Annotated in this window: 55 protein-coding genes, 2 tRNA genes and 1 other RNA gene (2 of these 58 running past the window's edge); 31 read left to right on the top strand and 27 right to left on the bottom strand. The window is 70.8% G+C overall.

Annotation, left to right across the window (positions count from 1 at the left end):
* Positions 1-1,218 carry the 5' portion of a DUF885 domain-containing protein gene (locus IW249_RS08270; protein WP_196920201.1) on the bottom strand. It extends 453 nt beyond the left edge of the window, so the window shows 1,218 of its 1,671 coding nt (coding positions 1-1,218); its start codon is at positions 1,216-1,218; its stop codon lies beyond the left edge, outside the window.
* Positions 1,219-1,348: 130 nt separating this feature from the next.
* Here IW249_RS08270 and IW249_RS08265 point away from each other — a divergent pair, with 130 nt between their 5' ends.
* Positions 1,349-2,329: a DMT family transporter gene (locus IW249_RS08265; RefSeq protein ID WP_196920200.1), complete on the top strand. Its 981-nt coding sequence runs from the start codon at positions 1,349-1,351 to the stop codon at positions 2,327-2,329.
* A 145-nt stretch (positions 2,330-2,474) separates the two neighbouring features.
* Here IW249_RS08265 and IW249_RS08260 read toward each other — a convergent pair whose 3' ends face one another.
* Together IW249_RS08260 and IW249_RS08255 are read right to left on the bottom strand one after the other, a co-directional pair.
* Positions 2,475-3,557 carry a PHP domain-containing protein gene (locus IW249_RS08260; protein ID WP_196920199.1) on the bottom strand — a complete coding sequence of 361 codons (1,083 nt, stop codon included), beginning with the start codon at positions 3,555-3,557 and terminating at the stop codon, positions 2,475-2,477.
* A 1-nt stretch (position 3,558) separates the two neighbouring features.
* Positions 3,559-4,326: a M23 family metallopeptidase gene (locus IW249_RS08255; RefSeq protein ID WP_196920198.1), complete on the bottom strand. Its 768-nt coding sequence runs from the start codon at positions 4,324-4,326 to the stop codon at positions 3,559-3,561.
* A 64-nt stretch (positions 4,327-4,390) separates the two neighbouring features.
* On the opposite strand from IW249_RS08255, the gene IW249_RS08250 reads away from it, so the two are divergent.
* The 4 genes from IW249_RS08250 (at position 4,391) to IW249_RS08235 (ending at position 6,296) form a co-directional block, all read left to right on the top strand.
* Entirely contained in the window at positions 4,391-4,780 is a 390-nt protein-coding gene (locus tag IW249_RS08250; RefSeq protein ID WP_196920197.1) for a hypothetical protein, read from the top strand.
* Between the two features lie 111 nt (positions 4,781-4,891).
* Positions 4,892-5,059, top strand: a complete 168-nt coding sequence (locus IW249_RS08245) for a hypothetical protein (RefSeq protein ID WP_167362451.1) — start codon at positions 4,892-4,894, stop codon at positions 5,057-5,059.
* Between the two features lie 117 nt (positions 5,060-5,176).
* A complete protein-coding gene (locus tag IW249_RS08240) occupies positions 5,177-5,704 on the top strand; it encodes a tRNA adenosine deaminase-associated protein (RefSeq protein ID WP_196920196.1) in 528 nt (175 codons plus the stop codon).
* Positions 5,705-5,849: 145 nt separating this feature from the next.
* Complete coding sequence (locus IW249_RS08235) at positions 5,850-6,296, top strand: nucleoside deaminase (protein ID WP_196924690.1); 447 nt, start codon at positions 5,850-5,852, stop codon at positions 6,294-6,296.
* Between the two features lie 14 nt (positions 6,297-6,310).
* Here the strand turns inward: IW249_RS08235 and IW249_RS08230 are convergent, their stop codons facing one another.
* Both IW249_RS08230 and IW249_RS08225 read right to left on the bottom strand, forming a co-directional pair.
* Positions 6,311-7,465: a sensor histidine kinase gene (locus IW249_RS08230; protein WP_196920195.1), complete on the bottom strand. Its 1,155-nt coding sequence runs from the start codon at positions 7,463-7,465 to the stop codon at positions 6,311-6,313.
* On the bottom strand, positions 7,462-8,118 hold the full coding sequence (locus tag IW249_RS08225; protein ID WP_196920194.1) for a response regulator transcription factor: 657 nt from the start codon (positions 8,116-8,118) through the stop codon (positions 7,462-7,464). The genes IW249_RS08230 and IW249_RS08225 overlap by 4 nt, the downstream gene beginning before the upstream one ends.
* A 141-nt stretch (positions 8,119-8,259) precedes the next feature.
* On the opposite strand from IW249_RS08225, the gene IW249_RS08220 reads away from it, so the two are divergent.
* The 4 genes from IW249_RS08220 to IW249_RS08205 are packed head-to-tail and all read left to right on the top strand — an operon-like array spanning position 8,260 to position 11,751.
* Positions 8,260-8,772 (top strand): hypothetical protein, encoded by a 513-nt coding sequence (locus IW249_RS08220; protein WP_231392450.1) that lies wholly within the window; start codon positions 8,260-8,262, stop codon positions 8,770-8,772.
* The gene (locus IW249_RS08215; protein WP_196920192.1) at positions 8,769-9,860 is read left to right on the top strand and encodes a peptidoglycan-binding protein; all 1,092 of its coding nucleotides are present in this window, start codon (positions 8,769-8,771) and stop codon (positions 9,858-9,860) included. The genes IW249_RS08220 and IW249_RS08215 overlap by 4 nt, the downstream gene beginning before the upstream one ends.
* A gap of 8 nt (positions 9,861-9,868) precedes the next feature.
* Positions 9,869-10,552, top strand: a complete 684-nt coding sequence (locus IW249_RS08210) for an ABC transporter ATP-binding protein (RefSeq protein WP_196924689.1) — start codon at positions 9,869-9,871, stop codon at positions 10,550-10,552.
* Positions 10,552-11,751, top strand: coding sequence for an ABC transporter permease (locus tag IW249_RS08205; RefSeq protein WP_196920191.1), 1,200 nt, complete (start codon positions 10,552-10,554; stop codon positions 11,749-11,751). The genes IW249_RS08210 and IW249_RS08205 overlap by 1 nt, the downstream gene beginning before the upstream one ends.
* A gap of 170 nt (positions 11,752-11,921) precedes the next feature.
* Here the strand turns inward: IW249_RS08205 and deoD are convergent, their stop codons facing one another.
* Positions 11,922-12,629: a purine-nucleoside phosphorylase gene (gene deoD / locus IW249_RS08200; protein WP_030328147.1), complete on the bottom strand. Its 708-nt coding sequence runs from the start codon at positions 12,627-12,629 to the stop codon at positions 11,922-11,924.
* A 75-nt stretch (positions 12,630-12,704) separates the two neighbouring features.
* Between deoD and IW249_RS08195 the strand changes: the two genes are divergently transcribed.
* Positions 12,705-12,791: transfer RNA gene (locus tag IW249_RS08195), tRNA-Ser, on the top strand.
* Between the two features lie 114 nt (positions 12,792-12,905).
* On the opposite strand, the gene IW249_RS08190 is transcribed toward IW249_RS08195, so the two are convergent.
* A complete protein-coding gene (locus IW249_RS08190) occupies positions 12,906-13,859 on the bottom strand; it encodes a TetR/AcrR family transcriptional regulator C-terminal domain-containing protein (protein ID WP_196920190.1) in 954 nt (317 codons plus the stop codon).
* A gap of 182 nt (positions 13,860-14,041) precedes the next feature.
* Here IW249_RS08190 and IW249_RS08185 point away from each other — a divergent pair, with 182 nt between their 5' ends.
* Positions 14,042-15,655, top strand: coding sequence for a carboxylesterase/lipase family protein (locus tag IW249_RS08185; RefSeq protein WP_196920189.1), 1,614 nt, complete (start codon positions 14,042-14,044; stop codon positions 15,653-15,655).
* 77 nt (positions 15,656-15,732) lie between these two features.
* On the opposite strand, the gene IW249_RS08180 is transcribed toward IW249_RS08185, so the two are convergent.
* Both IW249_RS08180 and IW249_RS08175 read right to left on the bottom strand, forming a co-directional pair.
* Positions 15,733-16,227 carry a hypothetical protein gene (locus tag IW249_RS08180; protein ID WP_196920188.1) on the bottom strand — a complete coding sequence of 165 codons (495 nt, stop codon included), beginning with the start codon at positions 16,225-16,227 and terminating at the stop codon, positions 15,733-15,735.
* Positions 16,228-16,319: 92 nt separating this feature from the next.
* Positions 16,320-16,874 (bottom strand): hypothetical protein, encoded by a 555-nt coding sequence (locus tag IW249_RS08175; RefSeq protein WP_196920187.1) that lies wholly within the window; start codon positions 16,872-16,874, stop codon positions 16,320-16,322.
* Between the two features lie 25 nt (positions 16,875-16,899).
* Between IW249_RS08175 and IW249_RS08170 the strand changes: the two genes are divergently transcribed.
* Positions 16,900-18,714, top strand: coding sequence for an FG-GAP-like repeat-containing protein (locus tag IW249_RS08170; protein ID WP_307788543.1), 1,815 nt, complete (start codon positions 16,900-16,902; stop codon positions 18,712-18,714).
* Positions 18,715-19,035: 321 nt separating this feature from the next.
* Here IW249_RS08170 and IW249_RS35190 read toward each other — a convergent pair whose 3' ends face one another.
* On the bottom strand, positions 19,036-19,137 hold the full coding sequence (locus IW249_RS35190) for a DUF397 domain-containing protein (RefSeq protein ID WP_372433030.1): 102 nt from the start codon (positions 19,135-19,137) through the stop codon (positions 19,036-19,038).
* A 56-nt stretch (positions 19,138-19,193) separates the two neighbouring features.
* Here IW249_RS35190 and IW249_RS08160 point away from each other — a divergent pair, with 56 nt between their 5' ends.
* The gene (locus IW249_RS08160; protein ID WP_196920186.1) at positions 19,194-19,856 is read left to right on the top strand and encodes a pentapeptide repeat-containing protein; all 663 of its coding nucleotides are present in this window, start codon (positions 19,194-19,196) and stop codon (positions 19,854-19,856) included.
* Positions 19,857-19,925: 69 nt separating this feature from the next.
* Here IW249_RS08160 and IW249_RS08155 read toward each other — a convergent pair.
* Positions 19,926-20,010, bottom strand: a tRNA-Ser gene (locus IW249_RS08155).
* A gap of 82 nt (positions 20,011-20,092) precedes the next feature.
* On the opposite strand from IW249_RS08155, the gene ffs reads away from it, so the two are divergent.
* Together ffs and IW249_RS08145 are read left to right on the top strand one after the other, a co-directional pair.
* Positions 20,093-20,182, top strand: an RNA gene (ffs, locus tag IW249_RS08150) — signal recognition particle sRNA small type.
* A 224-nt stretch (positions 20,183-20,406) separates the two neighbouring features.
* Complete coding sequence (locus IW249_RS08145) at positions 20,407-23,538, top strand: DNA polymerase III subunit gamma and tau (protein ID WP_196920185.1); 3,132 nt, start codon at positions 20,407-20,409, stop codon at positions 23,536-23,538.
* Positions 23,539-23,602: 64 nt separating this feature from the next.
* On the opposite strand, the gene IW249_RS08140 is transcribed toward IW249_RS08145, so the two are convergent.
* Positions 23,603-24,298, bottom strand: a complete 696-nt coding sequence (locus IW249_RS08140) for a DUF998 domain-containing protein (RefSeq protein WP_196920184.1) — start codon at positions 24,296-24,298, stop codon at positions 23,603-23,605.
* 202 nt (positions 24,299-24,500) lie between these two features.
* Between IW249_RS08140 and IW249_RS08135 the strand changes: the two genes are divergently transcribed.
* From IW249_RS08135 to IW249_RS08105, 7 genes are all read left to right on the top strand, one after another.
* A complete protein-coding gene (locus IW249_RS08135) occupies positions 24,501-24,809 on the top strand; it encodes a YbaB/EbfC family nucleoid-associated protein (RefSeq protein WP_007466279.1) in 309 nt (102 codons plus the stop codon).
* A gap of 8 nt (positions 24,810-24,817) precedes the next feature.
* Positions 24,818-25,411, top strand: a complete 594-nt coding sequence (recR, locus tag IW249_RS08130; RefSeq protein WP_030328135.1) for a recombination mediator RecR — start codon at positions 24,818-24,820, stop codon at positions 25,409-25,411.
* Positions 25,412-25,725: 314 nt separating this feature from the next.
* Positions 25,726-27,387 (top strand): ABC transporter substrate-binding protein, encoded by a 1,662-nt coding sequence (locus IW249_RS08125; protein WP_196920183.1) that lies wholly within the window; start codon positions 25,726-25,728, stop codon positions 27,385-27,387.
* An 85-nt stretch (positions 27,388-27,472) separates the two neighbouring features.
* Positions 27,473-28,477, top strand: a complete 1,005-nt coding sequence (locus tag IW249_RS08120) for an ABC transporter permease (RefSeq protein WP_124776655.1) — start codon at positions 27,473-27,475, stop codon at positions 28,475-28,477.
* Complete coding sequence (locus tag IW249_RS08115; protein ID WP_196920182.1) at positions 28,474-29,436, top strand: ABC transporter permease; 963 nt, start codon at positions 28,474-28,476, stop codon at positions 29,434-29,436. Before IW249_RS08120 ends, IW249_RS08115 begins: the two co-directional genes overlap by 4 nt.
* Before the next feature lie 66 nt (positions 29,437-29,502).
* On the top strand, positions 29,503-30,516 hold the full coding sequence (locus tag IW249_RS08110) for an ABC transporter ATP-binding protein (protein WP_196920181.1): 1,014 nt from the start codon (positions 29,503-29,505) through the stop codon (positions 30,514-30,516).
* A 76-nt stretch (positions 30,517-30,592) separates the two neighbouring features.
* On the top strand, positions 30,593-31,696 hold the full coding sequence (locus IW249_RS08105) for an ABC transporter ATP-binding protein (protein ID WP_196920180.1): 1,104 nt from the start codon (positions 30,593-30,595) through the stop codon (positions 31,694-31,696).
* Between the two features lie 24 nt (positions 31,697-31,720).
* On the opposite strand, the gene IW249_RS08100 is transcribed toward IW249_RS08105, so the two are convergent.
* Positions 31,721-32,110, bottom strand: a complete 390-nt coding sequence (locus tag IW249_RS08100) for a hypothetical protein (RefSeq protein ID WP_196924686.1) — start codon at positions 32,108-32,110, stop codon at positions 31,721-31,723.
* On the bottom strand, positions 32,086-32,742 hold the full coding sequence (locus IW249_RS08095) for an HNH endonuclease family protein (RefSeq protein ID WP_196920179.1): 657 nt from the start codon (positions 32,740-32,742) through the stop codon (positions 32,086-32,088). Before IW249_RS08095 ends, IW249_RS08100 begins: the two co-directional genes overlap by 25 nt.
* 107 nt (positions 32,743-32,849) lie before the next feature.
* Between IW249_RS08095 and IW249_RS08090 the strand changes: the two genes are divergently transcribed.
* Positions 32,850-34,343 carry an MFS transporter gene (locus IW249_RS08090; protein WP_196920178.1) on the top strand — a complete coding sequence of 498 codons (1,494 nt, stop codon included), beginning with the start codon at positions 32,850-32,852 and terminating at the stop codon, positions 34,341-34,343.
* Positions 34,344-34,376: 33 nt separating this feature from the next.
* Here IW249_RS08090 and leuA read toward each other — a convergent pair whose 3' ends face one another.
* Positions 34,377-36,128, bottom strand: coding sequence for a 2-isopropylmalate synthase (gene leuA, locus IW249_RS08085; RefSeq protein ID WP_196920177.1), 1,752 nt, complete (start codon positions 36,126-36,128; stop codon positions 34,377-34,379).
* Positions 36,129-36,365: 237 nt separating this feature from the next.
* On the bottom strand, positions 36,366-37,637 hold the full coding sequence (locus tag IW249_RS08080) for an MFS transporter (RefSeq protein WP_196920176.1): 1,272 nt from the start codon (positions 37,635-37,637) through the stop codon (positions 36,366-36,368).
* Positions 37,638-37,714: 77 nt separating this feature from the next.
* On the opposite strand from IW249_RS08080, the gene IW249_RS08075 reads away from it, so the two are divergent.
* Positions 37,715-38,701 (top strand): ArsR/SmtB family transcription factor, encoded by a 987-nt coding sequence (locus tag IW249_RS08075; RefSeq protein WP_196920175.1) that lies wholly within the window; start codon positions 37,715-37,717, stop codon positions 38,699-38,701.
* A gap of 6 nt (positions 38,702-38,707) precedes the next feature.
* Here the strand turns inward: IW249_RS08075 and IW249_RS08070 are convergent, their stop codons facing one another.
* Entirely contained in the window at positions 38,708-39,238 is a 531-nt protein-coding gene (locus IW249_RS08070; protein ID WP_196920174.1) for a nitroreductase family protein, read from the bottom strand.
* Between the two features lie 84 nt (positions 39,239-39,322).
* Positions 39,323-40,111 (bottom strand): hypothetical protein, encoded by a 789-nt coding sequence (locus IW249_RS08065; RefSeq protein ID WP_196920173.1) that lies wholly within the window; start codon positions 40,109-40,111, stop codon positions 39,323-39,325.
* A gap of 259 nt (positions 40,112-40,370) precedes the next feature.
* Between IW249_RS08065 and IW249_RS08060 the strand changes: the two genes are divergently transcribed.
* Together IW249_RS08060 and IW249_RS08055 are read left to right on the top strand one after the other, a co-directional pair.
* Positions 40,371-41,636 (top strand): aspartate kinase, encoded by a 1,266-nt coding sequence (locus IW249_RS08060; protein ID WP_196920172.1) that lies wholly within the window; start codon positions 40,371-40,373, stop codon positions 41,634-41,636.
* Positions 41,637-41,641: 5 nt separating this feature from the next.
* Positions 41,642-42,703 carry an aspartate-semialdehyde dehydrogenase gene (locus IW249_RS08055; protein ID WP_196920171.1) on the top strand — a complete coding sequence of 354 codons (1,062 nt, stop codon included), beginning with the start codon at positions 41,642-41,644 and terminating at the stop codon, positions 42,701-42,703.
* A gap of 129 nt (positions 42,704-42,832) precedes the next feature.
* Here the strand turns inward: IW249_RS08055 and IW249_RS08050 are convergent, their stop codons facing one another.
* Positions 42,833-44,242: a GGDEF domain-containing protein gene (locus IW249_RS08050; RefSeq protein WP_196920170.1), complete on the bottom strand. Its 1,410-nt coding sequence runs from the start codon at positions 44,240-44,242 to the stop codon at positions 42,833-42,835.
* A 199-nt stretch (positions 44,243-44,441) separates the two neighbouring features.
* Between IW249_RS08050 and IW249_RS08045 the strand changes: the two genes are divergently transcribed.
* Together IW249_RS08045 and IW249_RS08040 are read left to right on the top strand one after the other, a co-directional pair.
* On the top strand, positions 44,442-45,221 hold the full coding sequence (locus IW249_RS08045; protein WP_196920169.1) for a phosphodiesterase: 780 nt from the start codon (positions 44,442-44,444) through the stop codon (positions 45,219-45,221).
* Between the two features lie 7 nt (positions 45,222-45,228).
* Complete coding sequence (locus tag IW249_RS08040; RefSeq protein ID WP_231392449.1) at positions 45,229-45,969, top strand: histone deacetylase; 741 nt, start codon at positions 45,229-45,231, stop codon at positions 45,967-45,969.
* On the opposite strand, the gene IW249_RS08035 is transcribed toward IW249_RS08040, so the two are convergent.
* Positions 45,893-46,690 carry an alpha/beta fold hydrolase gene (locus tag IW249_RS08035; protein WP_231392448.1) on the bottom strand — a complete coding sequence of 266 codons (798 nt, stop codon included), beginning with the start codon at positions 46,688-46,690 and terminating at the stop codon, positions 45,893-45,895. The two genes, IW249_RS08040 and IW249_RS08035, sit on opposite strands and share 77 nt — an antisense overlap.
* Before the next feature lie 279 nt (positions 46,691-46,969).
* Here IW249_RS08035 and IW249_RS08030 point away from each other — a divergent pair, with 279 nt between their 5' ends.
* Positions 46,970-48,676, top strand: coding sequence for a bifunctional metallophosphatase/5'-nucleotidase (locus IW249_RS08030; RefSeq protein WP_196920168.1), 1,707 nt, complete (start codon positions 46,970-46,972; stop codon positions 48,674-48,676).
* Between the two features lie 523 nt (positions 48,677-49,199).
* On the opposite strand, the gene IW249_RS08025 is transcribed toward IW249_RS08030, so the two are convergent.
* Entirely contained in the window at positions 49,200-50,483 is a 1,284-nt protein-coding gene (locus IW249_RS08025) for an MFS transporter (protein WP_196920167.1), read from the bottom strand.
* Between the two features lie 150 nt (positions 50,484-50,633).
* Here IW249_RS08025 and IW249_RS08020 point away from each other — a divergent pair, with 150 nt between their 5' ends.
* Positions 50,634-51,107, top strand: a complete 474-nt coding sequence (locus tag IW249_RS08020) for a hypothetical protein (RefSeq protein ID WP_196920166.1) — start codon at positions 50,634-50,636, stop codon at positions 51,105-51,107.
* A 59-nt stretch (positions 51,108-51,166) separates the two neighbouring features.
* Here the strand turns inward: IW249_RS08020 and IW249_RS08015 are convergent, their stop codons facing one another.
* Together IW249_RS08015 and IW249_RS08010 are read right to left on the bottom strand one after the other, a co-directional pair.
* Positions 51,167-51,991: a class I SAM-dependent methyltransferase gene (locus IW249_RS08015; protein WP_196920165.1), complete on the bottom strand. Its 825-nt coding sequence runs from the start codon at positions 51,989-51,991 to the stop codon at positions 51,167-51,169.
* Positions 51,992-52,155: 164 nt separating this feature from the next.
* The gene (locus IW249_RS08010) at positions 52,156-52,344 is read right to left on the bottom strand and encodes a hypothetical protein (RefSeq protein ID WP_196920164.1); all 189 of its coding nucleotides are present in this window, start codon (positions 52,342-52,344) and stop codon (positions 52,156-52,158) included.
* Positions 52,345-52,811: 467 nt separating this feature from the next.
* Between IW249_RS08010 and IW249_RS08005 the strand changes: the two genes are divergently transcribed.
* The gene (locus IW249_RS08005; RefSeq protein ID WP_196920163.1) at positions 52,812-52,973 is read left to right on the top strand and encodes a hypothetical protein; all 162 of its coding nucleotides are present in this window, start codon (positions 52,812-52,814) and stop codon (positions 52,971-52,973) included.
* 511 nt (positions 52,974-53,484) lie between these two features.
* Here the strand turns inward: IW249_RS08005 and IW249_RS08000 are convergent.
* The 4 genes from IW249_RS08000 to IW249_RS07985 form a co-directional block, all read right to left on the bottom strand.
* Positions 53,485-54,402: a hypothetical protein gene (locus IW249_RS08000; protein ID WP_196920162.1), complete on the bottom strand. Its 918-nt coding sequence runs from the start codon at positions 54,400-54,402 to the stop codon at positions 53,485-53,487.
* Positions 54,399-54,680, bottom strand: a complete 282-nt coding sequence (locus IW249_RS07995; RefSeq protein ID WP_196920161.1) for a TauD/TfdA family dioxygenase — start codon at positions 54,678-54,680, stop codon at positions 54,399-54,401. Before IW249_RS07995 ends, IW249_RS08000 begins: the two co-directional genes overlap by 4 nt.
* A gap of 423 nt (positions 54,681-55,103) precedes the next feature.
* Entirely contained in the window at positions 55,104-55,655 is a 552-nt protein-coding gene (locus tag IW249_RS07990; protein WP_196920160.1) for a GNAT family N-acetyltransferase, read from the bottom strand.
* 14 nt (positions 55,656-55,669) lie between these two features.
* Positions 55,670-55,942 carry the final stretch of an NsdA family TPR-like regulatory protein gene (locus IW249_RS07985; RefSeq protein ID WP_231392447.1) on the bottom strand. The gene runs 1,011 nt beyond the window's last position, so the window shows 273 of its 1,284 coding nt (coding positions 1,012-1,284); its start codon lies beyond the right edge, outside the window; its stop codon occupies positions 55,670-55,672.

Below are 55,942 nucleotides of genomic sequence, written 5' to 3'. Positions count from 1 at the left end.
GTGCCCGGAGACCCAGCAGAGCAGCCGCTGCCAGCGGTTGAGCAGGTCAGCCCGGACGGCGGTCTGCGCGACCTGGAGATGGTGACCTGGCACGCCCTCGTGGTAGACCGTGGTCACCTCTCGCCAGGTCGAGAAGTCGCTGATGCCCTGCGGCACCGCCCACCACATCCGACCCGGGCGGGAGAAGTCCTCGCTCGGGCCGGTGTAGTAGATGGCGCCGTCGCTGGTCGGGGCGAGGCAGCACTCGATCCGGCGGACCTGCTCCGGGATGTCGAAGTGGGTGCCGTGCAGTTCGGTGATCGCCTTGTCGGCCAGCGCCTGCATCCAGTCCCGGAACGCCTCCTTGCCCTGGATGGTCCGGGCCGGGTCGGCGTCCAACGCGGTCACGGCCTCGTCGACTGTGGCACCGGGGCCGACGATGCGCCCCGCCACGACCCGCATCTCCGCCTCCAGGCGGGCAAGCTCGGCGAAACCCCAGGCGTACGTCTCGTCCAGGTCGATCTTGGCGCCGAGGAAGTACTGCGAGGCGAGTTCGTAGCGTTCCCGGCCGGCGGCCTGCTTGTCCCGCCCGTGCGGGGCCAGCTCGGTACGCAGGAACTGACCGAACTCGGCGGTCGCCGCGGTCGCCGCCGCCGCACCCCGACGCAGCTCCGAGCCGAGCGTGCCCTCCGCTCCCAGCCGTTCGACCAGCCCGTGGAAGAAGTTGTCGCCGGTCGGGTCGACCCAGATGTCGCACTGCTTGGCCACCTCGACCAGCTGCACCTTCGAGCTGACCTCACCGGCGGCGAGCGCCTCCCGCAGCGTGGTCTTGTAGCCCTCCAGCGCGGCGCCGAAGCCGTTCAGCCGGGCGGCGATGTTGGCCTGATCGTCGCTGGTCGCGGTCGCCATCAGGTCGAACACCATGCGAATCTCGTGCAGCCCGCTGGCGATCACGCTGACCTCGCTGGTCACCTCGCCGGCGTCGTACCGGGCGAGGTCCAGGCCGAGCCGTTCCTGCATGGCCTCCTTGGCGATCCGTTCCGATTCGGTGGCCGGCTCGGTCACCTCCAGCTCGGTGAGCGTGCGGCGGGTGAGGTCCGCGCGGGCTGCGTAGCCGTCGGGCGAGAGGTCGTCGAGCTGGTCGTCATGGCCGGCGATGCCGACGAAGGTCGCGCCGGTGGGGCTCAACGGCGCCCACTCGGCCACGTAGCGGTTGGCGAGTTCATCAATTCGTCCCACGCTGCGACCCTACGTGACCACCCCACCCCGGTGTCGCCGACGCTTGTCGTGTTCGAGCTGCGGGTTCAGGCCCGGCGTGACGGCCGAAAGGGGCGCGACTTTGTCGTACGGTTGCGGCAGAGTGTCAGGGGTGACCACCGATACCACTCCTGACAAAGCGCCGGTCCGCGCCTGGCTGCCCGGCTTCGTCGCCCTCGCCGCGATCTGGGGTTCCAGCTTCCTCTTCATCAAGGTCGGGGTGGCCGAGCTGCACCCGGTCCAACTCACCCTCTACCGGGTCGTCGCCGGCGCGCTGACCCTGCTGGTGGTCCTCGCCGTGCTGCGCGACCGGCTGCCCCGCGAGCCCCGGGTCTGGGCGCACCTGACCGTCGTCGCCGCCTTCGGCGTGGCGGTGCCGTTCACCCTCTTCGGCTACGGCGAGCAGCGGGTCGAGTCGATGCTGGCCGGCATCTGGAACGCCACCACGCCGTTGATCGTGCTGCCGCTGGCGGTGCTGGTCTTCCGCACCGAGCGGCTCACAGTGCGCCGTGCCGTCGGGCTCGGGCTCGGCTTCGTCGGCGTGCTGGTGGTGCTCGGGGTCTGGGAGGGCATCGGCGGTGCACACTTCACCGGCCAGCTCATGTGCTTCGGTGCGGCGGCCTGCTACGGCGTGGCCATCCCGTACCAGAAGCGGTTCGTCGCCGGCAGCGCTCACTCGGGTCTGTCGCTCTCCACAGCGCAACTGCTGCTCGCCGCCGCGCAACTGGCGATCGTCACCCCCTTCGTCGCCGGCCTGCCGCCGCTGCCCACCGAGCTGTCGGCCGGGGTGGTGGCGAGTGTGCTGACCCTCGGCGCGCTCGGCACTGGGCTCGCATTCGTGATCAACATGCGCAACATCCGGGTGGCCGGCGCGTCCACCGCTTCCACAGTCACCTACCTGATCCCGATCTTCGCGGTGCTGATCGGTGCTCTGGCGCTCGACGAACGACTCAACTGGCACCAACCGGTCGGCGCGCTGATCGTGCTGCTCGGGGTCGCGGTCTCGCAGGGGATGTTCAGCCGCCGCCGGAGCAGTCCCGTCGTCGGCGTCGGCGCACCCGCAACACCCGCCGCCGAGCCCGCCCGCCGCTGACACCGCCGCGCCCGCGCGCGGACAGGCCGCCGCAGGCCGGCGGGCCCGTCGCCGGGTCCATCCGGTACGTGATCGACTCGGTTTCCTTGAAGTCGGGGTGTCCGGCGAAACGGGACACCGTGGGTTTCAAAGGAACGCGAGTCGATCAACGCCGAGGCGGTCGGTCGTGCGTCCAGGCCACCAGTTGCTCTGCCGACCAGGTGTTGATCACGCGGTCGACGGGGACGCCGCAGAGGGCCGCGCGTTCGCACCCGAATCGTTGCCAGTCGAGTTGGCCGGGCGCGTGCGCGTCCGTGTTGATGGCGAACCGGCAGCCGGCCTCCAGTGCCCGACGGATCAGGCGCTTCGGAGGGTCCTGCCGCTCCGGCCGGGAGTTGATCTCGACGGCGGTGTCGTGCTCGGCGCAGGCGGCGAAGACGGCGTCCGCGTCGAAGTCGCTCTCCGCCCGGGTACGCGCGCGGTGCCCCCGATCACCAGGACCGGTCACCCCTGCCGGACGGGACGACACCATCCGCCCGGTGACGTGGCCGAGGATGTCCAGGTGCGGGTTGGCGACCGCCTTCAGCATTCGCCGGGTCATCTTCGACCGCTCGTCCTTCAGACCGCTGTGCACCGACCCGACCACCACGTCCAGCCGCGCCAGCAGGTCGTCGTCCTGGTCCAGGGAGCCGTCGGCGAGGATGTCCACCTCGATCCCGGTGAGGATCCGGAACCCCTCGGGCAGCGCCGCGTTGACCTGCGCCACGTGGTCGAGCTGCCGGCGCAACCGTTCCGCGGTCAGCCCCCGCGCCACCGTCAGCCGGGGCGAGTGGTCGGTCAGCACCAGATACTCGTGGCCCAACTCCACAGCGGCCAGCGCCATCTCCTCGATGGGTGAGCCGCCGTCGGACCAGTCCGAGTGGGTGTGACAGTCGCCGCGCAGGGCGGTGCGCAGCGCCGTGGCCTCGGCGTCCAGGTCACTGCCCTCGGTCGCCACCAGCCGGCGGAGGTAGACCGGCTCCTCACCGGCAAGGGACTCCGCCACGCAGCGGGCCGTCACGTCACCGACCCCGGCCAGCTCGGTGAGCGTGCCGTTGCCGGCCCGTTCGGTCAGCTCGGCCGCGGACAGGCCGGCCAGCGCCTTCGCCGCCGACCGGAACGCGCGTACCCGGTAGGTGGCCTCGTTCGCCCGCTCCAACAGGAACGCGATCCGACGCAGGTCGGCGATGGGATCTCTCGCGTCAGCCATGTCAGGGCGCCTTCGGGCAGCCGTGCTTGCGTTGCCACGCGGTGACTTCGGCGGCCGGCTCCCGATTGCCGCCGCGCCGCCAGGAGTCCAGGTAACGCGCCGGCCAGATCACCCCGCGCCGGATCCACCAGCCGTCCTTGCCGGCGCACGCCGGCGAGATGCCGAAGTGCACGTGACACACGTTGTTCGCGTTGCCGGTGCGGCCCACCTTGCCGAGCTGCTGCCCGGCCCGGACCCGCACCCCGGGGTCGACGCCGCTGGTCACCACGCTCAGGTGCGAGCCGTAGTAGCGCACCCCGTCGTCGCCGAGCAGGGAGACCGACAGGCCGCCGTTGTCCGGGCCCTGCCGCCCACGCTTGGTGTACCTGTCGACGCGGCTCACCTCCAGCACCGTCCCGTCGGTCACCGCCACGAAGGGCTCGCCGCAGTCGGCGAAGAGGTCCGTCGCCGGGTACGCCCCGTGCGTGGTGTGGTAGTCGACGTCGTCGGCGCGTACCGGAAAGACATGCTTCAGCCCGGTGCGGGGTGCCGTCGCGGACGGCTTGGCCGACGACGGCGCCGGAGGGCTCGGGTCGGTCGCCGTCGTCGTGGCCGTGGGCGACTGCGACGCCGGCTGGTCGGCGGTCGCCCAGACCGACGGTGGCGTCGGCGCGGCGCCGTCGGGCACCCCCGGCCGGGTGGTCGCGCAGCCGGCGGCCAGCACCGGGGCGAGCAGCAGCAGGATCGGGTACGCCGGACGAGCGCGGCGGCTGATCGTCGGCGAGGACATCCGGTCATCCTGGCAGAGCCGGTACCGTGGGCACGAGCGGCACGCGTGAGGGAGGGCAGCGACGGTGACCATTGCCCGACCCGAACCTGGCCCGGATTTCGGTGCCGCCCGCCCGCTGCCGCGTACCCCGTCGGGCCTCTTCCCCTCCGGGCCCCCGACCCGGCCCACCTACCGCGAGCCGCACCCGATCACCGGCGGCGGTGTCGCCTCCGGTGCCGGCGCGGCGACCGGTTGGCTGCTGCTGTTCGGCCTGCTCGGCACCGACGTGGCCAGCTACGCGTGGTGGACGGTGATCGCTGGCCTGCTGGCCTGGGTCACCGCCCTGGTGCTGGTCCGCTACGGCGACCGGGGGGTGGCCACCGGGGTCGCCATCGTCACGGCGGGTGGTTGGAGCATCGCCGCCGCCGTCGTGGCGGTCCGCTGGGCGACCAGTGGTGACTGGCCGCTGTGGTGACCGGCACGGAGCGGCCCCGAAACGACGCCCGGTGACTGCACCCTGTGCCCGGTTGGCTGCGTAGCGAACGCCGTCTTGACGCGGCCGCCGAGACTCGGCAGGCTCGGCACTATGGCCTGGACCACTCCGCGGCAGGATCCCGATCGCAACCGCCGTCGCCTGCAGTTGCTGGCCGAGTTGGCGGGCGCCCGGGCGGTCCGCCAGCGCAGCCGACCGCAGCGGCAGCGCACCGAGCGTCTGCGCCAGCTCATCGCCACCCGCCGTCGAGTCGTCGGCTGAGCCGACTTTGTCAGGAATGACCCGCGCTTCGGGGCGTTGACGGGTCGCCCGCCGACCCGACCGGCTAACGTGCACGCGTAACGAGTCGACGCTGTGTCGAGGGCTATTGGGGGGACCGTGTCGTACTTCGCTGCGGCCGTGGTGCGCGACGACAGTGGCTGGACCGCCGCCGAGGTCAGCCTGCGTGGCGCGACCGACATCGACGAGGTTGCCGACCGGCTGCGTGACGTCGACCTGGAGGCCGACGTGTCGCTGCTCTTCGTCGAGGCCGACGACGCGTACCTGGTGATCCTGCGCCTGGACGAGGGCGAGGACCTGCGGGTGTTCGGTTCGGACTCCGCGTACGCCGAGGAGTCGCAGCTGGGGTCGCTGCTGGTCGGTGACCTGAAGACCTCGGTCACCGGGCTCGACGGTGACGAGGAGCCGCGCCCGTCGACCACCGGTGACGAGGAGAGCGAGCAGCCCGTCGTCGACCCGGAAGCCGACCCGGTCGGTGAGGCCGACCTGCTGGCCAACCTGGGCATCTCCGCGCAGAAGCTGCTGACCCTCTGCTCCCACGAGGGGATGATGCCGGCGGACGTCACCGCCGAGATCTGCCAGGTGCTCGGCTGCGCCGACGAGGTCGAGGAGCTGCGTGAGGTCTGAGCCGGCCGACGCCACCGACCCGTCGCTGGAGTCGATCCGACCCGGTCAGCCGACTCCCGGTGTGGTGGGCCGCGCCGGGCCCGGCGCCCACGAGGGCCTCGCCGACCCAGGTGAGGTCGGCCGACGGCAGCGGCACGAGCTGTGGATGCGACGCGCCCTGGAGATCGCCGTCGCCGGTCCGCCCGTCGACGACCCGGTCAGCACCGACGTCGACGACGTGCCGGTGGGGGCGGTGCTCTACGGGCCGGACGGCACCGAGTTGGCCACCGGACGCAACGAGCGGGAGCTGACCGGCGACCCCACCGCCCACGCCGAGGTGCTGGCCCTGCGCCGAGGCGCCGAGCGCACCGGCCGGTGGCGGCTGGACGGCTGCACCCTGGTGGTCACCCTCGAACCGTGCACCATGTGCGCCGGGGCGCTGGTGCTGGCCCGGGTCTCCACAGTCGTGTTCGGCGCATGGGAGCCCAAGACCGGCGCGGCCGGATCGCTCTGGGACGTGCTGCGGGACCGTCGGCTCAACCACCGCCCCGAGGTCTACGGCGGGGTGCTGGAGGCCGAGACCGCCACAGTGCTGCGCGCGTTCTTCCGCTGAGACCGGGCCGCCGGTCAGGCCGGCGGCAGGGCGACAGTGACGATCAGGCCGCCGTCCGGGCGGGGCTGCGCCTCGGCGGTGCCACCGTGGGCCCGGGCCACCGCGCGGACGATGGACAGCCCCAGCCCGAAGCCCCGCGCGCCGACGACCCGCTCCCGCGACAGCCGGCGGAAGGGCTGGAACATCGTCTCGACGTCGTAACCGGGGATGACCGGGCCGGTGTTTGTCACGGTGAGGGTGGGACGGCCGTCGACCAGCCCGGTGCGCACCTCCACCCAACCGTCGGCGGGCAGGTTGTGGCGCAACGCGTTCTCCACCAGGTTGAACGTGAGCCGCTCCAACAGCACCGGGTCGCCGCTGGTCGGCGCCGGGGCCAGCGCCCGCCGTACCCGCACGCCCGGTGCCTGCTTCCCGGCCTGGTCGGTGGTGTGCGCGCAGACCTCGGCCAGGTCCACAGGCGTACGCTCGGTCAGCTCGTTCTCCGAGTCGGCCAGGGTCAGCAGGCCGTCGATCAGCCGCTCGTGGCGTTCGTTGACCGCCAGCAGCGACTCGCCCAACCGCCGGGTCTCCGCCGACGCGTCCGGGCGGGTGACCGCCAGCTCCACCAGGGCGCGGTTGAGCGCCAGCGGCGTACGCAGCTCGTGCGAGGCGTTCGCCACGAACCGGCGCTGCCCGTCGAAGGAGCGGTCCAGCCGTTCCAGCATCTCGTCGAACGTGTCGGCGAGTTCGCGCACCTCGTCGGGAGGGCCGGTCAGCGCGATCCGCTCGTGCAGACCACGGCCGGCGGTGTCCGCGCCGGCGATCCGGCGGGCCGTGCCGGTGATCTGGAGCAGGGGCTGCAACGCCCGACCGGCGAGCAACCAGCCGAACGCGATAGCCACCGTCGACACCACGATCAACGCGATGCCGCCCTGGGTCAGCAGCGACTCCAGGGCGTTGCGCTTCGCCTCGTCCTGCAACTCCTGCAACAGGGTGCGCAGGTTGTCGACGTTCTGCCCGCTGGGCGTCGTGGGGGCGGTCTTCGGCAGGTCGCTCAGCTTCACCCCGAACGGCTGCGGCATCCGCTGATCCACCAGCACGTACGTGACGGCGAGCAGAACCACGCCGGCCAACAGGAAGAGCCCGCCGTAGATGAGGGTGAGCCGGGCGCGGATCGTGAGGCGTTTCATCGGATCTGGTACCCCGCCCCGGGGACCGTCTCGATCACCGGTGGGTCGCCGAGTTTGCGGCGCAGCTTCATGACCGTCACCCGGACCACGTTGGTGAACGGGTCGATGTGCTCGTCCCAGGCGCGTTCCAGCAGGTCCTCGGCGGAGACCACCGCGCCGTCGGCGCGCAGCAGCTCGGCCAGCACCGCGAACTCCTTGCGGGACAGCGCCACGTGCCGGTCGTCGCGGCGAACCTCGTGTCGGGCCGGGTCGAGCCAGATGCCGGCGCGACGCAGCGTCGGCGGTGCCGCCGGACGGGACCGGCGGGTCAGCGCGTGCACCCGAGCCGACAGCTCGACCAGGGCGAACGGCTTGGTCAGGTAGTCGTCGGCGCCGAGCGCCAACCCCGCCACCCGCTCCCGGACCGCCGCCGACGCGGTCAGCATCAGCACCCGGGTCTCCCCGCCCGCGTCCACGATCGCCCGGCACACGTCGTCGCCGTGCACCACCGGCAGGTCCCGGTCCAGGATCACCACCGCGTACTCGTTGACGCCGAGCCGTTCCAACGCGGCGTCCCCGTCGTACGCCACGTCGACAGCGAACGACTCCCGACGCAGCCACTCGGCGATGGCGTCCGCCAGCACGTTCTCGTCCTCGACCACCAGCACTCTCACCCCTCCATGGTGCTCGGGGTGCGGTAACGCCGGCATAACCGCTGACGGTAACGCCGGGGATACGCCCGCTGCCGTGCACTGGATGCCACGTTCGGCGAACCGCGCCGGACCTGAGCGGAAGCGGACACCATGCGACGACAGATGCTTGCGATCCCCGTCCTGCTCGCCCTGGCGCTGTCGGGGTGCGGCTCGGGAGGGGACGACGGCGGCGGGGTCGCGACCGCCGGTGGGGCGAAGGCCGGGGCCACGGCGAGCGGCGCGCCGGTCAGTGACTCGGACCGGCAACTCGCCTTCGCCAGGTGCATGCGGGAGAACGGGGTGGACATGCCCGACCCGGAGGCGGGCGGCCGTCCCGGCTTCCGGTTCGGCGCGGACGTGGACCAGCAGAAGGTCCAGGCTGCCATGGAGAAGTGCCAGGACAAGCTGCCCAACGGCGGGCAGGGACCGCAGCTCAACCCCGAGCAGGCCGAGCAGATGCGCACCCTGGCCAAGTGCATGCGGGAGAACGGGGTGCCGGACTTCCCGGACCCGGACGCCGACGGGCGGGTCCGGATCGGGGCGGGAGGCAACGCCATCGACATCAGCGACCCGGCCATGAAGGCCGCCATGGAGAAGTGCCGGCAGCACGCGCCGCAGTTCGGTGGTGGCCGGTGACCGGGGCCATCCGACGCTCGCGGCTGCGCGCCGCCGTCACCGGCGGCGTCGTCCTACTGGTCGCCGCCGTGGGGGTGGTCGCCGCTGTGGGTTTCGGCGGCGGTGCCGACGGGGGCCGCGCCCAGGCCGGCGGCGCGCCACCCGCCACCGCCACTGTCACCCGGCAGACCCTCGCCGACTCGGAGACCGCCGACGGTGAGCTTGGGTACGGCGCGACCCGTACCGCCACGGCGAAGCTCAGCGGCACCGTCACCGGGTTGGCCGCGACCGGGTCGACGGTACGGCGGGGCAAGCCGCTCTACCTCGTCGACAACGAGGAGGTGGTGCTCCTCTACGGCGGGCTGCCCGCGTACCGGACCCTCGCCCCCGGGGTCGAGGGTGCCGACGTCGCGCAGTTCGAGAAGAACCTCGAAGCGCTGGGCTACACCGGCTTCACTGTCGACGACGAGTACACCGGCGCCACCGCCGACGCCGTCCGGGAGTGGCAGGAGGACCTGGGTCTGGCCGAGACCGGCCGGGTCGAGCCGGGGCGGATCGTGTACGCCGAGCGGGAAGTCCGGGTGGAGAGCCACCAGGCCGACGTCGGCGATCTCACCCAGCCCGGCCAGGCGGTGCTGACCTACACCGGCACCAGCCGGGTCGTCACCGTCGAGTTGGACGTGGACGACCAGCGGTTGGCCAAGCGCGACGCGAAGGTCAGCGTCCGGCTGCCGGACGGCCGGGCGGTGGCGGGCACGATCAGCACTGTCGAGACGGTCGTCCAGGCCGGCGCGGCCGGCGCCAACGGGCAGACCGGCGACGCCGAGACGAAGGTCGAGGTGACAGTCGCGGTGACCGACCCGAAGGCCCTCACCGGCCTCGACCAGGCCAGCGCGGACGTCACGTTCACCGTCTCGGAGCGCCGCGACGTGCTCACCGTGCCGGTGGCGGCGCTGCTGGCGCTGGCCGAGGGCGGCTACGGCGTCCAGGTCGTCGAGGGCGACGTGACCCGGGTCCTCGCGGTGACCACCGGGTTGTTCGCCGACGGCCGGGTGGAGGTCACCGGTACGGACCTCGCCGAGGGCACGACGGTGGTGGTGCCGACGTGAGCGGCGAGGTGATAGCGCTCGACCGGGTCAGCAAGCGGTACGCCGGTGGCGTCGTCGCGTTGGACGACGTGTCGCTGCGGATCGGCCACGGCGAGCTGGTGGCGATCGTCGGCCCGTCCGGGTCGGGCAAGTCGACGATGCTGCACCTGATCGGCACCCTGGACCGGCCGTCGTCGGGCAGCGTGCTCATCGACGGGTACGACGCGGCGAAGCTGACCGATCGGGAGCTGTCCGCGTTGCGGGCCACCCGGATCGGCTTCGTCTTCCAGCAGTTCCACCTCGCTCCCGGCGTCCCGGTCGTGGACAACGTGGCCGACGGGTTGCTCTACTCCGGCGTACCGCTGCGGCGGCGGCGCGAACGGGCGGAGGCCGCGTTGGTCCGGGTTGGCCTGGGCCACCGGTTGGGGCACCGGCCGCACGAGCTGTCAGGTGGGGAACGGCAGCGGGTGGCCGTGGCCCGCGCTGTGGTCGGCGAGCCGGCGGTGCTGCTGGCCGACGAACCAACCGGCAACCTGGACTCCCACTCCGGCGCGGGGGTGTTGGAGCTGCTGCACGATCTGCACCGGGCCGGCACCACCGTCGTGGTGATCACCCACGACCGGGAGATCGCGGGGAGCCTGCCCCGGCAGGTGCGGATGCGCGACGGCGCGGTGCGGCACGACTCGGCCCTCGCGTCGGGCGGGGTCGGCTGATGGCGACGCTGACCCCGGCCCGACTGCGGCCTGCGGACGTCCTGCGCGTCGGTGGGGTGGGGCTGCGGACCCGTCCGCTGCGGGCGTTCCTCTCCGCGTTGGGCATCGCGATCGGCATCGCCGCGATGATCGCGGTGGTCGGCATCTCCTCGTCGTCCCGGGCCGAGCTGGACCGGGCGCTCGACGCGCTCGGCACCAACCTGCTCACCGTCGAGCCGGGCAGCACCCTGTTCGGTGCGGACGCGCAACTGCCCGAGGAGTCGATCGCGATGATCGGGCGGATCGGCCCGGTGACCGAGGTGTCCGCGACCGGGCAGCTCTCCGACGCCAAGGTGTACCGCTCGGACCGGATTCCGGCGGCGGAGACCGGTGGGCTCGCCACCCGGGCTGCCCGGCTGGACCTGCTCGGCACCGTCGGGGCCGAGGTGGCCACCGGCACGTGGCTCAACGAGGCGACAGCCCGCTACCCGGCGGTCGTGCTCGGCGCCACCGCGGCGCAGCGGCTCGGGATCACCACGGCCGACCCGCAGGTGCAGGTGTGGCTCGGTGGGCGGCCGTTCACAGTCGTCGGCACCCTCGCCGCCGCGCCACTCGCCCCGGAGTTGGACACCTCGGCGCTGGTCGGCTGGCCGGCGGCCACCGAATACCTGGGCTTCGACGGCCACCCGACCACCGTCTACACCCGGGCCCAGGAGTCGCAGGTCGAGGCGGTCCGGTCCGTGCTCGGCGCGACCACCAACCCGGAGGCGCCGAACGAGGTCGAGGTGTCCCGGCCCTCGGACGCGCTGGCCGCCGCCGAGGCGACCGACGACGCGTTCACAGGCCTGTTGCTGGGCCTGGGCGCGGTCGCCCTGCTGGTCGGTGGGGTCGGCGTGGCGAACACCATGGTGATCTCGGTGCTGGAACGCCGAGCCGAGATCGGCCTGCGCCGGTCACTCGGCGCCACCCGCGGTCAGGTCCGGACCCAGTTCCTCACCGAATCGCTGCTGCTCTCCGCGCTCGGCGGGATCGGTGGGGTGATGCTGGGCATCCTGGTCACCTCGGGCTACGCGCTGTCGCAGGACTGGCCGACAGTGGTGCCGGCCTGGGCGATGCTCGGCGGGGTGGGCGCGACACTTGTCATCGGCGGCTTCGCCGGGCTCTACCCGGCCGTGCGTGCCGCCCGCCTCGCGCCGACCGAGGCGCTGGCCGCCGTGTGACCGGCCTGGCCCGGTTGGGTTGGCGTGGCTCGGTTGGGTCGGCGTGGCTCGGTTGGGTCGGCGTGGCTCGGGTGGGCCGGCGGGCGTGATGCGAAAGAGCGTGATGACTGTGCGGCATCTTGATGCCTCACAGTCATCACGCTCGTCGCGGTGACGCCCGCCGGAACGGCTCAGGCGATGATCGTGTCGAGGGCGATCTCGACCATCTGGCTGAAGGTCTGCTCGCGCTCCTCCGAGGTGGTCTTCTCACCGGTCTTGATGTGGTCGCTGACTGTCAACACGGTCAACGCGCGGGCCTTGAACCGGGCGGCGATCGTGTACAGCGCCGCCGACTCCATCTCCACAGCCAGCACGCCGTAGTCGGCGAGGGTGTCGTACAGGTCCGGTCGATCGGTGTAGAAGGCGTCCGCCGCCAGGATCGGCCCGACGTGCATGCTGATGCCGCGCCGCTCGGCCACCTCGACCGACGTCCGCAGCAGCCCGAAGTCGGCCACCGGGGCGTAGTCGATCAGCCCGTCGAAGCGCATCCGGTTCATGTTCGAGTCGGTGGACGACCCGATAGCGGCCACCACGTCCCGCAGTTGCAGGTCGGTGCTGAGGGCACCACAGGAGCCGACCCGGATCAGCGTCTTCACGCCGTACTCGTTGATCAACTCGTGGGCGTAGATGGAGGCCGACGGCATGCCCATGCCGGAGCCCTGGACGGAAACCTCGACGCCGTTCCAGCGGCCGGTGAAGCCCAGCATGCCCCGAACCGTCGAGTAGCAGGTGGCGCCCTCGAGGTAGGTCTCCGCGATCCACTTGGCCCGCAGGGGGTCACCCGGCATCAGGACCCGCTCGGCGATCTCGCCCGGCTTCGCGCCGATGTGCGTACTCATGACAAAGATCCTGCCAGGCCGGCCCGGGCGATACCGGTTCGGCGTCCGAACCGGCGGTCCTGTACCCTCGTCGGCGGTGGCGTGTCCGAGCGGCCTAAGGAGCACGCCTCGAAAGCGTGTGAGGGTTAACGCCCTCCGAGGGTTCAAATCCCTCCGCCACCGCTCTGAAATGCAGAAACGCCCGGTCGATCCGCGAGGATCGACCGGGCGTTTTCGCGTCGGAGCGCTCGCCGGTTTCGCCGCCGCGTCCGGGGCGCGGCTGCCCGAGCAGGCCACTCACCCGGTCCGAGTGGTCACCCGTTCGAGCAGCGCCGCCACCCCGTCGAGTAGCCGTTGCAGGCCGAACTCGAAGAGGCTCTCGACGTTGAGGTCGATCGCCGTCCGGCTGAGCCGGGCCAGATGCGGAAACTCGCCCGCCGCGAGCAACCCACCGAACACGTCGGCCTGGGCCTCCATCCACTCGTCGTCGGTCAGGCCGGTGTCCTGCTCCGCCTCGGCCCCCTGCTCCAGATTGATGGCGGTGCCTCGCACATGGTTGGCCAGTGCGGCCACCAGGTGGAGTTGGGTGTGCTGGTCCAGGCCGTGTCGCGCGAGGGCCCGCAGCGCGCACTCGGTGTGCGCGACGGCGTGCGGTGCCATCAGGGGGCGGGTCAGCGAGATGACCTGGGCCAGCCAGGGATGCCGCCGGTAGATCGACCACTGGAGCCGGCTGAGCAACTCCAGTTGGGCTCGCCACCCGGGCGGGAACGTGCGCGGCAACCGGTGCGCGGCGAACGCCGCGTCCGCCATCAGCACGAGAAGCTGCTCCTTGCCCCGAACCTGCCGGTACAGCGACATGGTGGGGACGTCCAACTCCGTCGCGATGCGCCGCATGCTCAGCGCCGGTAACCCCTCGGCGTCGGCGATCTTCATGGCGGTCCGCACCACCTGGTCGCGGGTCAGCCCCTGAGCCGGCAGGCGTCGACCGCCGGACGCTGCGCCCCGACCCGGCGTGGTCGGCTCCGCGCCGGTCACCACCATGCCCACACCGGGCACTGCCCGCACCAGGCTCTCCTGCCGCAGGGCGGTGAGCGCGCGACTGGCGGTCGCCATGGCGACGCCCCACTCCCGGACGATCTGCCGGGTGGACGGCACCCGGTCGCCGGGGCCCAACTCGCCCGCCATGATGCGCCGGCGCAACTCCCCGACGATGCGCAGATAAGGGGGAGTGGTCTCGCCGATCTCCGCCACGGTCGCCTCCCGTCGGCCTCGCGGTGACCGTAGCGCACTAGAGCACCGGGCGGAGCCCCGTCGATGGTCGCGCGCTTCCTGCCGCCGCGTACTAGAGCTCCCTGGCCGGGCTGTTGTCAGCTCGACATGCTCGGCGCAGCCCGGTGCGTACGCCGTACCGGCATCGACCGATGGGGAGAGTCATGACCAGCATCTCGTACCCCCGATGGGCCGTCGCGATGGGCGCTGTCGTCCTGGCCGGCTCGGCGGTGGCCGTCGGACCGGCCGCGGCCGACGACGACCGCCGGAGCGCGGCCGTCGTCCGGACCGACCAGGGCGCGGTGCGGGGAACCGTCGCGGCCGACCACCGCACGTTCCAGGGCATCCCGTACGCGAGCCCACCGCTGGGCGCGCTGCGCTGGGCCCCGCCGCAGCCCGGCCCAAGGTGGACCGGAGTACGCGACGCAACCCGGTCCGGTGCTGCCTGCGCGCAACTGCAAGGGCTGCCGATGGACACAGCGTCGGAGTCCGAGGACTGCCTCTACCTGAATGTCACCACCCCGCGCGCCTCCGCACGAACACCTCGACCAGTGATGGTCTGGTTGCACGGCGGGGACTTCCGGTTCGGCAGCGGTGACGGGTACGGCGGACAGCGGCTGGCGGTCGGTGGCGACGTCATCGTCGTCACTGTGAACTACCGGCTCGGCGCGCTCGGCTTCCTGGCGCATCCGGCACTGGCCGGCCGGGACGGCGTCACCGGCAACTTCGGGTTGCAGGACCAGCAGGCCGCGCTGCGCTGGGTACGACGCAACGCCCCGGCCTTCGGTGGTGACCCGGGCAACGTCACAGTGTTTGGCCAGTCCGCCGGAGCGACGAGCGTCTGCGCGCACCTCGCCGCGCCGGGCTCCGCTGGCCTGTTCCACCGCGCGATCATGCAGAGCAACTCGTGCGCCAACCCGGTCCAGACCCGGGCCGAGGCGATCGTGGCGGCCGAGGAGTTCGCTCGGAGGATCGGCTGCACCGACCCGGCCGTGGTCGCCACCTGCCTGCGCGGACGTACTCCCGCCCGGATGATCGAGACGGTCGGCTACCCCGGCGCGGGTGTCGACCTCGGCCCGGTCGTCGACGGCCACACGTTGCCGGTGGACCCGGCCGAGGCGCTGACCACCGGGAGGCTGCATCGGGTGCCGGTGTTGACCGGGATGAACCGGGACGAGTCCCGGCTCGTGGTGTGGGGGATGGAACGGCTCGGGTTCAACTGCCCGGAGCCGCCGAAGCCGAACCAGGAGCCGGAGTCGTGCCCGCTCACCGATGAGCAGTACCGCGACCAGGTGCGCGACATGTTCGGTGACCACGCGGACAAGGTGCTGGCCCGCTACCCGCGCGACCCCGCACAACCCGCCAGCGTGACGTTGAGTGCCGTGCTGACCGATCACGACTACGCCGAGCCGGTCTACTCCGCCGCGCTGGCGTTCGCGCGGCGGGTGCCGACCTTCGGGTACGAGTTCGCCGACGAGGACGCGCCGTTCTTCACCGAGGGGCCCGAGCCGACGTTCGACACCGGCGCGTACCACTGCGCGGAGCTGCCGTACCTGTTCACTGTCGACTACGCCGAGGCGCTCACGCCAACCCAGCGGCGGCTCTCCGACGAGATGGTCCGCACCTGGAGCGACTTCGCCCGGACGGGTCGGGCGGGTTGGCCCCGACTGCGCCCGGACGCCCCGTACGTTCGGGTGTTCGCCGGTGACGGCGGATCGGGCGGAACGGACTTCACGGCGGCCCACTCGTACGACTTCTGGCTGTCGCTCCGCCGCTGAACGACGACTGGCCTGTCGGTCGCGTCAATCCATAGTGGATCGGAGCGGTCCGACAGGTCAGCCGGTAGCTTGTCGGCTCAGCACGGGCCCGCACCCTCGTCGAAGAGGCGGCGGGCCCAGTCCGCGTACCCGGCGATGGTTTTTCGGACCGTGCGCCCGTCGTGCAGGAACAGGTACGCGCGGTCGCCGCTGCGGGCGAGTAGCCCGTCGAGGCGGTGCGTCCCCTGTGGAGCGCGGAGTCGGGTGACCTTCGGATAGCGGTCCCAGACCTGGTCGACGGGCGAGCCTGCCGTTATCCCCTCCGGTGTCCGCATCGGGTCGCCGACCCAGAGCAGCACGAGTTTGTCCTCCATGAAGACCGGGCTGACCGTGTCGTGGCCGGCGAGCACCGGCCCGCAGGCATCCAGGCTGGTGCGCAGGATGCCGCGCCGGGTCAGCTCGTCTTCGGTGGCACCGAACTCGATGTTCCGCAGGCCGTTCAGGTCGATGATCTCCACGCTGCCAGCGGGCCGGCCTTCCGGGATCGGCCCGGTGGGCGGTACGCCGCTGCCAGCGATCGAGGCAGCCGTCATCAACGTGGCTATAAACGCAAATTGTCGCAATTTCATGGAATCCCCCAGTCCCCAACGGAACGGGAGCGTTCAGGTTGCTGCCGGCGGCCGGATTACTGGTTTTCCCACTGTTCGACCAGCTCGTCCCAGTAGTCGGCGCTGAGTCGACGCCGCCCGTGCGCCAGCCAACCGTCGGTGTTCCGCTCCAGGTGCAGCCCCAGTTCGGCGAACGGGTCGATCCACGTGCCGGGCTCGACGCCCAGTCGGATCAGTGCCCCGTTGATCGGCCACTGCTCGCGCGGCGCGTCCAACTCGTCGTCGAAGCACGGGCCCCAGGACAGCGCCCCGCCCAACCACACCGCCGCCGACTGGTAGCCGACGCCACCACCGAACTCCGCCTCCAGGTAGGCCACCGGCCCCGACTGTGACCAGCGGGTCAGCACCTCGACCAACGCTGCCGACAACACCAGGCCGAACGGTCGTGCGACGCTCCGGTCGTCAGTCGCGAAATCGGGCAGGGACCCGGTCAGCTCGACCACCAACTGCGGGGTGACCGGCAGCAACGCGAAGTCCTGGCGCAGCTCGCCGAGGACCGCGTGATCCAGCTCGGCGGTCTGCTCCCGGAGCAGCTCAGCATCGGCGACCACCGCGCTGAGCTGGTAACCCATCAGGTCCCTCCGCCGTCCACAGCCTGTGGATAGAACATGTGTACGACGGTTCCAGGGCCGCCGGCTCCCGGACGCTACCCGCCGCCCGCGCCCGCCCCTCCAGCCCACTACCCGTTCGTCTCATTTCGGCAACCTGATCGCCCGCCTATGGTGTCGAGGCGCCTATCGAAACGGGGTCTCTATGCGGCGAAGCGCAGCTTTTCTTGTTCTTCCCACAGTTCTTGCCAGCCTGGTGATCAGTGCCCCGGCGAAGGCTGCGGAAGACGTCCGGACCATCACCCGGGACGGCGTCGTCCTCCAACACCACACGGTGTCCTGGATGAAGACGCCGACCCGTTTTCGGGGCATGGGGGTCGGCCGCTCCGACTTCGACGGCGACGGTGTCGACGACATCGCGGTAACTGGTACCCCGTCCAATTACACATTGCCGGCGGAGCCGACCGGCGTGGTCAGCGTGCGCTACTCCTCGGCCCCGAAGATCGACTACCTGATGGGCGTCCTTACCGGGGGCAGCGGCTGTGTCTGTTTCGGTATGGCGCTCGTGGCGGGGGACTTCAACGGCGACCGTTTCGACGACCTGGCAATCGGCGACCCGGACGAGCCGGATCCCAAGAACAAGACCCACGCTGGAGGGGTCTGGGTCATCCCCGGCAGCGGCACCGGCCTGGTGGTCGACTCGGCAATCCACTTCAACCAGGATTCGCCAGGCATTCCGGACAGTCCGGAGACCTTCGACCAGTTCGGTGCTGCCCTCGCGGCCGGCGACATCAACGGGGATGGTCGCGAGGACCTCGCCATCGGTGCCTGGGCAGAGGCGATCGGAAGCAAGGCGATGGCCGGCGCGGTAACCGTCCTCTTCGGTGGGTCAGCCGGTCTCACGGCGACCGGCGCGCAACACCTCCACCAGGACCTGGCCTCGGTGCCCGGCGCGGCCGAGGCCAACGACCAGTTCGGCTACACGCTCGCCATCGGGAAGGTCGACAACAACCGTTACCACGACCTGGTCATCGGCGCTCCTCGTGAGAACGACGGGGTGAGCTGGGACGGCAGCGGCATGGTCACCCTGATGTGGGGCTCGGCGAGTGGTGTGTCGTCCACCGGTGCCACCTCGGTCACCGGTGCGGCCATCGAACCCAACGATGGGACAGGCACCATCGCGTGGTACCTGGGTGACGCGGTCGCGGTTGGCGACGTGAACGGCGATGGGCTGGGTGAGGTGATCGTCGGAGCCTCCGGCGCCCAGACCCCGGACATCAACGGCGGCCTCATCGCGGCCTTCCCCGGCCGTGCCGCCGGCCTGTCCAGCAGCGGGGTGCAGGTCATCACGCAGCGGACGGCCGGCGTACCGGGCGACCCGGCGGGTGACGACCGCTTCGGTGGCGTGCTGGCGGTCGGCGACGTGACCGGCGACGGCAGGGCGGACGTGCTGGTCGGCGCCCCCGGCGACCAGATCGGCGCGAAGGCCGGGGCCGGCAGCATCACCCTGCTCAAGGGTGCGGCCGGCGGGTTGACGGGCACCGGTGCCCAGGCGTTCGACCAGAACCACTCGGCCGTTCCGGACGGCTCCGAGACTGGCGACAAGTTCGGTTCCGCCATCGCCCTGCTGAACCTCGACCGCACCGGCGGGCTCGACGCCCTCGTGGCGTCGCCCGGGGAAGAGGTGAGTGGTGACCTCGCCGGGTATCCGTCCGGGGTCGTCAACCCGTTCTACGGTGCCGCCGGCGGGCTCGTACCGCAGAACAAGACGTGGAGCGGTCTGTCCGAGCGCACCGAAATCCTCTGGCCGATGAACTACGGTCTCCGGATTGCCGGGCCGCAAAGTGGTGGCCCGCTGTTCTGAGCGGTGCCAGCAACGCCCGGCCGGCCCGTACTGGGCCGGCCGGGCGTTCGCGCGCCCCGGCCGTGCGGGGGTCGTCCGCCGACGGTCGGTCGGCCCGGCGGCGACGGTCGAACCCGGCAGGCAGACGGTCGCCCTTGGCCGCTACCGGTACGAAAGTGCCCGCCCATCAAGCCTTCCGGCATCAAATCTCCAGATCTTGGACACTTTCCGTTCTGTGCGAACGGAAAGTGTCCAAGATCTCGACGAAGTTGAGGGGCGTGGGCCGCATCCGGGCCATCAGGGTTGGGTAACGGTCGGAGCTGCGACGGGTCGTCGGGCCGTTCAGGCCCGCCGGGCGAACTCGGTGACGAACGCGCGCCAGGCCGCGGGCGCGAAGGCGAGCGCCGGGCCGGTCGGGTCCTTTCGCCGAGTGCGTTGGCCGATCTCAGGGCGCGGGTCGCTGATCGACCGGAGTGGGACGGCAAGGTGGTGTTCGACAAATGAGTAAGTACAAGCGTGCCAGCGGCGACGTGATCCGCTGGCCAGACAGCCCCGACGCGCGGGAAGCGCTGGAGGAGTGGTTCGCCGATGCTTCCGCCACGGCGTACCTGTCGGGGGATTTTCTTGATTTTCGCGGGGCGGACCTCAGCCGGCTCGACCTGGCCGGCGCTTATTTCTCCAACTCCCACCTGGCCGGTGTCCGATTCGAGGAAGCCAACCTCGGCGATGCCAACCTGACCAACGCCGAGTTGCAGGGCGCGGATTTCTCCTTCGCCGACCTGGCCAAGGCGGAAATGGTCGGTTGCTCGGCCGGTAAAGCGTTGTTCCGCTCGGCCCGGCTGTTCGCGGTGCAGCTCGACGACGCCGTTCTGGAAGGGGCGGATCTCCGCCACGCGATCCTCAATTCCGCCAAGCTCTACAAGACCGATCTGCGCGGTGCCAATCTTGAGCTGGCCAGCCTGCGCTGGTGCACGCTCGGCGGCACGAGCATGCCGACGGTGCTGACCGGCGCGAGGATGTTCGGCTGCCAGTTCGAGGGCGCGAAGGGTGCCGTCGTCGGCCCGGTCCTCGTCGACGAGGAAGCGACCCGGTCCCTCGGCGGCGCCGAGCTGGAGGCGTGGTTCTCGGGGCAGGGCGCGGAGCACGTCCAGGTGGTGGGCTGACGCACCGCACAGACGACTCAGGGCCGGTCCCCGTGGGGCCGGCCCTGTCGTTGGTGCTGCTCAGGCGAGCGGAGGATACGAGATTCGAACTCGTGAGGGTGTAAACCCAACACGCTTTCCAAGCGTGCGCCCTAGGCCTCTAGGCGAATCCTCCGCGAGCCAGGATACAGGCCCGTGTCGGCCGGGCCACCCCACCACCCCCTGAAGATCGACGGGCGGTCGGGTAGGCTGGGCGTCACCTCCCGTGCGGCGGTATCTCGTGAACCTCCCCAGGGCCGGAAGGCAGCAAGGATAAGCGAGCTCTGCCGGGTGCACGGGAGGCCTTTTTGTCTGTGGGCCGGTTGATCCACTCGGCATCCATGATGTCGCGGTGTCCTGGCCACGCGGACACCGCGGTTTCCAGGAAGCCGAGTCGATCAAGGCCCATAGCCGAGTTGATCAGGCCCTGGCGGCCCGGTCGATCAGGCGCGGCATCCGTGGCGCCGGGGTGGTGGGTGGTCACCCGCGCCCGACCGGCGCAGAATGGCTCGGTCGAGAGGAGGCGGGACGAGTGACGCTGGCGCTCTACCGCAAGTACCGGCCGCGTACCTTCGCTGAGGTCATCGGTCAGGAGCACGTGACCGAGCCGCTGTCGCAGGCGCTGCGCAGCGGGCGGCTCAACCACGCCTACCTCTTCTCCGGCCCGCGCGGCTGTGGCAAGACCACCAGCGCCCGGATCATGGCCCGCTCGCTCAACTGTGAGCAGGGCCCCACTCCCGAGCCGTGCGGCAAGTGTGACTCCTGCCGCTCGCTGGCGACCGACGGTGCCGGCTCCATCGATGTGATCGAGATCGACGCGGCAAGCCACGGTGGCGTCGACGACGCCCGCGAGCTGCGCGAGCGTGCCTTCTTCGCGCCGGCCAGCAGCCGCTTCAAGATCTACATCATCGACGAGGCGCACATGGTCTCGACCCAGGGCTTCAACGCCCTGCTCAAGCTGGTCGAGGAGCCCCCGGAGTACGTCAAGTTCATCTTCGCCACCACCGAGCCGGAGAAGGTCCTCGGCACGATCCGGTCGCGGACCCACCACTACCCGTTCCGGCTGTTCCCGCCGAAGGTGGTCCGCCCGTACCTGGAGCAGCTCTGCGAGGCGGAGGGGGTCACCGTCGAGCCGGCGGTCTTTCCGCTGGTGGTGCGCGCCGGTGGCGGCAGCATGCGGGACAGCCTCTCCGTGCTCGACCAGCTCATCGCTGGCGCCGGCGCGGAGGGGGTCAGCTACGCCCGGGCCGTCGCGCTGCTCGGGGTCACCGACTCGGCGCTGATCGACGAGATGTGCGACGCGCTGGCCGCCGCTGACGGCGCCGCCGCGTACGCCACCGTCGACCGGGTCGCCGAAGCCGGGCACGACATGCGCCGGTTCGCCTCCGACCTGCTGGAACGGCTGCGCGACCTGATCGTGATCCAGCAGGTGCCGGACGCCGCCGCGAAGGGTCTCATCGACGCCCCGGGCGACCAGATCGAGCGGATGGCCGCCCAGGCTTCGCAGCTCGGCTCGGCCACGCTGTCCCGCTGCGCCGACATCGTGCACGACGGCCTGGTGGAGATGCGCGGCACCACAGCACCCCGCCTGCTGCTGGAGCTGATCTGCGCCCGGATGCTGCTGCCCGGCGTGGACGACTCCACCGGCGGCCTGCTCCAGCGCCTCGAGCGGATGGAACGTCGGCTCACAGTGGGCGGCACCGACGCGCCGTCGGCCGCCGCCGGCTCCGCGCCGGCCACCAACCCAGGGGTACGCCCACAGCCAGCCACCCCGGTCCCGGCTGCCGCCACCCCTGCACCCGTGAACGCCCCGACCTCCGCACCGCCGTGGGCGGTCGACCCGACCCAGGGCGCTGCGGCCTCGGGCGCTTCCGCCCCGGCTGCTTCAGTCACCGGTGCACCCGCCTCGCCCGCTCCGACCTCCGGTGCACCGGCCTCGCACGTCTCGGCGGCCGACTCGCCGATCCCGGCGTCCCCCGGTGCGTCGACCGGGTTGGCTGACCAGGCCGTACCCGTCTCGCCCGCCGGGCCGACCCCGCGTCGTGCGGTGCCACCGTCGGCGGTGCTGCCCGACCCGGCCACGCCCGCGCCGCCCCGACCGGGCGCGCCCGCCGCCGCCCTGGACGCGGTAGCGGTCCGCCGGGTCTGGCCCGACGTGGTCGGCAAGGTCAACCGGACCAACAAGCGGATCGCCGCACTGATGCGCGACGCTGTGGTCCGCGAACTCGACGGCGACATGCTGGTGCTGACGGTGAAGTCCACAGTGCTGGCCAAGATGATGGCCGACCACGCGGCGGTGCTCACCGACGCGCTCTACGAGGAGTTGGGCGGGCGCTGGCAGATCCGGTGCGAGGTGGCCGGCGAGCGCGGTGGCGTGTCGCTGTCCAGCTCACCCCGCTCGCAACCCGCCGCACCGGCCCGACCCGCCGCCCCGCCCGCCGCCGGCCCGACGAGTGCGCCGCCAGCCACGCCAAGCTCGAACGCGCCTAGCTCGAACGCTGCGTCTGGCTCGAACGCGCCTAGCTTGAGCCCTGCGTCAGGCTCGAATGCCGCGCCTGGGTCGAACCCCGCGCCAGGGTCGAGCGCTGCGCCAGGGTCGAGCGCTGCGCCAGGGTCGAGCGCTGCGCCAGGTTTGAACCCCGCGCCAGGGTCGAGCGCTGCGCCAGGGTCGAGCGCTGCGTCTGGGTCGAACCCCGTGCCTGGGGCGAACCCCGCGCCTGGCTCGAATGCCGCGCCAAGCGCGAATTCCGCAGGCTTCAGCGCCGCGCCTGGCTCGAACGCGGCGCCAAGTGCGAACGCGGCCGGGCCGGGGACTGTGGCACCCAACGCCCCGACCGCCGCTGCCAGGCCGACGAACGCCCCGTCCACCGCGGCGAACCCGACCGGCGCTGCCAGCCCGGCCTCGCATGGCGGTGTCGGCGCGGGTTCCGGTGGTCACGGTGCCGGTCGGCAGGGTGCGGCACCGTCCGCCCCGGCGGCGGACGACGAGGGCGACTGGCCGGAGGCCGCCCGCCCCGGCGGCGGTGCCCCGGCCGCCGAGGCGATGGACGACGAGGACTGGCCGGAGGCCGCCCGCCCCGGCGGTGCGTCGGCCGGAAACGAGTCGTCCGCATCGGCGTCGACCGGCCCGAACGGCAGCGGCCCGAACGGCGGCGGCCCCAACGGCGGCGGCCCGAACAGCGGTAACCCCAACAGCGGTAACCCCAACGGCGGTGGCGCGAGCGGCACCGGGCCAGGCGGTTCGGGCGGTCCCGGGGCGGCGGCCGGTGGCGGTAAGCCGGGCGGACGGGGTAACCCGACACCGGCGGCCCGGCAGCCGGCGACAGCCGGTGGTGCGCCGGTGAGCAGCGCCATCGCCGCGGCTCGCGCGGCGGCGGCGGGGCGCGGTGCGCGTACCGGAGCGGCAGCCCGGCCTGTCGCGGACGCCGAATGGGCCGGCGAGCCGCCCTACGACCCGGACTTCGACGGTCCGGCGCGGGCCGGCCGGCCCGGCGGCGCGGCACCGGCGGCGGCCCCTGCGTTTGAGGGGTTCGACCCGGGCGACGAGCCGTTGGACGAGATCATCGACGAGAAGACCGCGCGGGAGTCCAGCGAGGAGCAGGCGGTACGGCTGCTCCGGGAGACCTTCGGCGCCGAGAAGATCAACGAAGTCGACGCCCGCTGACAATCCACCCCACTGCGCGGTCGATCATGGAGTTGTGGTGGGTGACAAATCGTTTGTGGTTGGCCTATTCGGGCACCACAACTCCATGATCGACGCGGGCGGGGGCGCAGGCGGGGGTGGGGGCGGGGGTTTCGGCCAGCAGGACGCCCAGGGCGCAGGCCCAGAGGGGGAAGGGTAGGACGGCCACCCGTTCCATGCCGCCTACCCCGATCCCCAGGCCCTGCTGGGCGAAGAACAGCACCGTTCCGGCCAGCGCGATGAGCCCGGCGGTGAGGGTGAGCCGTCGCCACCGGCCGAGTGTCGTGCCGTGTGGTGCGAATCCGGCGAGGAGCAGGCCGGTGTTGCCCACCCCCATGATCAGGAATGCGCCGAGGACGTGCAGGTTCTCGTCGACGTCGGCCGGGTAGACGGCGGCGAGGGCGTATCCGCCGGCGGCCAGCAGCAGCAGTGTCTGGGCCGAGCGCACCACCGGGCCGTGGCCGAGGATCCGCCAGGTCAGCAGGAGCCCGACGACGAGCAGTACGGCGGTGGCCAGTATCGCGGTGTTCATCAGGGGGTGCCACGGTGAGCAGACGTAGCGGGGGCGGGTGGTGTCCCATACGCCGCAGTGGGCGTTGCCGAGGTCGCTGATGTTGTGGGTGGCCCAGCTGTAGGTCGGGTCGCGCCACCGCAACCCGGTGATCAGGCTGGCGACGAGGAAGATGGGCGCGGCCGCGAGCCAGCACAGCGCGCCGACCCGGCCGGTGCGGTTGAGGTTCATGCCACGAGCAGACCAGTGCGACGGGCCCCGTCGCACTACCCCCAGATGGCCGGTTCGGGGTAGGGGTAGCCGTACCCGGAAGGCTCGGCGTGGGCGGACGCACCGGGCGGGGCGAGGTCGGTCCCAGCGGATAGGCTGGTCGGCGGTCGAGCAGACGAGTGCGAGAAGGAGCCATCCCGTGCGCCCAGGTGGACAGCCGAACATGCAGCAGATGCTGAAGCAGGCGCAGAAGATGCAGCAGCAGATCGCCGCCGCCCAGGCGGAGCTGGCCGAGGCCGAGCTGACCGGCACCGCCGGTGGTGGGCTGGTCACCGCGACCGTCTCCGGCTCCGGTGAGCTCAAGGCCATCAAGATCGACCCGAAGGCCGTCGACCCGGATGACGTGGAGACGCTGGAGGATCTGGTCGTCGCGGCCGTGCACAACGCCGCCGAGGCGGCCCGGGAGCTGACCGAGCGCAAGATGGGCCCGGTCGCCGGCGGCATGGGCGGCCTCGGCCTGCCCGGTTTCTGAGCCGGCAGATGTACGAAGGTGCCATCCAGGATCTGATCGACGAGCTGGGTCGGCTGCCGGGCGTGGGCCCGAAGAGCGCTCAGCGGATCGCGTTCCACGTCCTCTCGGCTGATCCGGCCGACGTCAACCGGCTGGCCGGCGCGCTGCGCAAGGTCAAGGAGCTGGTGCGGTTCTGCACGACCTGCTACAACGTGGCCGAGTCCGAGCAGTGCCGGATCTGCCGCGACCCGCGCCGCACCGACGAGGTGCTGTGCGTGGTGGAGGAGCCCAAGGACGTGGTGGCCATCGAGCGGACGGGTGAGTTCCGCGGTCGCTACCACGTGCTGGGTGGCGCGATCAATCCGCTGGAGGGGATCGGCCCGGACAATCTGCGCATCCGGGAGCTGATGATCCGGCTCGGCGGCGGCGGGGTGCGGGAGCTGATCCTGGCCACGGATCCGAACACCGAGGGCGAGGCGACCGCCACCTACCTGGCGTTGATGGTGAAGCCGATGGGCATCTCGGTGACCCGGCTGGCCAGTGGGCTGCCGGTCGGCGGCGATCTGGAGTACGCCGACGAGATCACCCTCGGTCGGGCCTTCGAGGGGCGCCGCGCGGTCTGATCACCCTGACGTACGGCCGGTGGCCGGCACCCGCGTGGGTGCCGGCCACCGCCGCGTCCCTGCCCGGAAATGATCTGACACCTGTGCCCTCATCGGGGCTGTTCGACGTAACAGTTTGGCATCGCGGGTGCTGATTGATCGGTTTTTGCCGCTGTTTACCTACGAATCGAATGTCAAGCGGCGGTTGAGGCACGATCCGATACCAACCGTCCACTCAGCGGTTTCCGGGTGGTCGCCTCGGGAGCTATGGTCACCGCCATCGGTGACCCCTGTCACCACGTTGTCCGTACCCCCAAGGACGAGGTGAAGCACACATGCGTGCACCCAGGCCGAAGGTCGCGATCGCGGCCATCGCGGTCGCGGCCCTCGCGGTAGCAGGCTGCGCCGAGAGCAACCGCGACGACAAATCCGGCGGTAGCAAGAAGGACACCCTCGTCTTCGGCGTCGCCGGAGACCCGAAGGTGCTCGACCCGAGCTTCGCCAGCGACGGTGAGTCGCTGCGCGTGGCGCGTCAGGTCTTCGAGACCCTGGTCCGACCGGAGGAGGGTGGCACGAAGGTCACCCCCGGCCTGGCCGAGTCCTGGACCCCGGACGCCGCCGGCACCACGTGGACCTTCAAGCTCCGCTCGGGCGTGAAGTTCCACGACGGCACCGACTTCAACGCCGAGGCCGTCTGCGTCAACTTCAACCGCTGGTACAACGCCAAGGGCCTCATGCAGAGCCCGGACGTGACCGCGTACTGGCAGGACGTCATGGGCGGCTTCGCCAAGAACGAGAACGCGGACCTCCCGCCGAGTCTCTTCAAGTCCTGCGCGGCCAAGGACGCCACCACTGTGGACCTGTCCTTCACCCGGGTCTCCAGCAAGATCCCGGCCGCGCTGATGCTGCCCTCGTTCTCCATCCACAGCCCGAAGGCGCTGCAGGAGTTCGACGCGAGCAACGTCGCGGGCACCGCCGAGGACATCAAGTACCCGGCGTACGCGACGGAGCACCCGACCGGCACCGGCCCGTTCAAGTTCAAGACCTGGGACGTCGCCAACAAGACGCTGACCCTGGAGCGCAACGAGGACTACTCGGGCGCCAAGGCCAAGCTGAAGACCCTCATCTTCAAGACGATCTCGGACGAGAACGCCCGCAAGCAGGCGCTCCGCTCCGGTGACATCCAGGGCTACGACCTGGTTGGCCCGGCCGACGTCGAGCCGCTGAAGAGCGAGGGCTTCAACATGCTCACGCGCCCGGCGTTCAACGTGCTCTACCTGGCGATCAACCAGAAGGGCAACCCGAAGCTCGCCGACATCCGTGTCCGGCAGGCCATCGCGTACGCCCTGAACCGTCAGCAGCTGGTCACCTCCAAGCTGCCGCCGGGTGCCAAGGTCGCCGACAACTTCATGCCGGACACCGTCGAGGGCTGGAACGGCGACGTCACGAAGTACACCTACGACCCGGCCAAGGCGAAGGCGCTGCTGGCCGAGGCCGGCGCGTCGAACCTGACGCTGAAGTTCCACTACCCGACCGAGGTCACCCGGCCGTACATGCCGAACCCGAAGGACATCTTCGAGTTGCTCTCGGCGGACCTGAAGGCCGTTGGCATCACCGTCGAGGCGATCCCGCTGAAGTGGAGCCCGGACTACCTGAACGCCACCACCTCGGGTAGCAAGCACGACATCCACTTCCTGGGCTGGACCGGTGACTACGGCGACGCCTACAACTTCATCGGTACCTTCTTCGACCGGCCGAAGGACGAGTGGGGCTTCAACAACAAGGCCCTCTTCGACCAGTTCAAGGACGCGGACGGCACCGCCGACATCGCGGCCCGGACCGAGAAGTACAAGGCCCTGAACAAGTCCGTGATGGACTTCCTGCCCGGTGTGCCGATCTCGCACTCGCCGCCGGCGATCGTGTTCGGCAAGGACGTGACCGGCGTCAAGGCGAGCCCGCTCACCGATGAGCGGTACGCGACCGCCGAGTTCAAGTAAGTCCTGATCTGACGCAGCAAGGAACGCGGGCGGGCGCTGTCGCACAGCGCCCGCCCGCAACCCTCCGCACCCCTTCGAGGCCGCCGTGTTCCGGTTCATCGTCAGGCGCCTGCTTCAGCTGATACCCACGCTGTTCGGGCTCTCCCTCCTGCTCTTCATCTGGCTCCGCCGTCTCCCCGGCGGCCCCGAGACCGCCATCCTCGGCGAGCGCGGCACCCCCGAGATGCGGGCCGCCATCCGCCGCAACATGGGGCTCGACGAGCCCATCCTGGTGCAGTACGGCCGTTTCGTACGGCGGATGATCAAGCTCGACCTGGGCACGTCGACCTCCACCAAGCGGGCGGTCACCACGGAGTTCATCGAGCGCTTCCCCGGGACCGTCGAGCTGACCATCACCGCGATGATCATCGCGATCGGCGTCGGCATCCCGCTGGGCTATCTGGCCGCCCGTCGTCGCGGCCGCTTCCTGGACCACGCCTCCGTGGGCGGCTCGCTGATCGGCATCTGCATCCCGGTCTTCTTCCTGGGCTACGTGCTCAAAGCGATCTTCTCGGAGAACCTGCACTGGTTCCCGTCCAGCGGCCGGCAGGACCCGACGCTCGGAGCTACCCGCGTCACCAACTTCTTCGTCCTGGACGGGTTGATGACCCGTGAGTGGGACGCCGCCGCCGACGCCCTCTGGCATCTGGTGCTACCCAGCATCGCGCTGGCCAGCATCCCGCTGGCGATCATCGTCCGGATCACCCGGGCGAGCGTGCTGGAGGTGCTGAACGAGGACTTCGTACGGACCGCCGAGGCGAAGGGCCTGACCGAGCAGACGGTTCGTCGCCGGCACGTCCTGCGCAACGCCATGCTGCCGGTCGCCACCTCGATCGGTCTGCTCGCGGGCGGCCTGCTCTCCGGCGCGGTGCTGACCGAGACCGTCTTCGCCTTCAGCGGCATCGGAGCGTTCGTCGCCGAGGCCATCGGCCAACGCGACTATCCGGTGCTGATGGGCTTCATCCTGATCATCGCGGTGGTGTACGTGTTGGTGAACCTCCTGGTCGATCTCTCCTACAGCTTCATCGACCCGAGGGTGAGGGTGCGATGACACTCAGCCCAGGCAAGAAGCGCGAAAAGATCGACCGGCTCTCCGAACTGGCCGCCCGCGACGACGAGCGGGGCGTCAGCCTCTGGCAGGAAGCGTTCCGCCGGCTGCGCGGCAACCCGGCCGCGATCGTCGGCGCGATCATCCTGGCGCTCTTCGTGCTGGTAGCGGTGGTCGGCCCGTTCCTCGTGCCGTACGCGGCGACGGACACGATCGGCATCCGGGAAGGGCTGATCAAGCCGGGTGTCATTCCCGGCCCGACCGGTGACCACTGGTTCGGTTACGACCACCAGGGCCGCGACGAGTTCAGCCGGATGATCGTGGGTGCCCGCCAGACCCTGCTGGTCGGCGTGGTCTCCACCCTGATCGGTCTGGCGATCGGGGCGCTTATCGGTGGCGTCTCCGGCGCGGCGGCTGGTCTCGGTGGCCGGTGGGGGCGGTGGATCGACACCACCCTGATGCGCTTCATCGACATGCTGCTGGCGATGCCGAGCCTGCTGCTGGCGGTGAGCATCGCCGCCCTGCTCGGGGCCAGCCTGACCACCGTGATGATCGCGGTCGGTGTGGTCTCGGTGCCGGTCTTCGCCCGGCTGCTGCGCGGCTCGATGATCTCCCAGGCCAACAGCGACTACGTGTTGGCGGCGACCTCGCTCGGCGTCAAGAAGTCGAAGATCGCGCTGACCCACGTGGTGCCGAACTCGCTCGCCCCGGTGATCGTGCAGGCCACCCTGACCCTGGCCACCGCGATCATCGAGGCCGCGGCGCTCTCCTTCCTCGGCCTCGGCAACCCGGACACCGCCGTACCGGAGTGGGGGGTCATGCTCGCCGACGCGCAGCAGTACCTCGGCATCCGGCCGTCGCTGGCGATCTACCCGGCGGTCGCGATCATCATCACCGCGCTCGGCTTCACCCTGCTGGGTGAGGCGATGCGCGAGGCCCTCGACCCGAAGCTGCGGAAGTAGGCCCGGCATGTGTGAAGCGCGAGGAGTGAGCTTGCGAGCCCCGCAGTCGCGAACGGAGGGCCAGTAATGGCACTGCTCGAAGTTGAAGATCTCTCCGTCACGTTCGCCCGCCGCGGTCAACGGGCCGTGCACGCTGTCGACGGGGTGTCCTTCTCGGTCGACGCCGGTGAGGTTGTCGGCCTGGTCGGCGAGTCCGGCTGCGGCAAGAGCGTCACCTCGCTCGCGATCATGGGCTTGTTGCCCAAGCAGCCCGGCCTTCGGGTCGGCGGCAAGGCCGTCTTCGACGGCACCGACCTGCTCCAGCTCGACGACCGGTCGCGGCGGGACATCCGGGGTCGGGACATCGCGATGATCTTCCAGGACCCGCTCTCCTCGCTGAACCCGGTGATCCCGATCGGGTTGCAGGTGACCGAGGTCCTCACCCGACACCGGGGGATGAAGGGCGAGACCGCGGCGAAGGAGGCGGCGGCGCTGCTGGACCGGGTCGGCATCCCCGACCCGAAGCGGCGGCTCAAGGAGTACCCGCACCAGCTCTCCGGTGGGATGCGCCAGCGTGCGCTCATCGCGATGGCGGTGGCCTGCCAGCCCCGGCTGCTGATCGCCGACGAGCCGACCACAGCGCTGGACGTCACCATCCAGGCCCAGATTCTGGAGCTGCTCAAGGAACTGGTCCGGGACTCCGGCACCGCGCTGCTGATGATCACGCACGATCTGGGCGTGGTGGCCGGCATGTGCGACACCGTCAACGTGCTCTACGGCGGCCGGGTGGTGGAGACGGCCCGCCGTCGTCCGCTGTTCCGCCAGCCGCGTCACCCGTACACGGTGGGTCTGCTCGGCTCGGTGCCGCGCCTGGACGCCGGGCGGGGCGAGAAGCTCAACCCGATTCCCGGTTCGGTCCGCGACCTGCTGCCCTGGCCGGACGGATGCGCCTTCGCCCCGCGCTGCGCCCGCCGGATCGACGAGTGCGTGGGTGAGCCGCCCGAGTTGGTGCACGCGCACGACGGACGGAGCTACCGGTGCGTCAACCCGGAGCCGCTGCCGGGCATGGTGCCCGCCCCGCGCGAGGAGGAATCAGCGTGAGCGAGCGTAGCGAGCGAACCATCAGGCACAGCAGCGTGGCGTCTCGCGCCAGCGCGGAGCGAAGCGGAGTGCTGGCGTGAGTGACGACGACATCCTCGTGGAGGTGCGCGACCTGAAGGTGCACTTCCCGATCAAGCGGGGGGTGCTCTTCGACCGGGTGGTCGGCCAGGTGAAGGCCGTCGACGGGGTCGACCTGAGCATCGCCCGGGGCAAGACGTACGGCCTGGTGGGTGAGTCCGGTTGCGGCAAGTCCACGCTGGGTCGGGCGCTGCTGCAGCTCACCCCGCCGACCGCCGGTGAGGTCAGCTTCGACGGCGTCGAGCTGACCACACTGCCGCCGGGCAAGCTGCGCAGCATGCGTCGGCGGATGCAGATGATCTTCCAGGATCCGATGTCCAGCCTCGACCCCCGGCAGAACGTCGAGTCGATCCTGACCGAGGGCCTGCAGACCCACGGGATCGGCACCGACCGCACCGACCGTCGACGGATCATCGGCGAGACCCTGGACGCGGTCGGGCTGCCGCGCTGGGCGCTGTCCCGCTACCCGCACGAGTTCTCCGGCGGTCAGCGGCAGCGCATCGGCATCGCCCGCGCGCTGGTGCTCGGGCCGGAGCTGATCGTCGCCGACGAGCCGGTCTCGGCACTCGACGTGTCGATCCAGGCCCAGGTGGTCAACCTGCTGGATGAACTCCAGGACAGTCTGGGGTTGACCTACCTGGTGATCGCGCACGACCTCGCGGTGGTCCGGCACATCTCCGACACGGTCGGTGTCATGTACCTGGGGGCGCTGGTCGAGGAGGCGCCGAGCGACAGGCTCTACACCGAGCCGCTGCACCCGTACACCCGGGCGCTGATGTCCGCGGTGCCGGTGCCGGACCCGGACGTCGAGGACCGCCGGGAGCGCATCCTGCTCGCCGGTGACCTGCCGTCGCCGGCCAACCCGCCGTCGGGCTGCCGCTTCCACACCCGCTGCCCGTGGGCGCAGCCCACCCGCTGCGCCGACGAGCGACCGGTGCTGCGGGACATCGGCGCCAGCCGGGTGGCCTGCCACTTCGCCGAGCAGATCGCCAGCGGCGAACTGCGCCCGCACGGGGTCAGCGCGCAGGTCGTCCGACCCGAGGGCGAGGGGGACGCGCCGGGCGTGGTCTCCGCGCCCACCGAGCCCGGCTCGTACGTCTGAGACTGGACGCGGTGCCGGCGCTCGTCAGCCCTCGGGGCGGTTCAGCAGCCCCACTGCGACGCCGTGCACCGCGTCCAGCCCGGCCGGGTCGGCCAGCGTGACCGACGTGCCGGTCACCGTGTACCACTCGTCCGCGTCCTTGTACTGCACCCGCACTGTGACAGTGCCGTCCGCGTACTCGGTGCGCAGCGTCAGGTCACCGGTGACGACGCCGACCTCGTCGGTCATCACGCCACCGGGGCCGGGCACGATGTCTGTGGTGCGGCTCTGCGGGCCGGCCGCGCCTCCCGAGTCAGCGACCATGCCGGCACCCGGCACGGCTGCGGGGGTCTCGGCGGTGCCGTCCGCTGTCATGCCGGCGGCGGACGGGCCGCTCTCCCCGGCGGCGCTCACGAATCGCTCCCCACTGAACAGCCCTCCAACATGTCGGTCAGGGCGGTCTTCTCGGCGCTGGTCACCGTCAGCCGCCAGTAGTGCTTGACCGTCACCCAGTCCTGGGCGTATTTGCACCAGTAAGATCGGTTTGCCGGCTTCCACTGGGACGGGTCCTGGTCACCCTTTGCCCGGTTCGACGAGGCGGAAACCGCGAAAAGCTGCGGACGAGTGGTGTCGTTGGCGAAATCGCCGCGCTTCGCGTTGTCCCACTCGTCGGCACCCGAGCGCCACGCGTTGGCCAACGGCACCATGTGGTCGATGTCCACGTCGGAGGGATCCGAGAAGCTGCGACCGTCGTACACGCTCTCCCAGCGCCCACCGACCACGTTGCAGCCGGAGAGCTTCACCTCCTTGCCGTCGCGTTGGAGGATGCTGTCCCGGACATCGCAGTTCTTGCCGGTGTCCCGCCAGTGCGGGAAACGCTCCCGGCTGTAACCCTTCATCGAGCCGGCGGTAGCGACGGTGAGCTGACTCAGCTGCTCCGCGGCGTTGCCACCGTCGCTCGGCGGCGGTGTGGTCGGCTCATCCTGCGGGACGCAACCGGCCACGCCGAGCGCCAGCGCCGCGGTAAGCGCGGCCACCGCCGCTCGCGGTCCTGATCTGGTACGCACAGACGACACCTCTCCAGCTTGGGGGCTCCCGGCGATTGCGCACAGTACCCGGGCACGGTTTCGGCGTTTCGTGGCGTCTCCCACATGATGCAAGGCAGATTGGTGGGATGACCGCACCCGTACCGGCGACCGCCCTCCGAATGGGCACCACCGCCGGCCGGGGCACGCTGCTCGCCGCCGTACTCGCCTCTGGCATGGTCTTCCTCGACAGCACCGTCGTCAACGTGGCGCTGCCGAAACTCGGCCAGGACCTCGGCGCGAACGTGGCCGATCTCCAGTGGACCATCAACGGCTACCTGCTGATGCTCGCGGCGTTCGTGCTGCTCGGCGGCGCGCTCGGCGACCGCTTCGGCCGGCGACGCATCTTCCTCATCGGCGTGCTCTGGTTCACCGCCGCCTCCGTTCTGTGTGGGCTGGCCCAGGGCACCGGTTGGCTGATCGGGGCCCGGTTCCTCCAGGGCGCCGGTGGCGCGCTGCTCACGCCCGGGTCGCTGTCGGTCCTCCAGGCGAGCTTCCACCCCGACGACCGGGGCCGGGCCATCGGCGCCTGGGCCGGGCTGTCCGGGGTGTCCACAGCGCTGGGCCCGTTCATCGGGGGCTGGCTGATCGACACGCTCTCCTGGCGCTGGATCTTCTTCCTCAACCTGCCGATCGCCGTGCTGGTGCTGCTGGCCGCCCTGCGCTGGGTGCCGGAGAGCCGGGACGAGAGCGCCTCCCGGACCCAGGGGCGGGGTCGGGCCCGACGGCGGTTCGACGTCGCCGGAGCCCTGCTCGGAGCGCTCGCGCTCGCCGGCGTCACCTACGCCCTGATCGACGCGCCGGCCCGCGGGTTCGACTCCGCCGAGGTGCTGATCGCGGCAGCGGTCGGGGTGCTCTCCGCAGTGGCCTTCGTCCTGCTGGAGCGGCGGCGCGGCGACGCCGCGATGCTGCCCACCGGGCTGTTCAGCAGCCGACTCTTCTCGGTGCTGAACCTCTTCACAGTGGTCGTCTACGCGGCGCTCGGCGGCTTCACCTTCTTTTTCGCCGTCTACCTGCAGAACGTCGTCGAGTGGTCGGCCTTCCGCACCGGCATCGCGTTGCTGCCGATGACAGTGCTGCTGTTGGTCGGGTCCGCGCGGGCCGGTGCGCTGTCGGCGCGGATCGGCCCCCGGCTGCCGCTCGCCATCGGACCGGTGGTCGCCGCTGTCGGTCTGCTGCTGCTGCGCGGCGTCGGACCGGGCGCGTCGTACTGGCGGGACGTGCTGCCCGGGGTGCTGCTCTTCGGCATCGGGCTGACCCTGGTGGTGGCGCCGCTGACGGCGTCGGTGCTGGCCGCCGTGCAGGACCGGTTCTCCGGGGTGGCCAGCGGGTTCAACAACGCCGCGTCCCGAGCCGGCGGCCTGCTCGCGGTGGCGGCGCTGCCGCTGCTGGTCGGGCTCTCCGGCGGCGGGTACGAGCAGAAGGCCGAGCTGACCGACGCGTTCCGGGCCGCGATGGAGTGGTGCGCCGGGCTGCTCGTGGCCGGCGCGGTGCTGGCGCTCGTGCTGGTCCACCGGCCGCCCCGGGAAGCCCCACCGTCCCAGCCCTGCCACTCGCTGCCCGCCGCGACACCCCCGAAGTAGGGATAGATCCACCTCGGGGGTGTCGCGCGAAGGTCAGCGGCGGGCGCGGTTGACGGCGCTGGTGACCGCCTTGATCGACGCGGTGACGATGTTGGCGTCGGTGCCGACACCCCAGACCGTCTTCCCGTCCACCTCACACTCCACGTACGCGGCGGCCTGCGCGTCACCACCGGAGGAGAGCGCGTGCTCGTGGTAGTCGAGCACCCGCACACCCACCCCTACCGACTGGAGCGCGTTGACGTACGCGTCGATCGGGCCGTTGCCGACCGCGGCGAGGGACCGCTGCTCGCCGCCCACACCGACCTGGGCCTCGATCTCGACCTTGCCGTCCGCCGTGCCGATCGTGTAGCCGGCCAGCCGGACCGCCGGGTCGGGCTGGTGGTCGAGCAGGTAGTGCGTCGCGAAGATCTCCCACATGGCGGCCGGGTCGACCTCGCCGCCGTCGTGGTCGGTGACCTGCTGCACCACTCCGGAGAACTCGATCTGGAGCCGGCGCGGCAGGTCCAGCTGGTGCTCGCTCTTCATGATGTACGCGACGCCGCCCTTGCCGGACTGCGAGTTGACCCGGATGACGGCCTCGTAGGTGCGGCCCAGGTCCTTCGGGTCGATCGGCAGGTACGGCACCGCCCAGGTGTGCTCGTCCATCGGTACGCCGGCCGCCTTCGCGTCGGCGGCGAGGGCGTCGAAGCCCTTCTTGATCGCGTCCTGGTGCGAGCCGGAGAAGGCGGTGTAGACCAGGTCGCCCGCGTACGGGTGCCGCTCGTGCACCGGCAGCTGGTTGCAGTACTCGACGGCTCGCCGGATCTCGTCGATGTTCGAGAAGTCGATCATCGGATCGATGCCCTGGGAGAAGATGTTCAGCCCCAGGGTCACCAGGTCGACGTTGCCGGTGCGCTCACCGTTGCCGAACAGGCAGCCCTCGATGCGATCCGCGCCGGCGAGCAGGCCCAGCTCGGCGGCGGCCACACCGGTGCCCCGGTCGTTGTGCGGGTGCAGGCTCAGCACCACGCTGTCCCGGCGCGGCAGGTGCCTGTGCATCCACTCGATCGAGTCGGCGTACACGTTGGGGGTGGCCATCTCGACGGTGGCCGGCAGGTTGATGATCAGCGGCCGGTCCGGGGTCGGGTCGATCACGTCGATCACCCGGGAGCAGACCTCCAGCGCGTACTCCAGCTCGGTGCCCGTGTAGGACTCCGGCGAGTACTCGTAGAAGATCTCCGTGTCCGGGGTGTGGATCTCCGCGTACTTCTGGCAGAGACGAGCGCCGGTGGTGGCGATGTCGGCGATGCCGTCCCGGTCCAGGCCGAAGACCACCCGCCGCTGGAGGGTGGAGGTCGAGTTGTAGAAGTGCACGATGGCCCGTTTCGCCCCGCGCAGCGACTCGAACGTCCGGTCGATCAGGTGCTCCCGGCACTGCGTGAGCACCTGGATGGTGACGTCGTCCGGGATCATGTCGTCTTCGATGAGCTGCCGGACGAAGTCGAAGTCGGTCTGGCTGGCCGACGGGAAGCCGACCTCGATCTCCTTGTAGCCCATCTGGACCAGCAGCTGGAACATCCGGCGCTTGCGCTCGGGCGACATCGGGTCGATCAGGGCCTGGTTGCCGTCGCGGAGATCCACGGCGCACCAGCGGGGGGCGGCCTCGACGGCGCGGGTGGGCCAGGTGCGGTCCGGCAGTTCGACGCGGAACTGCTCCTGGTACGGCTGGTAACGGTGGTACGGCATCCGGCTCGGGCGTTGCCGGGCGATCGGATCGGTCTCAGCGTCGGTGACAGGTTGAGCCATCTCAGAGTGCTCCCTGGAACATGTGGCGTCAGCAGATCGGAAGGTGTCGGCGAGATGCCGGGCGACGGTGCGCGGCGGTGCCGAGAGGAAGTTCGGATGTGCTGGACGGCGCGATGCGACTCCGCGACGAGGTGCCGGCCGGTCAGGCCTCGTCGCGGCGGCTAAGGAGGAGAAGCGCCTGCCACATGACCAGGTCACCCTACGTGATGGAACGGGGGGTGGAAAGACAGGTCCGGACTATGGGACCGGAGTCATGGCCGGCTCTGCGGCCTCGGCACCCAGCCTCGGCGTCCGTTGCGCCCAGGCCACCGCGGGCACGATCGCCGCCGCTACCAGCACGAAGATCGCTGCCGTCGGTAACCAACCCCACCCGCCGGTGGTCACCCCGAGCGCGGTCAGCCCTGCCGGCGCGATCAGGTACTGGACCTGCACGCCGAGTCCGAGCGCCCCCACGTAGGCACCGCGCTGGTCGGCCGGCGGCAGGGTGGCGGTGAGCCCCCAACTGCCCGCCGACTCGATCAGCTCGGCCAGGATCAGCAACATGGCGGCAGCCACCAGCACCGCGACGGTCAGCAGGCCCCGGGTGACCCCGGAGATCGGCAGAACCAGACAGAACAGGGCGATCAGCAGCCCGCCCCGGCGAGAGGCCCGGGCCGCGCCCGCCGCGGTGTCCGCGCCCCGGCTGACACGCACCTGGAGCAGCACGATCAGGATCGTGTTGAGCAGCACCAGCCCGGCGATCATCGTCTTCGGGGCGTCGGTGTGGGTGAGGATCCAGAGCGGCATGACCGTCAGGTAGAGCACCCCGTGCGCGGTGAGCAGCCCGGACAGCACTGACACCGCCATGAACGGCCGGTCCCGCAGCACGGCGAGCCGACTCATCGGCTCCGCCGGTCGGGCCACCTGCGGCAGCCGGGGCAGGCGCCGCACGAAGAGGGCCGTCACGAGGAAGACCGTCGAGATGAACCAGACCATTCCCCGGTACGCCGTGATCGTGTCCACCGCCAGCACCAGGCCGCTGATCACCGCGCCGAGCCCGAAGCCGACGTTCAGCGACGAGCGCTGGTACGCCATCGCGGTGACCCGTTCGGCCGGCGGGAGCGCGTTGATCGAGTAGACCTGTCGGGCCACGCCGACAGCGGCGTCCACGGCGGCCAGCGCCACCACCACGGCGAGGAACCCCGCGAAGCCGCCCACGAAGGGGTAGGTCGCGAAGAGCGCCGCGTTCAGCACCAGCCCGACCACCCAGACCCGCTGCGGTCCGTACCGGTCGGTGAGCCCACCCAGCGGCACCGTGCCCAGCAGCGACACCCCCGCCGCGATGGACAGCCCCAACCCCACCTGGGCGGCGCTGAGCCCGAGCGCCCGGGTGAAGAAGACGGCGCTGCCGGCGTGGAACAGCCCGCTGCCGACGGCGTAGACCATGGCCTGCACGGCCAGGGCGCGGGTCAGCCCGGCCGGCGGTATGACGTCTCGGACGGCGGTGCGGATGGTTTCTCTGGTCCCCATGGTCGGGGAGTGAATCCGGTCCCCGTGACCTTGGTCGAGTCTTTTAGGCTGGACCGAATCCTGCTCCTGGGGGGCGTGTGTCCGAGTTGCGGTTCAGCCTGGCCGACGTGGCGGGCGTACGGCTCGCCGTGTCACCGGCCAACGAGACGGTCATGAGCATGTGGGCGCTGGCCAACCCGATCCGCTACGCGGTACACCTGCCCTGGGTCGACCGGGCCCGGGTGACGTTGCGGCGTCCCGAGGTGGCCGACCGGGTCCGACCTCTGGTGGGGTTGGTCGTGCCGGGTCGCTGGCTGCCCGACTTCCTCACCCCGGCGGCCCGACCGAACGTGGAGATGGCCGAGCAGCTCGACCAGATCGCCGCGACGCCGCCGGCCGTGGTGGTCCAGGACCTGCTGTCGACCACCTGGCAAAAACCGCTGAGCCCGTTCGGACGGGCGCTGCTCGCCGACCCCGGCGGGCTGCTGCCGCAGGTCGTCGAGGCGGTGCGGGTCTGGTACGACGAGGCGATCGCCCCGGACTGGCCGCGGATGCGGGCGCTGCTCGACGCCGACGTGGCGTACCGGGCCGCGCAGCTCGCCGAGAACGGCGCCGGTCGGTTCTTCGAGCAGCTCCACCCGAGCCTGCACTGGCACGGCGACCGGGTGATCAGCGACGACACGTTCGAGCGGGACTTCGACCTCCGCGGCCGTGGGCTGGCGCTGAACCCGACGGTGTTCACCGAGCAGCACGTGCTGTGGAACCTGCTGGAGGATTCGCTGCCGGTCGGCGCGTACCCGGTCCGTGCCGTCGGGACGCTCTGGGAGGCGACCGCGCCGCCACCCGGGGACCCACTGGCACGGGTGATCGGGCCGGGCCGGACCGCGCTGCTGCACCTGCTCGAGACGGCGCTGACCACCACCGACCTGGCCCGACTCACCGGGATGTCCGCCGGAAACGTCTCCCAGCACCTGGCCGCGCTGCACGGCGCCGGCCTGGTGTCCCGGTCCCGCGAGGGTCGGCACGTCCTGTACCGCAACACCGACGCCGCGGCGGTCCTCCTCCGCGCCAGCCGGGGCGGGTGAGCCCGCTCAGCGCAGCAGCAGGTCGGCGACCGGACGGCGGCGACGCAGGCCGGTCTCCCGGGCCCGCAGCTCGGTCGGGAGAGCGAACGGGTCCCCGAGCCGGCCGACGGCGGCGACCACCAACGGGCGGACGCCGCCGGGTAGGTCGAGCTCGGTGGAGAGGCCGGCCCGGTCGAACCGGGTGAGCTGGTGCACGTGCAGCCCGAGCGCGGTGGCCTGCACTGTCAGGTGGGCGATCGCCTGGCCCAGGTCGTACGCGGCCCGCTCGGTGTCGAGGCCGGTGTGGGCACCGACCACCAGGGTCGCTGCGTGCCGGATCCAGTTCTGGTCGTCGACCGGGAGGCTGATCAGGATCCGTTTCCAGGTCTCGTCGTCGCGGTGGCCGAGGGCGAACCGCCAGGGCTGCCCGTTCTCCGCCGACGGAGCCCAGCGGGCGGCCTCAAGGAGCGAGGCGGATTCCTCCGGAGCCAGCTCGGCGCTCGGGTCGAAGGCTCGCGGACTCCAGCGGTAGGCGAGCAGCGGGGTGAGATCGGCCATACGTCGGATCGTCCTGTATGGGTGATTCGCCCCTCAGGAGGGGGTGGTCGAATGTGGGCAAGAGCACCCGTAACGGGACGAAGATCAGGACGTTCCCGCGCCCGGGCTCTCCGACGGGTCCGGGGTCGGTGGCGCCGCGGTGTCGAGCGGTTCCCGGTCGACCACCACCGGGCCGGCCAACTGCACGGTGGCCGGCGCCGGGGCGGGCGGGGCGGCCAGTCTCAGCGTCCCGGCCGCGGTTCGGACGCCGGTCGGCGTGCCGTCCCCGTCGTAGCAGTAGATGCCCACATCCAGCGGGGCGTTGAGCGACGCCGAGGTGGAGTCCACCGAGTAGCAGGTGCCGGTGAGGCCCTCGGGCGCGTTGGCCGGGGCGACCGCCAAGGGGGCGCGTCGGTCGGTGAGCACGTCCAGCCAGTCGGTGAGCAGGTGCTGGACCCGAGGGTCCGACCGGCGTGGCACCACGTCGTCGCGATCACCCAGGCGTACGCAGCTCGCCGACTCGCTGTGACCGGCCGACGGCAGGGCGCACTGGAACAGCCCGTCGGCCGTGCCGGCCATCGAGACGTCGGCGGTGCCACCCAACGCGCCTCCCGGCACGTCGACCCGCCAGCTGCCGTCGTTCGCGCTGGTGAACACGATGGTGCGATCCGGTTGACCCGCCTGGCTGTAGACGTACTGGGCCACCAGGTGACGGTCCTGAGCTGCTGCGGCCAGCGCGGCCAGCTCATCCCGGGCGGCGTCCACCTCGACCGGCCCCGGATCGGCGGGCGGCGGAGCCGGTGGCTGCTCACTGGTGCAGGCGACCAGGAGTGCCGGCAGGGCGAGGACGAGCGGCCCGAGCACGCGGCCGGCCGAGCGGGTGAGGACGGGCACCGGCCCATTCTGGTGGGTGCGGGCGGTCGGTGGGTGCCGACGCGTACCCGGCTCGTCCCGGCGTGTCGGACCGGGCGTTTCCGCGTACCCATCCGACCTGGTGGGAGCGGCCCGGCCGGTCCCGGGCGGGCCGGATGGTGGGATCACCTGACCCGGCGTCGTTACCTGCCGGATACCCTCATGGGGTCTGACACGCGCCGCCGGCCCCGGTTCCGGCGGCGTCGGCACGCTCAGGGTCGCTGGGAGGGAGTGCACCGTCGTGGCACTCGTGGTGCAGAAGTACGGCGGGTCCTCCGTCGCCAACGCCGAGCGGATCAAGCGGGTGGCCGAGCGCATCGTCGCCGCCCGCAAGGCCGGCGACGACGTGGTGGTGGTGGTCTCCGCGATGGGCGACACCACCGACGAGCTGCTCGACCTGGCCAACCAGGTCAGCCCGCTGCCGCCGGGCCGCGAACTGGACATGCTGCTCACCGCCGGGGAGCGGATCTCCATGGCCCTGCTGGCCATGGCCATCCACAACCTGGGGTACGAAGCCCGCTCGTTCACCGGTTCGCAGGCCGGCGTGATCACCACCTCGGTGCACGGCCGCGCCCGGATCATCGACGTCACCCCCGGGCGGCTCAAGGGCGCGCTCGACGAGGGGTCGGTGGTCATCGTGGCCGGCTTCCAGGGCGTCTCGCAGGACACCAAGGACGTCACCACGCTGGGCCGCGGTGGTTCGGACACCACCGCCGTGGCGCTCGCCGCCGCCCTGCACGCCGACGTCTGCGAGATCTACACCGACGTGGACGGCATCTTCACCGCCGACCCGCGGATCGTGCCCAACGCCCGGCACATCCAGCACATCACCTACGAGGAGATGTTGGAGCTGGCCGCCTGCGGCGCGAAGGTGCTGCACCTGCGTAGCGTGGAGTACGCCCGGCGGGCGGGGTTGCCGATCCACGTCCGTTCGTCATACTCGACCAACACCGGCACGATGGTCACCGGATCGATGGAGGACCTTTCCGTGGAGCAGGCACTGATCACCGGGGTCGCGCACGACCGCAGCGAGGCCAAGATCACGATCGTCGGGGTGCCCGACGAGCCGGGTGCCGCCGCGCGGATCTTCGACACCGTCGCCGGCGCCGAGATCAACATCGACATGATCGTGCAGAACGTCTCCACCGAGGGCACCGGCCGGACGGACATCTCGTTCACCCTGCCCAAGGCCGACGGCCCCACCGCGATGGCCGCGCTCAGCAAGATCCAGGAGCCGGTCAAGTTCAAGGGCCTGCTCTACGACGACCACGTCGGCAAGGTCTCACTGATCGGCGCGGGCATGCGCTCGCACCCCGGGGTGGCGGCCGGCTTCTTCGCCGCGCTCGGCGCGGCCGGGGTCAACATCGAGATGATCTCCACCTCCGAGATCCGGGTCTCCGTGGTCTGCCGGGACACCGACCTCGACGCCGCCGTCCGCGCCATCCACGACGCGTTCGAGCTGGGCGGCGACAGCGAAGCCGTCGTCTACGCGGGGACGGGTAGGTAGCGCCGATGACGGCGCTGCCCACCCTCGCAGTGGTCGGAGCGACAGGTGCCGTCGGCACCGTGATGTGTGAGCTGCTCACCGGGCGGCGCAACGTCTGGGGTGAGATCCGGCTGCTCGCCTCCGAGCGTTCCGTCGGGCGCCGGGTGCGCTGCCGGGGCGAGGAACTCGTCGTCCAGGCGCTGACCCCCGAGGCGTTCGACGGGGTCCAGGTGGCCATGTTCGACGTGCCCGACGAGGTCTCCGCCGAGTGGGCACCCATCGCCGTCTCCCGGGGCGCGATCGCTGTCGACAACTCCGGCGCGTTCCGGATGGACCGCGACGTCCCGCTGGTCGTTCCGGAGATCAACCCCGAGCAGGTCCGCAACCGGCCCCGGGGCATCATCGCCAACGCCAACTGCACCACCCTCGCGATGATCGTCGCGGTCGCGCCGCTGCACCGTGAGTACGGCCTGCGAGAGCTTGTGCTCGCCTCCTACCAGGCGGTCTCCGGAGCCGGTCAGTCCGGCGTCGACATCCTGCACGACCAGCTCACCAAGGTCGCCGGCGATCGGGCGCTCGGCTCGCGCACCGGCGACGTACGCCAGGCGGTCGGCGACGACCTGGGCCCGTTCCCGGCACCCATGGCGCTCAACGTGGTGCCCTGGGCCGGCTCCCCGGCGGACAGCGGCTGGTCATCGGAAGAGATGAAGATCCGCAACGAGTCGCGCAAGATCCTCGGCCTCCCCGACCTCAAGGTCTCCGCCACCTGCGTCCGGGTGCCGGTGGTCACCGCCCACTCGGTCGCGGTGCACGCGGTCTTCGCCACCGAGGTCGACGCCGAAGGCGCCCGCGAGGCGCTGCGCAACGCCCCCGGGGTGATCCTGGTCGACGACCCGGCGGCCGGGGAGTTCCCGATGCCGATCGACGCCGTCGGCACCGACCCGTCCTGGGTCGGTCGGATCCGCCGCGCCCTGGACGACCCTCGGGCTCTGGACTTCTTCGTGACCGGCGACAACCTCCGCAAGGGCGCGGCCCTCAACACCGCCCAGATCGCCGAACTCCTCGCCAAAGAACTCCGCACCCCCTAACCGCCCCGCGCCACCCCGCGCCCCACCCCCGCTGCGGCGATCTTGCACTTTCTGCACCGACATAAGGGATCAGAGCGACAAAACGACGACCGAAAGTGCAAGATCGGCGCGGGCGCAGGGTCGGCGCTGTTACGCGGCGGAGAGCAGGACGCCGTCTCGGCCCTGGCGTTTCACCGCGTAGAGGGCCTGGTCGGCTCTTTTCAGTGTGCGGTCGGGGGTTTCGCCGGGGCGGGGCAGTGCGACGCCCACGCTGATCGTGCGGCCGATGCGTCGGGCCGCCTCGGTCAGCCGTTCGGCGATCCGAACCGCCTCCTCCGGACGGCTCACCTCGATCACCGCCACGAACTCGTCGCCACCGATCCGGTACAACTCGTCGCCGTGCCGCAGCGCCCCCTCCAGCGCCCGGGCCAACCCGACCAGCACCCGGTCGCCGGCCTGGTGGCCGTACGTGTCGTTCACGGTCTTGAAGCCGTCCACGTCGATGGCCAGCAGGGCCGTACGCCCGGGGGTGGCCGCGGCGATCCGCTGCCCGAACGGGCCGGTGTGCCGCAACCCGGTCAGCGGGTCGGAGCTGGCCTGCTCCCGCAGCCGGGTCAGCGTGCGTAGTCGGTCCACGCTCGTCCAGGCCTGCCCGGCGAGCAACTCCATCAGGCTGACAGTGGTCGGGTCCGGACGCAGCGCCCGTTCGTCGGCAACCAGCAGCACCCCACCGGCGTCCGTCGGCCCGACCGGCACGGCGACCAGCGTGCGTACCCCCGCCCGGGTCAGCGGACGGTAGTCCTCGGTCGGGGGGTGCCCGGCCTCGCCCAGCGTGTACCCGGCGCCGTACCGGTGTGCCCGCTCGACCATCCGGTCCAGGGCGACCGGACCCGCCGCAGCCAACTCGGCGCGGATCCGGGTCTCCAGGTCGCTCGGCGTCGCCGGGGACGGGCCGAGCTGCCCGCCGATCAGCAGCAGCGCGGTGGAGAGCGTGGAGACCTCCCGGGCGGCGCGGGCCGCCGCCCCCATCACCTCCCCCTCGGTCGGCGCGGAGGAGAGCGCCGCCGCGTGGCGAAGCAGCTTCTCGCTGCGACTCTCCTCCGGTGGGCCACCGAGGGCGGTGATCCGCGCACCGAGCCCGTCGGCCAGCCGCTGCGCGGTCTCCCGCCACGGCTCCAGGTCGGTCGGCTCACTCCACTGCAGGTCGAGTACGCCGATCGCCCGGCCCGTCGGGTCCAGGACCGGTACGCACAGCTCGGCGGTCACATCCGGGCGGACCGGCAGGTAGTCCGGGTCGACTGTGACGTCCGGGACGACAGCGGGAGCGCCGGTCGCGTACACCCGGCCGACGATGCCGGTCCGTGCCGGCACGGTGGCGAAGACCTGCCACGCCCCGGTCGCCGCGACGCAGCGCAGGCGGTCGTGGACCGCGAGCAGCACGGAGATGGTCGCCGGGGTGTGGCGGGACAGCGCGGTGACCGTCCACCGACACGCCTCCGGCGTGCTCGACGCCATCGGCAGGCGGACGGTGACGTCACGGATGACTCGCTGATGATCCACTCGCACGTCGTTCCAGGTAGGGGAGGGGCCCGGCCGACGCCGAACCGCTCGATCAAGCGTACTCACGGCGGCCGGGACCGACCCGGCTTCGTACACACGTGCTATCCACAGGCTGTGGACGCAGCCTGTGGACGCGTGCCCCACGGAATGCCGGCCCTGGCGATAGCGTGGAGCACCCCGGCGCCGAGGAGGCGAGCCCATGCTCATCGCCCAGCTCAGTGACCCGCACCTGACCACCGGCCTGCTCGCCGCCGAACCGGCCGCCGGGTTGCACCGAGCGCTCGGCCGGGTGCTGGCGTTGCGACCCCGACCGGACTGCGTGGTGATCAGCGGCGACCTGGTCGACCACGGCCAGCCCGACGAGTACGCGGCGCTGCGCGAGGTGATCGGCCGGTTCCCGCTGCCCGTGCACCTGGCCACCGGCAACCATGACGGCCGGGAGTCCCTGCTCGACGCGTTCGGGGGCACACCATGGCTCGGCGGCGGCTTCTCGGCCTACTACCACGTCGACCACGAGGCCGCGACCGTCGTGGTGCTCGACTCGCTCGTCCCCGGCAGCGACGGCGGCCAACTCGGCGAGGAACAGCTCGGCTGGCTCGACGGGGTGCTGGCCGGGCGGCCCGAGGTGCCCGCCCTGGTCTTCCTGCACCACCCACCGGTCGCGGTCGGCATCCCCGCCGCGGACTCCATCCGACTCGCCGACGGGGACGCGCTCGCCGAGGTGATCGGTCGACACCAGCACGTCGTACGGGTCGGCGCCGGCCACCTGCACCGCCCGGTCACCACGGCGTACGCCGGCACGGTCCTCACCGTGGCACCCAGCACGTGGAAGCAGAGCACGCTCACCATGAGCGCCGACGAGCAGATCGGTTGGGTCACCGAGCCCACCGCCTTCCTGCTGCACGCGGTCGAGGCCGGCGGCTGCGTGACCCACACCGTGCAGGTGAGCCACTCCGCCGGGCAGACCTGCGGCTTCTGAGCGCGTCATGCTGGTCTGGTACGTCTCGTACGGCTCGAACATGCACGCCGCCCGGCTGGCCTGGTACATCGATGGCGGCTGCCCACCCGGCGGAAAGCGGACGTACCCGGGCTGCCGCGACCGGCGTCCACCGAGCCGGTCGGCACCGGTGTCGCTGCCCGGCGGCATCTACTTCGCCGGCGAATCCGGTGCCTGGACCGGCGGCATGGCCTTCTACGACCCGCAGCTGCCAGGCCAGGCCGCGGCCCGCGCCTACCTGGTCACCCTGGAGCAGTTCACCGACATCGCGGCCCAGGAGATGTACCGCCCCCCGGGCGACACCGCCGACCTGATCCCGGCGACCGGCGCGGCCATCGACGCCGCCGTCGCCAACGGACGGGCCACCCTCGGCCCGGGACGGTACGAGACGCTGATCTGCCCGGGCAACCGCGACGGCGTTCCGCTGCTCACCTTCACCGCCCCTGAGGGGGCGTCAGCCGTACGGTGCCGGCCACCCGCGCCGGTCTACCTCGGCATGATCGCCCGGGGGCTAAGCGAGTCGCACGGCTGGCCGGCCGAGCGGATCGCCACCTACCTGGCGGCCCGGCCCGGCGTGCTGGGTGCCTGGCCCCTGGACGCCGTAGCGGCCCTGGTCGACGAAGCGCTGGTCAACGGTGCCCCAGTGCCGCCCGTCAACCGAGCAGGAACTCCCGCAGCGCGGGCGCCAACGTCGTCGGCGGCACGTCGTGATAGCCGCCGTCGAGGCTGACGGACCGACCGCCCGGGACCGCCTCGGCCGCTGCCCGACTCGCGTCCCGCAGCCACTGTGGACTGCCGGTGCTGTCCAGCCCGAGGGTCGGCGCGGTGATGGACGCCAGCCGGTCCACGGGGAGCCGCCCTCCGGCGGTGATGATCGAGTCGTACACCAGGGTGTGCGCGACTGCCGTCAGCCCACCCCACATCGGTTGCGACCGCATCCCGGTCACCTGGTCGGCCGGCAACCCCACAGAGGCGCTGAGGAAGGTCTCCACCGCGCCGTCCCGGTCGTCGGCGGCGATCAGCTCGATGAGCTGCGGGGTGATGTCCTTGCGGACGCCCACGTGCGTGCCGACCTGGAACGGTGGCTCGAACATGACCAGCCTGGTCACCGGCAGGCCCTGCGCGGTGGCGAGGGAAGCGAGGACGGCCCCGGAGGAGATGCCGTAGACGGCGGCGGAACCACCCGCCGCCGCGATCAGGGCGGCCAGGTCGTCGATCTCGCGGCCGACCTCGTACGGTGCGGTGTCGCCGCTGAAGCCCCGACCCCGGCGGTCATAGCTGAAGGCGGTGAAATCCGGTGCCAGGGCAGCAGCCAGGTCACGGGTCGCGCCGCGGTCGCTGAACGCGCCGCCGACCAGGACGACCGCCGGCCCGGCGCCGGACCGCTCGAACGCGATGGGTGTGCCGTCGGCCGATCGCACCTGCTCCGCCACCGGTGTCGTTCCGCTCACGATGCCGCCCCCGATCCTCGTTGGTCGTCCCGTCCTTTCTAGACCCTGGGTCCGACACTGTCTGGCAGACAGCGTTAAACGGTGATCGATAGCGGCCTCGACGTACGCGCTGCTCCGATGTGCTGCCCGGGTCGACCGACCGGCGTGCGGATGAGAGGCTGTCAGGGCGGGGCCATGCTCAACCACCGCCATCCGCGACCCCTTCGACGGCGTCCGTCGGAGGCCCCGGTCGACCCAGAGGCCGGGGCACCGTACGCGCCGATTCTCACAAGGAGATCCATGTTCATACCCGGGATGCGTCGGGCCGCCGTTGGCCTGACCGCGCTCGCGGTGGCCGCTTTCGGCGCGGTCGCCACCAGCCCTGAGCAGGCCGACGCCGGGCCGAAGCCGGTCGACGTCACCCTGCTCGCCCTCAACGACTTCCACGGCAACCTCGAACCGCCGACCGGGTCCAGCGGCACCATCGCCGGGCAGACCGCGGGTGGCGTCGAGTTCCTGGCCACCCACCTTGCCGAGCTGCGTGCCGCGGCCAAGAAGAAGAACACCATCACCGTCGCCGCCGGTGACCTGATCGGCGCGTCCCCGCTGCTCTCGGCCGCGTTCCACGACGAGCCGACCATCGAGGCGCTGAGCATGGCCGGGCTGGACTACGCCAGCGTCGGCAACCACGAGTTCGACGAAGGTGCCGCCGAGCTGCTGCGGATCCAGAACGGCGGCTGCCACCCGGTGGACGGCTGCATCGACGGCACCCCGTACCGGGGGGCCGGCTTCCAGTACCTGTCCGCGAACGCCTTCAAGACCGCCACCGGCAAGCCGCTGATGGCGCCGTACGCGATCCACAAGGTGCAGGGCGTCAAGGTCGGCTTCATCGGGATGACCCTGGAGGGCACCCCGCAGATCGTCAGCCAGGAGGGCGTCGCCGGCCTCAGCTTCGCCGACGAGGCGGACACCGCCAACCGGTACGCCCGTGAGCTGCGCCGCAAGGGCGTGGAGACGATCGTCGTGCTGCTACACGAGGGCGGCGCCCAGGCGTCGACCGGCGGCATCAACGACTGCGTCGGCATGACCGGGCCCATCGTGGACATCACCAACCGGATGGACCCGTCGATCGACGTGGTGGTCAGCGGGCACACCCACCAGGCGTACAACTGCGACATCAACGGCAAGCTGGTCACCAGTGCCAGCTCGTTCGGTCGCCTGGTCACCGACATCGACCTCAAGATCGACCGTCGGAGCGGGGACGTGATCTCCGCCGCCGCGAACAACGTCGTGGTCACCCGCGACGTCGCCAAGGACCCGAAGCAGACCGCGCTGATCAACCGGTACAAGACGGTGCTCGGCCCGGTCGCCGGCCGCCAGGTCGGCGTGACCAGCCAGGCGATCACCCGAAGCCAGGAAACCCTCTTCGGTACGAGTCTGGGCGAATCGCCACTGGGCAACCTCATCGCCGACGCGCAACTCGCCGCCACCGACGACGAACAGAACGCCGTCGCCGCCTTCATGAACCCGGGCGGGGTCCGGGCCGACCTCGACGCCGGCCCGGTCACCTACGAGGAGGCGTTCACGGTCCAGCCGTTCGCCAACAACCTGGTGACACTGGACCTGACCGGCGCGCAGCTCTACTGCGTCCTGGAGCAGCAGTTCGTCACCGGCCGGACCCTGTACCCGTCGGCAACGGTGGGCTACGTGGTCGACCCGAACGGCACCACCGGTACGGTCGCCGACCCGTGCGCCGGCACCCGCGTGGTCCGGGGCAGCTTCACCCTCGGCGGCACCGCCGTCGACACCGCCGCCACCTACCGGGTGACGGTGAACAACTTCCTGGCCGGCGGCGGTGACGGCTTCAGCGCCCTCACCGGCGGGACGAACCTGGTCACTGGGCAGATCGACCTGGACGCCTTCGTGGACTACCTGACCGCCCAGTCGCCGGTCTCCGCGCCGACGCTGGACCGGATCCGCACCACCGCCGAGGTCCCCGCCGCCTGACGGCCGACCCCGCGAACATCGGGCCCCGGAGCACCAGCTCCGGGGCCCGACCCGTCCCCCACACCGCCGCGCCCCGCGCTTGCCCCGCGCCGCCCCGCGCTTGCCCGCGCGTCGCCCCGCGCTTGCCTCGCGCTTGCCTCGCGCCGCCCCGCGCTTGCCCGCGCGCTGCCCCGCGCTTGCCTCGCGCCGCCCCGCGCTTGCCCCGCCCCGCGCTTGCCCGCGCGTCGCCCCGCCCCCGCCCGGCAAGGTCGCGCTCGAACATGGATGTAGTGGTGTCGAGGGCGCCGCGATGCCACTACATCCAGGATCGAGCGCGACCTTGGTGCCCAGCGAGATCAAGACCCGCGCACCATCGAGAAGGCAGCAACATCGGGGATGTTGCTGCCTCCCGCGCGCCTGAGGCAGCAACATCCGGGAAGTTGCTCGGATCTTGGTGCGGGGTGCGGGGTGCGGGGTGCGGGGTGCGGGGTGCGGGGTGCGGGGTGCGCGGTGCGGGGTGCGGGGTGCGGGGGTGTGTTCGGGGTCAGGCCGGGGTGGGCGCGGGGGCGGGGGACGCCGGGGCGGTCGTCACGAGGCCGTCCTGCTCGGAGGTGAGCAGCCGGCGCAGGGAGAGCGCTACCAGCGAGGCGATCAGGCAGCCGCCGACCACTGTCGCCACCCAGACCATGCCGTTGGCGGCGCCGATGAGTGGGCCGGCGGTCACCGGGCCGATCACACCGCTGATTCCGAAGATCATCGAACTCATCGCGTTGTACCGGCCGCGCAGCTCGTCGGTGGCCAGCGCGTTGGTCAGTGCGGGCATCACCGGGGACAGCATCGTCTCGCCGAAGCCGAAGATCGCCGAGCAGAGCACCACGCACAGGGCGGCCAGCACGGCGTTCTCGCCGCTGACCAGGCCGGCTGCGCCGAGGACCAGCCAGGCGATGGCGAACACCGCCCCGACCACTGCCAGTGCCCGGGTGCGGCTGCGGCCCTCGATCCGGCGGATCACCAGCAGTTGTGCGAGCACGATCATCACGGTGTTGGCCGCCAGCGCCCAGGCCACGACCCGGGGGTTCACCTCGGCCACCCGCACCGCGTACGCGGCGAAGCCCACCTCCACCTGCGCGTACCCGCAGGTGGTGAGGATCAGCCCGAAGATCACCAGCCGGCGGAACGGGCGGTCACGGAGCACCGTCAGGTAGCCGCCGGCCGACGGTTCGTCGACGCCCCGGCGTTTGCCGAGTCGGTGACCCACCCCGGGAAGGGTGAGCAGGATCAGCGCCGGCAACAGGTAGGTCACCGCGTCCAGCAGGTAGATCGTCTGGAAGGTGCCGGGCCGGGTGGTGTCGACGATCGCGCCGGAGGTCATGCCACCGATGCCGATGCCGAGGTTGAGCAGGGCGAAGTTCAACCCGAAGACACGTTGCCGCTCATCGTCGTCGGTCAACGACGCGAGGATGGTGTTCTGCCCGGACCAGATCGCCGAGCTGCCGATGGCGATCACCGTCATCACCAGCAGAGCCGAGCCGGTGGAGTGGACAAGCGCGAGCGAACCGGTGCCGATCGCCTCGATCACCAGGCAGGGCACCACCACCCGACGGGCGCCGATCCGGTCGATCAGCGTCCCGCCCAGCGGCGACAGGGCCAGGGTGACCACGCCGTACCAGCCGATGACGAGCCCGGCGCGGGTGTCGGTAAGCCCGCGCACGTCGGTCAGGTAGATGAACAGGAACGGCAGGGTCAGGCCCCGCCCGATCGCCGACAGCAGGGTGCCGAGGAGGATCCGGCGAGCTTCCGAACGGCGGGGCAGGGCACGACGCAGCATGCCGGCATTCTGTTCGGTGGGTCTGACGCCGCGCGAACCCTTTTGGCCACGCCTCGCGGTCACCGGGACCGTCAGGTGACCAATCCCACGTTGATCCACTCGCCGTGATCGCGGGCGGTCGGTGTCCGCCGGGTCTGCGATGCTGGCTCGATGACCGGCACCTGGCGACATCTGCCCGCTACCGCCCGCGCCATCGCGGTGACCGCCACGGCGGCTGTCGTCGCCGCCCAGGCCCGCGACGGTCAGGCGTACGACGAGGCGGTCGGCGGTCTCGCCGCGGACGAGCGTTCCGGCCTGGTGCTCGGCGCGGTGGTCCGGTTGCTGCTGGAGGAGAGCCACCCGGACGGGTTGACCGGCGACGACATCCGCCAGGTGTTGACCCACTGCGTACAGGAGTCGACGCGCTGGCGAACGGACGTCGACCCGCACGTGGTGCTCGTCCTGCTGGCCGGCGCGTTGGGGGTGTACGACCCCGAGGGCGACGAGTCACCGCCGGACGCGGCGGCTCTGGCCCGACACGCCCCGATACTGGTGGCCGACCTGTTGGCGGCGACCAGTGTGCCGTTGGACGACTACCTGGCCGCCGCGTTCGCGGAGATCGAGCGCACCGAGCGACAGGACTGAGTTCGAGCGCAGGACTGACCGGCCCGCGCCACCTCGAAACAGCGTGGCGCGGACGTGCGTCAGGCCGGGTCGGGGGTCCGCCGCGCCACGACCTCCAGGTACTCCGCCGGGACGCGGACCGTCGCGTCGGTTGCGCGGTTGTGCGCGCGAACCAGCTCCACCAGATCGGCGTACAGGTCCGGTCGTCGTTCCTCGGGCAGCGCCTCGAACGCCTTCAACGTCGGCCCGTAGTTGGCCCGGAAGAAGTCGGCGAACTCCTCCGGGGTGCCGAAGCGGAAGACGAACTCCCGGCGTACCGCCCGCAGTTCACCCACTGCCGCACCGAGCAGTTCGCGGACCCGGCCCTCGTCGCCCCACTCGACCGGCGGGCGCAGCCCCGCTGGCGGCGGCACATGCCGCCCCACAGTGCGGAACAGGTCGCCGATGAAGCCCTGCGGCGTCCACGACGCCAGCGCCACCGTGCCGCCGGGCCGGCAGACCCGGACCAGTTCGGACGCCGCCCGCTCCTGGTCCGGCGCGAACATCACGCCGACGACGGAGAGGACCGCGTCGAAGGACCCGTCGGCGTACGCCAGGCGCTCCGCGTCGCCGGTCACGAACGTGACCGGGAGTCGTTCCGCTGTGGCGCGGGCCTGGCCCCGTCCCAAGAGTTCGGGTACGTAGTCGACGCCTGTCACGACGCAGCCGCAGCGGGCGGCGGCGATGGCGGCGTTGCCGGACCCGGTCGCCACGTCGAGTACGCGGGCACCGGCCGACAGGTCGGCGGCGGTCACCAGAAGTTCGGAGATCGGGTGGATGAGCGCGGCGACCGCGCCGTAGTCACCGCTGGCCCACGTCACCTGCTGGCGTGCCTTCACGGCGATGAGATCGGGTGCGATGGTCATCGGTGGTCTCCCTCGGACGGTGTGGTGTGCCGCTGACGTTAGGGCTGGCAGCACCCGAGGGGATCGGTAGAAACACCTATGTTGGCAGCTGAAGTACCTCTCACGACTCCGTCGAGGGCCAGAAGGTTGAAGGCGAGAGCCGGTTACCAGTCGAGCCGGCCGGCCTAAACCCAGATCAGGAACACGATCGTCGCGACGACCCCGGTGACCGCGACCAGACCGGCCGCCAGGGCCGCACGAGGCGAGTTGCGCCCGCGCAACTCGAAAGCAGCCGTGATGGTGAACAGCAACGCGAACACTTCACCTGCGGCGAGACCCAGCAGTCCGATGAAGCTCAGCAGACCCTCGACCATGTCCCGGCCAAGAAAGATAAGCCGGGCGTACGCCGCTCCCGCCCGTGGCACGGGAATCGGTCGACAGGGCTTGCCGGGGCAGACAAAAAGGCCAGGTGAGAGAAGATCTCACCTGGCCTTCTACCTCTGGTCGGGGTGGCCGGATTCGAACCGACGACCTCTTCGTCCCGAAGGAACGATCAGCGGCGGTTGGGCTGCGCGGGCGTCTGGGGCACGCTGGCTGAACAGTCCGCCGCCGTCCATGGTCGTCCGTCCTCGCTCGTGCTCGTCGTCACCCAACTAGTCACCCAGGGGCACCGTGGTTCGATAGGCCTGGCCGCATCAGCCGAAGCTCACTCGCGGCGGGTAGACTGACCGTGGCCTTACTTCGGTGGTTCCACCAAGTCAATGCGCCTTCCCGGTGCTGGGCAATGGTCAGCCCATTAATTCCTCGGGAAAAGCGCCGAGCCCCTAAGGAGGGGAAATCGGTGCTGCCCGAAATCGGAACGCCGCTGGCCATTGTCTTCGGCATGGCTGCGGTTGGCAGGTCGGCTTTCTGGATCTACGTCGCTCACCGTGCGCGGCGAGAGGATCTGCCGAAGATCGCTGAGGCGTTCTCTGGCTCGCTGCGGGCGATTCGTCGCCGCTGACCTTCCCACTAGTGGCGCGGCGGTGAGGCAGACGTCTTGCCGCCGCCCACCCAAGCCCTCTCGCCTCTTAGCCATCCCGTCGGCCTTCGTCCGCACACCCGTGGATCAGGTGGGGGCTGCCCGGTCAAGGTGGAGCACCCTACGTCTGAACGACCTTGACCGGGCAGCCCCCACCTGATCGGCTCCGCCCGGACGAAGGTTGCTGGGATGGCGACACCATCCCAGAGCGCCAGAGCACCCCGCCGGAGGCACCTGCCCGTGCATCGGCCACCATCACAGCCCCGGATCTGCCAACCACTCATGGCGGACCGGGGCTTCTTCGCATCCTCTTCGCGCCGCCGGCGGGGCTGCAACCGCCGGGGTGCCGCCGGGCGCTTGCGCCAGGGCGGCGGGGTCCCCGGTCGGTGGCCCGATCCGGGCCGGCCCCTGGTCGGCGGCGCGAGCGGCCTGCGAAGCGGGCCGCCTTGAACCCGTATAGAAAGTTCTCACCAGCCGAGGAAGGTCAAGCCCCCTAGTCATTGCCATATTCTTCGTCCATCATGTAATCGACATAGTCCCCGGAATCGGCAAACGTTGTGGGGAGGCCAGCTGCTTCAACTAGTTCCATTCCATCCAGCACGAGTCGGCATGTCTCGCAACTAAAGTGACTGGAAAGTACCGTCAGATCGACCCACGCTTCGTAGTATCCATCGACTATCTCTTCGGAGCGAACTTGACTACTTTCTATATCCTGACCTTCGAGGACTCCGATAGAAGCACACGCCGGGCAATTCTCGCTGGTACTGCGACTAAAGCCGAAGGCCAAGTCAGCCGTGTTGGCCCACTCTTTAGCAATTCTGGCAGGGAGATTCCCGGCCCGGAATTGGGCAAGTCGCTGCTTTGCCCGCTCAATCAACATCTCAACCCGGTGTTCCAGGTTTCTCTTGTTCTGGGCTAGATACCCTTCTACGTCCTGGGAGCGACCGTACCCGAGCAAATCTTCTAGCGTCTTGTCCTGAGCGTTTACCAATATCACCGCCTGAGCCCAATACCGAGGCCACCAGGCAGCCGGAGGAATCGGAGCAAACGCTGCAGAACCTCCGTGGAGGTACTCATTCCTGGCCCACGTGATCTGTTGGGCTTCCTTATCATTGAAGGGGCGGAAAGCCTTATGGCAGCGACTATATAGGGTATGCGCTTTAACGGAGGTGAAACGACCTTCACCCTCAATAAGACCGCTGGCGATCAAGAGATTCGTCCCGTCCTCAGTCGGCGACGCGATAAGGAGCGGCGAGACCCGAGCCAGTGCGGCCTTTGCAAGTAGTTCCAGTGCAAGCGATGCCCACAGGGCTTGCTCATCGAAAGTTCTCGGCTCCTCGTCCATGGCATGGTTGAGAAATAGCTTCGCCTTGAGCCAGAGCGCCTCTTCGCTGTAGTCAGCCGCTGTCACTTGCCCTCCCCCGTATAAAAGGCCACTCTTTGCAGGAGTCGATGTTCGTCGCCCTTCTCCACGGCTGCGCGCCCATGCAGAGCGACCCGGTTGTCAATGAGAAGCAACTGTTGATCCCCCGACCACTCGTGGCGATACGCGTCGTTGAGCGCCTCCCGAAGAAAATCTACGGTAAGACGTGCCCGCTCATCACAGGCCGCCATGCACCCTGGGTCGTAGCGCCAGCCACCCGAATAAGAGAAGGCAGCTGAGAGGAATCGATCCTTACCGCCGCTCACGACGAACAGCCCATCAGTTGCATATTGGGGGCGATTCGGCCACGGATAACCCGGATTAGTCAGCTCGGATGTGGGACTCCACAACATTGTCGGCGTTTCGCTAGGCCGTTCAGCCGCCAGAACAATAATGTTCGGAGTTCTCCTAAGGTGGGCTCCGTCCGTATGCAGTGGCTGAGCCTCAAGCCCGTATATAGAGCTAAGCGATTGCGGTCGAGCGTCTTCACTTTCAACCGGAACCAGCTCGGTGAGGGTGGGATCACCCTTGCGGGTCGCAACCTCTCGCCACTCAAGTCGAACGGCCGCCGTCCGGACAGCGTCAAGGGTTCCTGCGGCCGTCGCCCAACCCGATCTTCGCGCTTGTAGCCGCAGTTCAGCTAGGTCCACCGTTATGCCCTCTCCAGCGATGGGAGTTGGGGCAGCAGCCTAGTGGGCACCAGGTGTAGACGGCCACTCATAAGCGAGCAGGGAGTAGAGATCCGAGTCCCGCCACGCGCCATTGGTGAAGACGTGATCGCGGATTCGACCTTCGTACCGCATGCCAAGCCGCCTCGCGACAGCAGCGGATGCGGCGTTATCTGGTCCGATGGCTGCGGAGATGCGGTGTAAATCCAGTTCTCGGAAGCCGAAGTCGGTCAGCGTTCGTGCCGCGTCGGTCGCGTAGCCGTGGCCCCACTGCTCTGCGCGGATGGCGTATCCGAGCTTCGCGGCCTTAACACCGTCGAGGCCGAGTCGAGCGAAGCCGATCAGCTCATCCCCCGGCAGGGTCACCGCTAGGTAGTACTCGTTGCGAGGCTCCGTTTTAGCGCGAGCCACCGCTCCCTCGACCATGACAGTCGCGGCTTCAAGGTCCCGGCTGTCGAATGAGAGCCACTGGGTCACGCGCTCGTCGCCGACGAGGGCAAGAGAAGGGGCCGCGTCGTCGCTGCGGAACTCTCGCAGGATGACGGCGCGGCCCTTCAGCGTCACGGGGTACATGCCCCGATCTTGCCCTACCTGGGAAGTGCCTTCAGAGGCGTGCTGGTGAAGTCCTCGATCTGCTGGAGCAGGTCGCGTCCTTCGGCCGCCAGCCCGGCTAGGATGGCGGCCTGGTGCACCCGCTGCACGGAGTGAACGATCCCGTTGATGCGCTGGCTCGGCGGCAGGTCTAGCACCGGAGTGACGGCCTCGATGGCACCCTCCAGGTCACGGGCGGCGATCCGTGCGATCGCTAGGTCCGAGTGCGACCCGGCCTGGTCGCCGAAGGCCCAAGCGGGGTCGTTCGG

It is taken from the genome of Micromonospora vinacea (genome assembly GCF_015751785.1).
Taxonomy (GTDB): domain Bacteria; phylum Actinomycetota; class Actinomycetes; order Mycobacteriales; family Micromonosporaceae; genus Micromonospora; species Micromonospora vinacea.
The sequence above is the reverse complement of the archived record's forward strand: the minus strand, read 5'-3'. Positions and strand labels throughout refer to the sequence as shown.

Excerpts from the sequence above, each read along its gene's own strand:
- IW249_RS08205 (WP_196920191.1), top strand. The coding sequence starts at position 10,552 with ATGGCGACGCTGACCCCGGCCCGACTGCGGCCTGCGGACGTCCTGCGC.
- IW249_RS08245 (WP_167362451.1), top strand. The coding sequence starts at position 4,892 with ATGGCCTGGACCACTCCGCGGCAGGATCCCGATCGCAACCGCCGTCGC.
- IW249_RS08235 (WP_196924690.1), top strand. The coding sequence starts at position 5,850 with ATGCGACGCGCCCTGGAGATCGCCGTCGCCGGTCCGCCCGTCGACGAC.
- IW249_RS08180 (WP_196920188.1), bottom strand. The coding sequence starts at position 16,227 with ATGACGGCTGCCTCGATCGCTGGCAGCGGCGTACCGCCCACCGGGCCG.
- IW249_RS08260 (WP_196920199.1), bottom strand. The coding sequence starts at position 3,557 with ATGGCTGACGCGAGAGATCCCATCGCCGACCTGCGTCGGATCGCGTTC.
- IW249_RS08110 (WP_196920181.1), top strand. The coding sequence starts at position 29,503 with ATGGCACTGCTCGAAGTTGAAGATCTCTCCGTCACGTTCGCCCGCCGC.
- IW249_RS08015 (WP_196920165.1), bottom strand. The coding sequence starts at position 51,991 with ATGACCATCGCACCCGATCTCATCGCCGTGAAGGCACGCCAGCAGGTG.
- IW249_RS08020 (WP_196920166.1), top strand. The coding sequence starts at position 50,634 with ATGACCGGCACCTGGCGACATCTGCCCGCTACCGCCCGCGCCATCGCG.
- IW249_RS08230 (WP_196920195.1), bottom strand. The coding sequence starts at position 7,465 with ATGAAACGCCTCACGATCCGCGCCCGGCTCACCCTCATCTACGGCGGG.
- IW249_RS07990 (WP_196920160.1), bottom strand. The coding sequence starts at position 55,655 with ATGTACCCCGTGACGCTGAAGGGCCGCGCCGTCATCCTGCGAGAGTTC.
- IW249_RS08115 (WP_196920182.1), top strand. The coding sequence starts at position 28,474 with ATGACACTCAGCCCAGGCAAGAAGCGCGAAAAGATCGACCGGCTCTCC.
- IW249_RS08185 (WP_196920189.1), top strand. The coding sequence starts at position 14,042 with ATGACCAGCATCTCGTACCCCCGATGGGCCGTCGCGATGGGCGCTGTC.
- IW249_RS08140 (WP_196920184.1), bottom strand. The coding sequence starts at position 24,298 with ATGAACCTCAACCGCACCGGCCGGGTCGGCGCGCTGTGCTGGCTCGCG.
- deoD (WP_030328147.1), bottom strand. The coding sequence starts at position 12,629 with ATGAGTACGCACATCGGCGCGAAGCCGGGCGAGATCGCCGAGCGGGTC.
- IW249_RS08220 (WP_231392450.1), top strand. The coding sequence starts at position 8,260 with ATGCTTGCGATCCCCGTCCTGCTCGCCCTGGCGCTGTCGGGGTGCGGC.
- IW249_RS08025 (WP_196920167.1), bottom strand. The coding sequence starts at position 50,483 with ATGCTGCGTCGTGCCCTGCCCCGCCGTTCGGAAGCTCGCCGGATCCTC.
- IW249_RS08040 (WP_231392449.1), top strand. The coding sequence starts at position 45,229 with ATGCTGGTCTGGTACGTCTCGTACGGCTCGAACATGCACGCCGCCCGG.
- IW249_RS08055 (WP_196920171.1), top strand. The coding sequence starts at position 41,642 with ATGACGGCGCTGCCCACCCTCGCAGTGGTCGGAGCGACAGGTGCCGTC.
- IW249_RS08255 (WP_196920198.1), bottom strand. The coding sequence starts at position 4,326 with ATGTCCTCGCCGACGATCAGCCGCCGCGCTCGTCCGGCGTACCCGATC.
- IW249_RS08045 (WP_196920169.1), top strand. The coding sequence starts at position 44,442 with ATGCTCATCGCCCAGCTCAGTGACCCGCACCTGACCACCGGCCTGCTC.
- IW249_RS08070 (WP_196920174.1), bottom strand. The coding sequence starts at position 39,238 with ATGGCCGATCTCACCCCGCTGCTCGCCTACCGCTGGAGTCCGCGAGCC.
- leuA (WP_196920177.1), bottom strand. The coding sequence starts at position 36,128 with ATGGCTCAACCTGTCACCGACGCTGAGACCGATCCGATCGCCCGGCAA.
- IW249_RS08135 (WP_007466279.1), top strand. The coding sequence starts at position 24,501 with ATGCAGCAGATGCTGAAGCAGGCGCAGAAGATGCAGCAGCAGATCGCC.
- recR (WP_030328135.1), top strand. The coding sequence starts at position 24,818 with ATGTACGAAGGTGCCATCCAGGATCTGATCGACGAGCTGGGTCGGCTG.
- IW249_RS08030 (WP_196920168.1), top strand. The coding sequence starts at position 46,970 with ATGTTCATACCCGGGATGCGTCGGGCCGCCGTTGGCCTGACCGCGCTC.
- IW249_RS08160 (WP_196920186.1), top strand. The coding sequence starts at position 19,194 with ATGAGTAAGTACAAGCGTGCCAGCGGCGACGTGATCCGCTGGCCAGAC.
- IW249_RS08175 (WP_196920187.1), bottom strand. The coding sequence starts at position 16,874 with ATGGGTTACCAGCTCAGCGCGGTGGTCGCCGATGCTGAGCTGCTCCGG.
- IW249_RS08090 (WP_196920178.1), top strand. The coding sequence starts at position 32,850 with ATGACCGCACCCGTACCGGCGACCGCCCTCCGAATGGGCACCACCGCC.
- IW249_RS08125 (WP_196920183.1), top strand. The coding sequence starts at position 25,726 with ATGCGTGCACCCAGGCCGAAGGTCGCGATCGCGGCCATCGCGGTCGCG.
- IW249_RS08010 (WP_196920164.1), bottom strand. The coding sequence starts at position 52,344 with ATGGTCGAGGGTCTGCTGAGCTTCATCGGACTGCTGGGTCTCGCCGCA.
- IW249_RS08080 (WP_196920176.1), bottom strand. The coding sequence starts at position 37,637 with ATGGGGACCAGAGAAACCATCCGCACCGCCGTCCGAGACGTCATACCG.